Below are 57,671 nucleotides of genomic sequence, written 5' to 3'. Positions count from 1 at the left end.
GTGAATCGTTCAGGGGAGGTGATTCACGCCATCATCAACTCGGTCAATAAAGTAAACACGCTGATGGAGCAGATCTCGGTGGCCTCGGAAGAGCAGAGCCGTGGTATCGGCCAGGTCGGCCAGGCCGTGACCGAGATGGACGGTGTGACCCAGCAAAACGCCGCCCTGGTGCAGGAGTCCGCGGCCGCAGCCGCCTCGCTGGAAGAGCAGGCGAAACACCTGACCCAGAGCATCGCCAGCTTCAGACTGCCGGAACCGGCATAATTCACTCCCGTAGACGTTTCTGCCCGGCGGCGCTGCGCTTGCACGGGCCTACGTTTCTGTAGGCCGGGTAAGGCGCAGCCGCCACCCGGCAACACAGACCGCACCCTTTTCGTAGGCCGGGTAAGGCGCAGCCGCCACCCGGCAACACAAACCGCACCCTTTTCGTAGGCCGGGTAAGGCGCAGCCGCCACCCGGCAACACAGACCGCACCTTTTCGTAGGCCGGGTAAGGCGTAGCCGCCACCCGGCATGTTGCACCGGTGTCGTCGGTTCCCCCCTCACCCCAGCCCTCTCCCTCAAGGGAGAGGGAGCCGACAGTGTCCAATAGTTATCTCGACCACACCCTTCGCAGTGACCCATCTCACATTAATTTTCCTGGTCTATGCTTGATGTTCATGCGCTGCATCACGTCAGCGCATTTTCTCTTTTTCCCTCTGCTTCGCGATAAACGCCAGGCAACCCGAGGATCATGGGTCAAACGAGGTGGTGGAATGACTGCTAAATCTATTAGGTATTGGGGTTGTGAGTACAGCGATGCGAACAGCGTTCGCTTTCATCTGTGGGCCAGCGGTCAGCAGCAAATTGCCCTGCGCCTGAACGACGAAACACTGCCGATGCACCCGACCGGTGACGGCGGATTTGAACTGACGGTTAACAACGTTGCCCCCGGTTCAGCCTACAGCTTTATCCTGCCCGACGGCACTGCGGTGCCCGATCCGGCCTCCCGCGCCCAGCAAAGTGATGTCAACGGCCCGTCGCTGGTCTGCGATCCTCACAGCTATGTCTGGCGCAACACCCACTGGCAGGGCCGACCCTGGGAAGAGAGCGTGGTCTACGAGCTGCATATCGGGACCTTTACCCCGGAAGGCACCTTCCGCGCGGCCGCCGACAAACTGCCGTATCTGGCCTCGCTCGGCATCACCATGATTGAGCTGATGCCGCTCTCCCAGTCCGGGGGGGAATCGCGGCTGGGGCTACGACGGCGTCCTGCTGTATGCCCCGCACAGCGCCTACGGCACGCCGGACGAGCTGAAAGCCTTTGTTGATACCGCTCACGGCCTCGGTCTGTCGGTGGTGCTGGATATTGTGCTTAACCATTTCGGGCCCGAGGGTAACTATCTGCCGAAACTGGCCCCGGACTTTTTCCATCCGGAACGCATGACCCCTTGGGGGAACGGCATCGCTTACGATCTCGCGCCGGTGCGTCAGTTTATAGTCGATGCGCCGCTGTACTGGCTGACGGAGTTTCGTTTCGACGGCCTGCGCTTTGACGCCATCGATCAGATTGAGGATACCTCCGACACCCACGTGCTGATTGAGATCGCCACCCGCATCCGCGCCGCCATCACCGACCGGCCGGTGCATCTCACCACTGAAGACAGCCGCAACGTGGTGTTTCTCCATCCGCGTGAGGAGGATGGCAGCGTGCCGCTGTTTACCGGGGAGTGGAATGACGATCTGCATAACGCTGTACACGTGATGGCCAGCGGAGAAACCCACGCCTGGTACCAGGATTTTGCTGAAAAACCAGAAAACTGGGTGGCACGGGCGCTCGCTGAGGGCTTTTCTTATCAGGGGGGAACGTTCCCCGCAGACCGGAGAGCCACGGGGAGTGAAAAGTATCGCTCAACCGCCAGTGGCCTTCGTCGATTTCATCCAGAATCACGATCAGGTAGGTAATCGTGCTCAGGGGGGATCGTCTGTTAAGCCTGATTGGGGAAGAACGCACCCGGGTACTGATGGCCGCGCTGCTGCTGTCTCCGCATATCCCGCTGATGTTTATGGGCGAGGAGTTTGGTGAAACCCAACCGTTCCTGTTCTTTACCGATTTCCACGGGGATCTGGCGCGCGCGGTGCGGGAAGGCCGCGCGAAAGAGTTCAGCGATCACGACGAGACGGTGCCGGATCCCAACGCGCCGGAGACTTTTGCCCGTTCGAAACTGGACTGGGACAAACTCAACCAACCTGACGGCCAGCGCTGGCTGCGCTTTAGCCAACAGCTGTTGCAGCTGCGCCAGCGGGCGATTGTACCGCTGCTGGCCGGGGCACAGGGCGGTAACGGCAGGGTGCTGAAAACCGCCACGGGCTGTGTGGTAGTGAGCTGGACATTTACACAGGGCACGCTGACCCTGGCGCTCAATGCGGGTGACCAGGAACAATCGATGCCCGATATAGCCGGTGAAACGCTGTTTGCCTGGCCGGAAGGCCGCACGGAACTGCTCGCGAACACCGTTATTGTACGTTTTGCACAAGGAGAACCGACCTGATGATCCCAACAGCGACCTGGCGTATTCAGTTTCGCAACGGCATGACCTTCGATCGTGCCGCCAGTCTGGTGCCGTATCTGCAACAGCTCGGCATCAGCCATCTGTATGCTTCGCCAATATTTACTGCCGCCCGGGATTCGACGCACGGTTATGACGTTACCGATGCCAACGAGATTGACCCCGCTATCGGCGGCCGCGCCGGATTTGAACGGCTGGTCAGCGCCCTGAAGGCGGCCGGGCTGGGGTTGATCCTCGATATTGTGCCGAACCACATGTCCACCTCGCTGGAAAACGGCTGGTGGCGGGATGTGATTGAGCACGGGGAGAAGAGCCGCTACGCCCGTCATTTCGATATCGACTGGTCCCGCCGGCTGACGCTGCCGTTTCTCGGGGATGACTTTGACGTCGTGCTGGCGAACGGCGAGATTACTGTCCAGCCCGACCCTGAGACCGGTAAACCGGCGCTGGCCTATTTCGACAATTTCTACCCTCTGACCCCTGAAAGCTGGGAAGGGCGGGAAGAGGAGGTGCTTAGCCTTCGCGATCCGGCGGCCATTACCCGACTGCATAACCAGCAGCCTTGGCGGCTCACCAGCTGGCGCGATGCCCCGAACGATCTCTCCTGGCGACGCTTTTTCGAGATCACCGGTCTGGTGGGCGTGCGGGTTGAGGACGACGCGGTGTTTGATGACAGCCACAAGCTGATCCTCGACCTGGTGCGTTCGGGCGCGGTGGACGGGCTGCGCATCGATCACGTGGACGGGCTGGCCGACCCGCGAGCCTATCTGCAGCGTCTGCGTCAGGAGGCGGGCCCCGACTGCTATATCACGGTGGAGAAAATCCTCAGTAAAGGCGAGAACCTGCCTAAAGACTGGCCGATCTCCGGCACCACCGGCTACGAATTTATCGCCTCGCTGTCAGAAGTGCTGATCGACGACGACAAAATCGACGGCCTGCGCCAGGCCTATGACACAGTGATGGGCCGCCCGGTGGATATGGACGCCGAGCTGCGTGACGCGCGGCTGTTGATGGTGGACCGAAACTTCGCCGGGGAGTTTTCCACCTTGCTGAAGCTGGCGGCAAATCTGGCGCAGACCGAAGGCGTAGCCATCGAAGAGGAGTCCCTGCGGCTGGCCCTGCGCGAGCTGCTGGTGGCCTTCCCGGTATACCGCACCTACGGCACCGCGGAGGGGATGTCTGCCGCGGACGTGCGGCTGCTGAACCACGTGGTGTCGACGGTCAGCGCCGATCCCGAGGCCATCGCGCTGCTGGTCCGCATTCTGACCGGTGAGGTCTCTGAGGAGGCCCGCGATACCGCCACCCATTTCCGCACCCGTTTTCAGCAGCTGACCGGGCCGCTGATGGCGAAATCGGTGGAGGATACGCTGTTCTTCCGCCAGCACATGGATCTGGCCCTCAATGAAGTGGGTGCCGAGCCGGTGCCGCGCGCCTTCTCGCTGACGCGTTTCCACACCGAGATGACCGCACGGCGGGATCGTCAGCCGGATGCGCTCTCCGGCACCTCGACCCACGACACCAAGCGCGGGGAAGATGCCCGCGCCCGGCTTTACAGCCTGACCGAAGCGCCGGAGGTGTGGGCAGAGTGCGTGACCCGCTGGCAGCAGCTGAACCAGACCCACGTGCGTTTTCTGAATGATGGTACGGCACCGCGCGCTGCCGACACCTGGATGCTATATCAGGCGCTGGCGGGCGTCTGGCCGCCGGAGCTGGATCCGCAGGATGCGGCGGGGCTGAACGCGCTGGAGGAGCGTTTCCTGGCCTTTGTGGAGAAGGCACTGCGCGAGGCCAAGCTGCGCACCGACTGGGTGGACAGCAACGAAGCCTATGAAACGGTGGTGCTGGAGTACGCCCGCCATCTGCTGTCGCCGGAGAATCAGGATTTCCTGCAAGACTTCAGCACCTCGCTGCGTCCGTTTATCCGCGCCGGGCTGGTGAACAGCCTGAGCCAGACGGTGATCAAACTCACCGCCCCGGGCGTGCCGGATGTTTATCAGGGCAGCGAGGGGCTCAACTTTAGCCTCGTCGATCCTGATAACCGTCGCGAACCCGATTTTGACCAGCTACGTCAGCAGCTGGAGACGGCGGATCGGCAGATTGCCGCCCGCGAGGCGAGCTGGCTGGACGGGCAGCTGAAGCTCTCCGTCACCCGCACGCTGCTCCATCTGCGCCAGCGCAAACCGGCACTGTTCCGTCTGGGCAGCTATATGGCGCTGCTCACCCGCGGTGAGCGGGCGGATAAGGCCATTGCCTTTGCCCGCGTGGATGATGATGACGTGCTGATTGTGGTGGCACCGCGGCTGGCGCTGGCCAACGCCGCGCAGGCGTTCCCGGTTACCGGTGCGGCCCTGTGGGGCCAGACTGAGGTGGTTCTTCCGCCCGGTCTCGCCGGGCGCAGCTATCAGGACTGCTTCAGCGGTGAAACCCTGGTCTTAGGCGAAAGCCTGCAATTGAGTGATGCACAGGATTGCTGGCGGGTGTTACTGGCCCGCGGCTAATGATTATTACTGTTCGAGGGAGAGACTTTATGGCATTTGACAAAATCTATGAAATCCAGGCTGGGCAGAGTTATCCCCTGGGTGCCAACTACGATGACAAAGGGGTGAATTTCGCCCTTTTTTCGGCCTGCGCCGAACGCGTTGAGCTGTGTCTGTTTGACCCGAGTGGTAAAACTGAAATTGCCCGCCTGGAGTTACCGGAGTACACCGACGAAGTCTGGCATGGCTATGTCCCGGATCTGAAACCGGGCGCGCTGTACGGCTATCGCGTGTATGGCCCTTACGATCCGGAAAACGGGCACCGTTTTAACCCGCATAAGCTGTTGATTGACCCCTATGCGAGGGCGCTGACCGGGGAGCTTATCTGGAACCCTTCCCATTTTGGCTATGAGCTGGGGCATGACGATCTCGATCTCAGCTTTGATACCCGGGACAGCGCGCCCTATACCCCAAAATGTCGGGTCATCGACCCGCGGGTGTTCGACGGGCAGGATCCACATCGCCCGGCGGTGCCGTGGTCCAGCACCATCCTGTATGAAACCCACGTGAAGGGCTTTACCCAGCTCAACCCGGCGATCCCGCCTGAACTGCGGGGCACCTTTGAGGGGATGGGGCATAAAGCCACGGTGGACTACATCAAAAGCCTCGGCGTCACCTCCGTTGAGCTGCTGCCGGTGCATGCGTTCCCGGACGATCAGCATCTGCTCGAGCGGGGGCTGAAAAACTTCTGGGGCTATAACACCCTGAACTTCTTCTCCCCGGCGTCGCGCTATGGCGGCCCGAACGGCATTCAGGGGTTCCGCGACATGGTGCGCGCCTTCCACGATGCCGGTATTGAGGTGATCCTCGACGTGGTCTATAACCACACCGCCGAGGGCAACGAGCTGGGCCCAACGCTGTCGTTCAAGGGAATCGACAACTTCTCCTACTACCGCACCATTGCCGGCCAGCATCGCTACTATGTGAACGATACCGGCACCGGCAATACGGTGAATACCTCGCACCCACGGGTGCTGCAGATGGTGATGGACTCCCTGCGTTACTGGGCCGAGTCGATGCATATCGACGGCTTCCGCTTTGACCTCGGCACCATCCTCGGACGCGAGCCGGAAGGGTTCGACCAGCGCGGCGGCTTTTTCGATGCCATGATGCAGGATCCGCTTCTCTCGAAGCTGAAACTGATCGGCGAGCCCTGGGATATTGGCCCCGGCGGCTATCAGGTGGGGGGCTTCCCGCCGGGCTGGGGCGAGTGGAATGACAAGTATCGCGACACCGTGCGGGAATACTGGCGCGGGGATAACGTCTCCTCCGATTTTGCCGCGCGGCTGCTCGGCTCCGGGGATCTGTATGACCAGCGCGGGCGTCGCCCGTGGGCCAGCATTAACTTTATTACCGCCCACGACGGTTTTACCCTCAACGATCTGGTCTCGTTCAATGAGAAGCACAACGAGGCCAACGGCGAGGATAATAACGACGGCCACAATGATAACCGGTCATCGAATTATGGTGTTGAAGGTCCCACCGACGACGAGCAGATCAACGCCCTGCGCGAACAGCAGAAACGTAACTTCCTCACCACGCTGCTCTTCTCCCACGGCACGCCGATGCTGCTGGCCGGGGATGAGTTTGGCCGGAGCCAGTTGGGGAATAACAACGGCTACTGTCAGGACAGTGAGATTAGCTGGGTACACTGGGAGAATCTCCCGGAAAGCGCCGAGGCGCTGCGCAATTTTACCCGGCATCTGATCAAGCTGCGTGCCAGCCAGCCGCTGCTGCACCGCGAGAGCTGGCGTGACGGGATGGAGATCACCTGGTTCAATGCCGGCGGTGGGCTACAGCTGCCAGAGCACTGGGACGAGGGCACCACGCTGGGGCTCCATCTCACCCGGGCCGATCTGCATGGGCAAAAGGGGATCTGGCATGAGGTGCTGCTGCTGATCAACCCGTACGAAGGGGCGGTGCCGTTCCGTATCCCGGAAAGCGGTAAAGAGGGTTGGGTGCTGGAGCTGAGTACTGCCGGGGATGAACATCTGGGGCAGGCGGTGATCCCGGATACTGATTTTCCGCTGCCAGGCCGCAGTATCGTGCTGTTACGGCGGCCATAAAGCGGCGTTACTTGTTAGCCCGCGCTCTGTCCCACGGGCTGGTGGTCTCGTCGTCCGCTTTTGCTGGCGCGGGATCCTCCAGCGAGTCCAGGTACAGGGCTTCGACTTCGGCGCGGGCCCAGGGAGTACGCCGCAAAAACTTGAGGCTGGATTTGACGCTGGGATCGCTGTTAAAGCAGTTGATTTTTATCAGCTTTCCCAGCTGCGCCCAGCCGTAACGCGCCACCAGGGCATTGACCTGCATCTCTAGCGTGACGCCATGCAAAGGATCTTTCGAAGGGTGAGCAGTCACAGGCATCCTTTTATTATCTGGCAAGGGGTTTAAAGCGGGGAAGGGTACAAGAAAAGCAGGGGGCCAGCAAGCGCCCTGACGGGCTTCCAATCCTGAGGAAAACGGAATGTTGATAGCCCAGGTTTCCGATATTCATGCCGCCCCTGACAATGATCATCTGGCCCGCTTTGACCGGGTGCTCGGGTGGCTGGCACAGCTGCAACCGGACGTGCTGGTGCTTTCCGGGGATTTAACCGACGATGGCTGGCTTGAGGGGTACCAACAGATCGCCGCCCGCCTGCGTCAGCAGCATTATCCTTCCATCATACTGCCGGGTAATTCCGACGATCGCCATCTGATGCGTGCAGTATGGGGAGAGAACTCGTGGGCGAAGGACGCCTGTGACGGTGCGCTGCATGCCGTTTATGAGGCTGACGGTCTGCGTCTGATTGGTCTCGATTCAACGGTGGAAGGGCAGGCTTATGGCTCCGTAACGGACCATCTGGGCTGGCTGGAGAAAGCGCTTACCCGGGTCGACGCGACGCCTTCAATGCTGTTTCTGCATCATCATGTCTTTGCCTCCGGAATACCGACCCTGGATGAGTCCCGGTGCAGAGGGCTGGATGGTCTGGAAGATCTTCTCCGCAGCGCAGAGAACAGACCGCTCGCCATTGCTTCCGGACACGTTCACAGACCGGTAGCAGGAATGTTTGCGGGCATTCCGGCGCATATTTGTGCCTCCGTGTGCCCGGCCAATCCGGTGTGGTTTGGCAGCGATAAGGTTCCACCCGTAGAGAACACGCCGGGACTGATGATCCACCGCTACGTTAATGGCGCGCTGACCAGCCATCATGTGGCGGTTTAACCGCGACCGGATGTTTTTGAAACGCTGTTCCTATATACTCAGATTCCCGATCCTGCTGCTATTGAACCGATGAAAACATCTAATAAAAACGTTCGTGCCTTTCACTTTTCCGCTTTTCGCTATCTGTTTGCCGCCCGTTTTCTCACCGTGCTGGGCAATGGTATCGCCCCCATCGCACTGGCTTTTGCGGTGCTGGATATCGGGGGGATCGGTCTCTGATTTGGGTATCGTTGTTGCCTCCCGGTCGATCTTCAACGTGCTGTTCCTGCTGCTGGGCGGAGTGTTGGCGGACCGCTATTCCCGCAGTCGGGTGTTGGTTTCATCTTCCCTGGTTGCGGCCATTTCGCAGGCGATTGTGGCCTGGTCGGTGCTGGACGGTTCCGCCACGGCGATCGGACTGGCCTTGCTCGGTGCCCTGAACGGCGCTGCCGCCGGGATTGCCTTACCGGCCTCTTCCGCGCTCATTCCTCAGACGGTTCCCGCCCGCAATCTACGTGAAGCCAACGCCTTTCTGCAGGCCGGTATTTACGGTGGAACGGTGATCGGCGCTTCGCTGGGGGGCATTCTGATAAGCGCCGTCGGGCCCGGCTGGGGGCTGGCCATTGATGCGCTGGGCTTCGCCGCCGCCGCGCCGCTCTATTATTTAATCCGCGTCTCGCCACGTGAAGTCGGTTCAACCCAAAGCAATATCCTGCAGGACCTGAAAGAGGGGTGGAAAGAGTTCGCCAGCCGGGCCTGGGTGTGGGCTATCGTCGTGCAGTTCACCATTATTAATGCCGCCTTCAGCGGCGTGATGATGGTCCTCGGGCCGGTGATTGCGGATGCCTCCTTTGGACGTGCACACTGGGGAATGATTATTGCAGCCCAGAGCCTGGGGCTGATTGTGGGATCTTCCCTCGCGCTGCGCTGGCGCCCGCGCCGCGACCTCTTTATCGGGGTGCTGCTGGTGTCGTTTTGCGCCTTACCCCCGTTCATGCTGAGCCAGCTTGCGGCCACCCCGTGGCTGATGGCCGCGTTTTTTATTGCTGGCGTGACCTTTGGCCTGTTCGGTGTCGCCTGGGCCCAGGCGCTGCAAACTCATATCCCGCAGGACAAGCTGGCCCGGGTCTATGCCTATGATGCGGTGGGGTCTTTCGTCGCCATTCCCTTCGGCGAGCTTATCGCAGGCCCGCTGGCAATTGAGTACGGCACCAGCAACGTGCTGCTGGTTTCTGCCGTTGCGGTGGTGATTGCCACGGCGGGGGCGAGCCTGGTGCCGGCAATTCGACGGCTCGAGAGTGGTTCTCAGATGACATCTCACACTATTGCCCGGGAAAACAATCCGTAGGCCGGGCAAGCGAAGCGCCCCCCGGCACCGCCGTTCAGCGATGATTTTAGTTTCTCAATAAAAGTGCTGACCCGAAGGGGAAGGTAACGCGTTGTGGGGAGTACCGCCCAGACTGATAAAGCCTGGGGGCTGGCATCCGATAATTCAATCTCAACAAGTGCACCGTCCCGAATTTCTTTCATAACGTCCCATCGGGTAAGTTGAGCAATGCCCAGCCCCTGAACGCAGAGCTCTCGTACCCCTTCAACATTATCGGAGATGAAGCGTCCATCGACACCGACCCTGATAGCATTGCCATCACGTTCGAACAGCCAATGTGGAACACTGCTGAGCCGCAGGCAATTGTGCTTCATTAAATCGCCGGTGAACTGGGGTTTTTCATTCATTTTCAGGTACCCGGGGGATGCACAGAGCACGCGGGGATTATCTACAATTTTGCGTGCTATCAGCGTGGAGTCCTTTAACGGTGCGATACGTATGGCTACGTCGATCCCTCTTCCGACAATATCAACCACATCTTCACTTAACTGAAGGTCGATGCTGAGCTCTGGATTGTCTGCTAACAGTTCAGGAACGAAAGGTAAAATATTACGGCGCCCGAACCCTGATGGCGCAGTGATCCGCAACAGTCCAGCCGCGCCCTGGGTTGATGGGGAAAATAACGCCCGGGCACCTGCCTCTGCATCGATGAGCGCCCGGGCATAGGGCAAGAATTCCATCCCTTCCTGCGTTAATGAAACCGAGCGGGTCGTCCTCTGCAAAAGACGCGTCCCGAGTTCATGTTCCAGGGATGCAAGACGCCTTGAAACAGCCATGGCGGATACCCCCTGTCGTTTCGCCGCCTGGGTAAGGCTGCCTGTTTCGGTTATGACAAGAAAGAGTGAGACATCCTGTAGATTCATGGCGACCCCGGTACTGTAAGCCAATTATTCAGCAAACCTGAATACCGTAATTATAACGATAATCGTTAAGCAGCCTTATCATTTTGGCCTGTTTATGCCTCGCTATACAATAATTATAGTGTTCCGGTGATTTAATTTATCAGGAACCCTAATGAAGACATTATGCCTTTTTAACCCTGGCCGTATCGGTCAGGTCGAATTAAATAACCGCCTTGTGGTCGCGCCAATGACCCGGGTTACCGCGTCCGAAGACGGGGTAGCCAGCGAGCGCATGAAGACATACTACGAGGATTTTGCCCGCGGTGGATTTGGGCTGGTTATATCGGAAGGCATTTATATTGATAAAGCCTGGTCGCAGACGTATGTCTTCCAGGCTGGATTAACCAGCCCGGAACAGATAGCGGGATGGCGTAACGTTACTGACGCAGTGCACCAGAATAACGGCCGAATTTTTGCTCAAATCCAGCACTCTGGCGCGCTGTCACAGGGCAATTATTTTCGCAGTGGGACAGTGGCCCCCAGCGCCGTGCGTCCGGTGGGTAAACAGATGACGTTTTATCGTGGTGAAGGCGAATACCCTGTACCACGCGAATTAAGCGAAGGTGAAATTCAGGACATTATAGGCAGTTTTGCCGATGCCGCGTCCTGCGCTGTTTTTGAAGCGGGTTTTGATGGCATAGAAATTCATGGCGCAAATGGCTATCTGCTCGATCAGTTCTTAACGGATTACACTAATCTGCGAACGGACTACTGGGGAGGAGACATCGCCGATCGGCTTAAACTTAGTCTTGCGGTGATTCAGTCTGTCAGACGGCGTGTCGGTGATGAAATCCCGGTGGGTATCAGGATCTCACAGGGGAAAGTAAATGACTTTTTCCATAAGTGGGCGAAGGGGGAAGAGGATGCCCGCGTGGTATTTACCTTACTCGCTGCATCCGGTATCGATTACCTGCATCTGACGGAGTTTGAAGCCTGGCAGCCCGCTTTCGCTGATAACTCACACTCCCTGGTTGAACTTGGCCGTAAATATGCACCACAGCTGACCATTATGGCGAATGGGAGTTTGCATGATGAAGCCCGGGCGCAACAGGTCAGGGGAATGGGTGCCGATTTCATTGCTCTGGGACGAGGCGCGCTGGCCAATCATGACTGGCCCGTTCGCGTCGCTGCTGGTGGAGCTCTGCGCGAATTTGACAGCGCTATTCTTGGACCTGTTGCCAATATTAAAGATAGTGAACTCCCGGCATCCGGGGAATAGCTATCGCAGCACGCGGGCCGGGCAAGCGAAGCGCCCCCGGATTACCGCACTCAACGCGGCTGAAGAAAGGGGGCGGGCGAGCCCCTTCATCATCTCCGCAAAGGGCCGTCCAGTTATCAATCTGACAGCATGGTGACGGTGACTGATTCCCCGAACTTCACGATTCTGGGATATGATTACGGCCCCGTCACGGAGTGCACTATTTTGCCTGCAAAGGTAAAGGGGTAGCCCAGACCAAAGATTTCGCTATGAGCGTGAAGCGGACATTTGCACGGTGCGATCTGGTTTGATAAAACGAAGAAATGAGCCATTCGATGATAAATACGCAGATGATTTCCAGTCACGCTTTCAAGGTGCCGTTTCAGGGCAAATTCATCTATGCCGAAAGCACATTCGGGCGCAATGGCCATGTGCTGATGCTTCATGGCGGCGGTAAGGATCGCACGGTGTTCTATAAATACCGTGCGCTTCTGGATAGGTTAAACATTGGCACGACGCTATTTGACTTTGTAGGTCATGGTGAGACGGGGGGAGATATGCACGAGTCCTCTCTTTTCAGCCGGACGGCACAGGCAGAGGCGGTGATTGCTTTTCAGGGGCTGCCTCTCACGGGTTGTATGGGCGTGAGTATGGGTGCCTATAACGCACTGCAACTGAGTAAAACGATTCGGTTTGCCTCCCTCATCCTGATGGTTCCTGGCGTCTATTCCCCACCAGCCTACAGGGTGAAGTTTGGTCCTGAATTTTCTGCCATCATTCGCCAGGACAGAAGCTGGGCGCAAACCGATGCCTGGGATATCGCAGCTGAATTTACCGGCAATATGTTGATTATCGCCGCCGAAAATGACGCAATCATTCCCGCAGAAATACCGGAAAGACTGTTGTCCTCAGCGGCTGGCTGCCGTCAGAAGCAGCTGCTCACCATTCCTGGCGCCGGGCATAATACTATCTGGCAAAATTTGATGCTGTCAGACAGGCTCTACGAAGAGGTGCGTTCAGCTTTTGAGCGGTGTTTATTCCATTGAAAATACGGATTCGCCCGGTCACAAATGACCCTCTTAATGGTTTTCAGCAGGGGGGCACGCCAAAATCGGGCATTCCCTCCTCATCCCAGCAAAAATATTTCAGCCGGGTATGCCGGACGTGAGCCGGGCCTTCAGATATACCGGTGTGGTTACGCGAATGATACACCAGCACATCTCGTCCGTTTTCGTCTGTAGTAAAGCAGCTGTGACCGGGACCATATTGTTCGTTTTTCTCGTCGGTACTGAGAACGGCGTGGTCCAGTTTTATCCAGTTACTGAGCTGCAACGGGTCGGCATCCTTATTAATCCATAGCAGGCCCATACCGTAATTCTCATCGGTCGCCGCCGCAGAGTAGGCGACAAACAGCCGATCTCCATGCGCCAGGGTAGTCGGCGCTTCATTCACGCCATTGACGCCGTCGCCGCCTTTTTTCTCCCAGCGAAACTCCGGGTGGCTGAGCATCAGCGGCTCGCCTTTCAGCGTCCAGAGATTACTCAGCTCTGCCAGGTAGATAAAGGTATTGCCGGCCACGTTTGGGTTTTGTTGTGCCCAGAGATACCAGTGTCTGCCCTGATGAAAACAGTAGGTACCGTCAAGGGAGAACGTGTCCAGCGGCGTCGCGATCTGGTGGGATTCCTGCCAGCTGCCTGTCATGGGATCGTTGCCATCGCAGACCAGGGTAAACATCCGGTGCTGGCACAGGCCATCAATCTGTTCGCGGGAGGGGGCGGCGCAGAAGTAAATGACCCAAACGCCATCAATCTGGTGCAGTTCCGGTGCCCAGATAAGTTCACGACAGGGGCCAGTGTCGGGTTTCCGCCAGACAGTGACGGGCTCAGCATCACGCAGACCCATCAGCGTGTCTGCACAGCGTAGTTCCAGGCTGTCATAATCCGGAACGGAGCCCGTAAAATACCACCGCTGCCCATGCCGCAGGATATGCGGATCGGCACGGTCTTCAATGAAAGGGTTTGGCCACACTTTCATGAATACTCCTCTCAACGTGCAGCGTTCTTTGCGTGCTACTGAAAGTATGAAAGAGGGCCTGTGTTACCGCAAACGACCATTACCGCTGCGCAGGCCTGGCAAAGGCTACGACCCCCAGCGGGTTCTCAGATACCGCACCGCCTCCTGCGCCTGCGGCTGATTGAGGTTGTTCTCCCGGAACAGGATCGTGCCGTCGATCTGCGGCTCGGATTCGTTCAGATCCAGCTGCTTTTTCAGCTCCGGCACGCCGCCTTGCACCGTCCAGTCCGGCTCTTTGCTCGAGGGTTCGCCCACCTTATACAGCGCGACGCCAATATAGAGCCGGGTATGGGTAGGTTTCACCACACCAGCCCACCATTTCGCCAGCACGTCATAGCGTGCCGCATCGCGGGAAAACGGCCAGTAGATCTGCGGGGCGATGTAGTCCAGCAAGCCCTGCTGCACCCAGCGACGGGTATCGGCAAAGGATTCGTCGTAGGCCGCAGCGCCCCGGGTGTCGGACCCGGCCGGATCGTGGGAGCGGTTACGCCAGACGCCTGCCGGGCTGACGCCAAACTCGACGTTGGGGTTAATCTGCTTGATGGTGCGAGACACCTGGGCAATCAGCTGCTGGGTATTATCGCGCCGCCAGTCGGCTTTCGAGTCAAAGCCCTGACCATACTGGCGGTACGTCTGGCTGTCATTCAGCATCGAGCCGGCGGTTTCGGTATAGAAATAGTCGTCGAACTGCACGCCGTCCACCGGATAGCGTGAGACCACTTCAGCCACGATGCTGGTGATCCAGTCCCGGGCTTCCGGAATACCAGGGTCGAGGACATAGCGATCGCCCGCGGTGCGGATCCACTCCCGATGCAGAACAAACACGCTCGGCGGATTGAGCGACAAGGTGCGGTTTAGCTCTGCCACCGTGCCGGGCTTGGTGTTGGTGGATACACGATAAGGGTTAAACCAGGCGTGGACCTGCATGCCGCGCTTGTGTGCTTCATCGAGCATAAACTGCAGCGGGTCGTAGCCGGGATCTTCCCCGATTTTGCCGGTCAGCATATCGGACCAGGGCAGTATTTTAGATGGCCACAGGGCGGTGCCGTCCGGTTTGACCTGGAAAAACACGGTATTGATCCCGAGGCTCTTCAGGTTATCCAGCTTATCGGTCAGGGCCTTTTGCTGCATAGCGATGCGCGATGCAGCAGGGCGACCGTTCACCGACTCCAGCGGCGGCCAGTCGAGACGAGAGACGGTCGTCAGCCAGACGCCGCGCACCGGTTCATGGCGCGTACTTTTATCCGGCAGGGGGGTGTTTAGCCACCGGCGGTAGCGGGGTAACCAGCGATTTCGGCGGTGTTGAGCTGCAACTGACCAGCAATAACGCCCAGGCGATCAGGGCACCGGAGCGTTTAAGGTGAGTGGCAAGCTGAGAATGACGTGAGCAGGCGATGATAGACTCCATTTCCATAGTGTGTCGCCGGGAACATTTATTCTCGTTCTATTCGGAGGTAAGTCAATTCTTAACGATCATGGCGATTTATGACCTCACCCGATAATGCGACTGCACCAGACCCGAAGGGAAGCTGCGGCTTGATAACAGTGTCAAATCGATATCCTGAGGCAGGGATCCGAACAGCGGTTTTCCCGAACCGAGCAGGACCGGAACGGTAGTGATAACGATATCGGCGACCAGCCCTTCGCGCAGGAAAGACTGTATCACCTGCCCGCCATCGATATAGACGCGCTGTACGCTCTGCGCCGCCAGGTCGTTAAGCACGTCTTTTGGCGACAGGCGCGAGAACTGCACTTTGCCCTTCAGCGCCTCGGGCACCGGGGTATCGGCCAGCTGTCGGGAGAGCACCAGCACGGGCCGGTCATAAGGCCATTCGTCAAAGGTCAGCACCTTCTCATAGCTCCCTCGTCCCATAACTATCCACTCTTTGTCCGCGATGAACGCCGCATAGCCATGATCTTCTGTCGGATCGTCGCGCTGCAACAGCCAGCCGATATCGCCATCCTGTCGGGCGATGTAACCATCAAGACTGACCGCGATAAAAACGTGTGTGGTGACCATCAGGTGCTCCGTATTCAGATTGCAGCCGGTAAGTTGAGTGTAGAGATGTTAGCAGCAGCGTCATTAAATCGCGTCATCCCCACTTTCTTAGTACGCCTTGCCATCGATTGCTTACACTTTATTGACGTGAGTTTACAAAAGAGGTGGGCAATGCCACAGACAACATCTCGTCTCTGGGCCGTATTGACCGGCTCACTGGTCGCCCTGGTGGGGCTGGCATACAGTGTTCTCGGCGGCTGGCTGGCCTATGTCGGCGGTCCCGCGGTCTTTATCCTGTTCGGGGTCGGCTTTTTGCTCAGCGGCGTGCTGCTGTTGCGCCGTCGGTTGAGCGGGGTTTGGCTCTACCTGCTGGTGTTTCTCGGGTGCGTCGGCTGGTCGATATGGGAAGTGGGGCTGGACGGCTGGCAGCTGATGCCGCGCCTGCTGGTGGTGGCGGTGCTGGGCGTGTGGATCAGTATGCCGTGGGTGATCCGTCAGCTCACGCTCACCCCAACAGCCCGACGTAGCGGTATGGCTCCGGGACTCCTCTATGTGTTGACGATCGCCGGGATATTTGTGACCGGGTGGCATATCTCCGATACGCGCTTTATCCAGCATCAACAATTCCCGGCGAACGCGGCGGCACAAATGCCTCAACGCGATCCTGACTGGAAATACTATGGCCGTACCGCCGACGGGCAGCGTTTCTCCCCGCTGATGCAGATCACCCCGCAGAACGTCAGCCAGCTGAAGCAGGCGTGGCGTTTTGACTCCGGGGATGTGAAGCGCGAGGGAGAGGATAAGGCCGGACGGGAGTTTAATCTTGAGGTCACGCCGGTGAAGGTGGGGAATGTGCTCTATATCTGCACTCCGCATCGCCAGGTAATCGCCCTCAATGCTACCTCCGGCAAACCGCTGTGGAAATTCGATCCGCAAAGCGATACCTCTGCCAATGAGTATCTGGCCTGCCGGGGCGTGGCCTGGAGTGAGGATGCTACCGACAGCGTCTGTCCGCAGAAAATCATCACCACCACCGCCGATGCCCGGCTGGTGGCGCTGAATGCGGAGACCGGCAAACCCTGTAACAGCTTCGGCCAGCAGGGGTTTGTCAGCCTGACGGACCATCTGGGCGAGGTTCCGCCTGGTTTTCATTTCATCACCTCCCAGCCACTGGTGATGGACGGGCGCATTGTCCTCGGAGGCTGGATCTACGATAACCAGTCCACCGGTGAACCCTCTGGCGTGGTGCGGGCCTATGACACGCAAAGCGGCAAGCTGGTCTGGGCCTGGGATATGGGGCGTAATCCCGCCAATGCACCGCTGAAGCCGGGCGAGGAGTATACCCGGGGAACGCCTAACGGCTGGGGCACCTATACCGCGGATCCCCAGCTGGGGCTGGTGTATATCCCCATCGGCAACGCCACGCCGGATTATTACGGCGCGCAACGGCGTCCCTTTGATGAGACCTACTCCAGTGCGCTGGTGGCGCTGGATATCCGTACGGGGGAGGAGCGCTGGCATTATCAGACCGTCCATCATGACGTCTGGGACTATGATGTCCCCATCGGACCCACGCTTTTCGATCTGCCCGACGGTAACGGAGGCATGACTCCGGCGCTGGTGCAGACCACCAAAATGGGGCAGCTGTTTGTGCTGGACCGACGGACAGGAAAACCTCTTACCAACGTCAACGAGAAGCCGGTTCCCGTGACGCCGTCACTCCCGGGATAGCGGCTTTCGCCGGTACAGCCCGATTCCGTCGGTATGCCGAATCTTTCGCCGGCCGATCTGCGTGATACGGACATGTGGGGCGCGACGCCGTTTGACCAGCTGCTGTGTCGCATCCAGTTCCACCAGTATCGCTATCAGGGACAATTTACCCCGCCTGCCGAAGGCACCTCCATTGCCTATCCGGCCTTTGATGGAGTGATTGACTGGTACGGCGCCTCTGTCGATCCGCTGCATCATGTGCTGATCGCCAATACCAGCTATATCCCATTCACCATGCAGATCATGAAAAGCGAAGAGGCGATTCAGAAGGGGTTAATGAAAAAATGGGCGGGATGGGGAAGCGGGCAAGCCTATCCGAAACCGAAGGAGTTTGCCGTTGGACCGCAATACGGTACGCCCTGGGCGGCGATCGTCAAACCCTGGCTCGGCGTGCTGGATGCCCCCTGTAACGCGCCGCCGTGGGGGAAACTCTATGCCATCGATCTGGTGAGTAAAAAAATCATCTGGGAACGGCCGGCAGGGACCACCCGGGATATGAACATTTTCGGCACCCATACCAACGTGCCGCTGCCGACAGGCATCTTTATGATGGGCGGGAACGTCATCACTCAGAGCGGGCTGATCTTTACCGGCGCGACGGCGGATGATTATCTGCGCGCCTTCGATGAAGCCAGCGGTAAAGAGCTGTGGCGCGCCAGGCTGCCTGCGGGCGGACAGGCTACCCCAATGACCTATGAGGGGGGAGGACGGGAAGCAATACGTGGTGATTGCCGCGGGCGGTCATGGCGGTCTTGGCACCCGGTCGGGGGGATTCCTTGATGGCCTATGCGCTGCCATGAGTCCGGAGACCGCACTCCTGCTGGCGCGCAGTCAGTTCGCCTTTACCATCAGCTTTCATATTGTGCTGGCGGCGTTCACCCTCGGGCTGGCGCAGTTTCTGATGGTGCTGGAGGGGCTCTGGCTTTGGCGCAGGCAGCCCGTCTGGCTCAGCCTCTGGCGCTACTGGAGTAAAGTGTTCGCCCTGAACGTGGCGGTGGGGATCGTGACCGGCGTGGTGATGGAGTTCTCATTCGGTACGAACTGGAGCGGGCTGGCGAGCCGCACCGGGGCAGTGCTGGGGCCAATGCTCTATATGGAGGTGCTGGTGGCCTTCTTTCTGGAAGCGGGCTTTATGGGGGTAATGCTGTTCGGCATGAACAAGGTGCGGCCGTGGGTCCACTTTATGGCCACCTGCATTGTGGCCCTGGGCTCGGTGTTTAGCGCCTTCTGGATCCTCGCCGCTAACTCCTGGATGCAAACTCCGGACGGGTATCTGATTGACGCCGATGGACGCTTTCGGCCCGTTGACTGGTGGGCGGTGATTATCAATCCCTCTTTCCCGTGGCGGATGGCGCATATGGTGGTGGCCGCTCTTCTGGGTACCGCCTGTCTGGTAGGGGCCTGTGGCGCATGGCATCTTTTGCGCGATCCCCGTCAACCGGCGGCCCGGCATATGTTTTCTATCGCAATGTGGGCCCTGCTGCTCATGGCTCCGCTGCAGGTGGTGCTGGGGGATCTGCATGGGGAGAATACCCGGGATTATCAGCCGGTGAAGCTGGCCGCTATGGAGGGAAGCTGGGATCCTCCTCCGCCAGGTCACGGGGAGCCGATGCGGCTCTTTGCGCTACCGGATATGGCAGAACACCGCAATCATTTTGAGCTGGCCATTCCCGATATCGGTTCTCTTTATCTGCGGCATAACCTGCACGGGACGATCCACAGTCTTAATCAATATCCGCCTGATGAACTGCCCTGGGTGCCGCTGGTGTTCTGGGCCTTTCGCTTTATGGTGGGGCTGGGTCTGCTGATGGTGGTAACCGGTATTGCCGGACTGGTGGCGCGTTTGCGTGGACGGTTATGGCAGGCGCGCGGGCTCCAGCGTTTGATGGTGGTGATGGCTCCCGCCGGCTTTTTTGCCATGCTGGCGGGGTGGATGGTGACTGAAGCCGGGCGGCAACCCTGGACGGTCTACGGTCTGGTGCGCACGGCAGAGAGTATTTCGCCCCTGGGGCCGCAGTTCGTTCTCGGCTCGTTCATTCTGATCGTCACGCTTTATCTGGCGCTGTTTGGGCTGGGGCTGTGGTTTATGCTGCGTCTGCTCGCCAGGCTGCCCGCGCCGGAGGAAGAGGGGGCCGAGCCCGATGTCGCCCGCCGGACAGGGAAAGGAGAAACCGATGCATGAGTTGATGGGATTGCCGCTTCTTCAGGCCCTGTCGGCGGCGTCGCTGGTGGTGAGCCTGTGGATCTACGTTCTGCTGGACGGAACGGATCTCGGCGCCGGCATGCTGTGCGCCTTTCAACGCGACGAGGACTCCCGGCATAAGATCAACCTCTCGTTACTGCCCATCTGGGACGGGAACGAAACCTGGCTGGTGCTGGCGGCAGGGAGTCTCTTCGGGCTGTTTCCTCTCGCATACGCCATCATTCTGAGCGCGCTCTACGTGCCGGTCTTTACCCTGGTGCTGGCGCTGGTGGTGCGCGGGATGGCCATTGAGTATCGCCATTATGCTCCGCGTCTGTTTGATACGCTGCTGGTGACGGGCTCGCTGCTGGCGACGCTGGCGCAGGGAGTCATTGCCGGAAGTCTGATCCAGACGATCCCCACTGACGGTCAGCAGTTTACCGGCACCGGCTGGGAGTGGCTTAGCCCGTTTCCGCTCTTTTGCGCGCTATCGCTGGTGGCCGTGTATTGCCTGATGGGTGAGGGCTGGCTGATCTGGCGCGGCACCGGGGTGCTGGCGCATCGGGCGAGGCGGGCGGTTCCCTGGTTGGCGACGCTCGCGCTGTTGCTGATGGCCGGGGTGCTGTTCTGGTCCGGGCAATTACAGGAGACATGGCGTCTGCATCTGCAAAATCCCCAAATCTGGCTACCCTTCGGCGGGGCGGTGCTGTCAGGTGGAATGTTGGTCTGGTTCAGCCTGACGCGCGGGTATCACTTTCTGCCGTTGGCCGGGATCCTGATGCTGGTGAGTAGCGGCTTTGGCGCGCTGGTGTTTACGCTGTATCCGTGGATAGTTCCGGCCTCGATAAGTATTCAACAGGCGGCAGCGCCCCCCGGAGACACAACGCTTTCTGCTGATCAGCTTTGTGCTGCTGGCTCCGGTGACGCTGCTGTACAACACCTGGGGATTCAGGCTGTTTAGCGGGAAAATTCGTTAACCGCTACGGCGCCAGGATCTGCTCCAGCGTGGCAGCTATCGCCAGAATCTGCGCATCGCTGCCCGGCAAACCGTCTATCTCTATTCCCACCGGCAGCCCGCTGGTGGTACCCAACCCGACCGGCAGGGTCAGCCCCGGCAGCCGTGCGTTGCTGCCGGGATCCACATTGCGGATCAACCGGGCAAAGTTATCCCCTGAACTCACTTCATCATTGGCCAGCGGAGCGACCACCGGGGAGGTGGGGAAGATCAGCCCGTCGAGCTGATGGTCGCGGAAGGTCTGTTCATAAATGGCGAGTAGCCGGCCAATTCCCTGCGAAACCGCCCGTTGATAAAGCGGCGGCAGCGGGACGGGGTTTCCGTTACCGTCCGGGAGCAGCTCCGGCACAATCCCATGCTCAAAGATGGCCCGCACATCCGGGCTGGCGATGTGCTGCACGATATCCTCCAGAGTCAGCCCGGTTTCGTGCGCCTGCAGATAGTCGATCAAATCGTGCTTGCCTTCGTACATCACCACCGGGAAGGAGACGGCAGCGTTGGCCTCTTCAAGCCCGGGCATATCGACGCTGACCAGCGTCACTCCCGCATCGCGAAGCCTGGCGAGCGCGGCGTGGGCCTGCTGGCTGACCTCTTCATCCAGCTCTTGCCAGAAATAGTGTGCAATTCCGAGGCGAAGGGTCCCGGCGGGTTTAGGGGCTAACACTTCGCCACCGGCCATCAGGCTGTCGAGCAGGGCGATATCGGCGACGCTACGGGCCATCGGGCCCGCGGTATCCCGGGTGTGGGAAATAGGGGTGATCCCCGCCTGCGAATAGCGCCCGGTGGTGGGACGAAAACCGACGCAGCCATTCAGGGCGCAGGGCTGGCGCACTGACGCCCCGGTATCGGTACCCATCGCCACCGGGGCCATTCCGGCGGCAACCGCCACCGCGCTGCCCGACGAGGATCCGCCCGCAATGCGGCTGACATCGTGGGCATTGCGTACCCCCCTTAATCGCAGGCGTGTGATACGCCGCGTTATAACCGGTCACGCCGAAGGCCAGCTCATGCATGTTGCATTTGCCAATAATAATGGCCCCCGCGTCGATAAGGCGTTGGATAACCGGGGCGGTGGTTTTGGGCACGAAATTTTTCAGGGCAGGCGTACCGGCCGTATTGGGCAAACCGGCAACGTGAATATTGTCTTTTACCGCGACGGGCACACCGCCCAGCGGCAAGGGGGGCGCCGCCCGTCGCGAGGTGTTGATCCCAGGCTTTTGCCTGCGCCAGCGCCTGTTCGGCATTGACCGTAATAAAGGCGTTAAGGTGATCCTGAGCATCGATGCGGGCTAAGCAGGCGCGAACCAGCGCTTCGCTCGACACCTTTCTTTCATTGATGAGCTGTGCCGCGTCGGCGGCGGTGAGGGCATCCAGTTGTGCAGGCGTTGCGGGTGTTATTATTTTCATGGGCTGTTTCCGGACAGTAGGTATCCGCAACATTTAGGCAAAACAGTAATCCGCGCGCCATCCTCAGGATTGAGGAGGCGTTAATGTCTGAGCCGCGACGCTAGCTCCGTACGGTTGGCGCAGTCCAGCTTTTTCAGGGCGTGATTCAGATGGGTGCGGACGGTGGTGAAGCTGATGTTCAGCAGTCGGGCGACCTCTTTATCGCCCAGGCCTTTACAGACCAGGCTGACCACCTCCTGCTCGCGGGCGGTTAACGGCGGGGACTCCTCATCTTTGGGTAAGGCTCTGGCGAACCAGGGCTCCAGCAACTGCAGCAGGGCGATCTCGCGTGGCCCGAACGGTGGGGCGCCTTTAGCCCGCCAGATACGCAGATCGCCCACGTCTTCACCATCACGTAAAAAATAGACATTCACCCCGTGGTGCATGCCGCAGGGTTTCAGGAACTCATGGTAAAAGGGCGTTTTGTATAGCTCGCGGGCGGGCATAACCTCCTCAACCAGCGTCGGACGCTGTTTTGCGCGCAGAAGTGGGGTGATGGGATCGATGTATTGCCATGTACTGGCATGCTCACGCATCGCTTTTTCGTCAATGTTCCAGCTAACGCCATGGCGTGAGGTGTTAGAGGCAGAAGACCAGATGCAGGATGCCGCAAAATCGGCCTGCAACAGGGCGCAGACGTTTTCCAGCGTCTCCTGACGCAGGGCGCGGCTGCCCTGGCCCGAGCCGAGTTGCCACAGGATGTGCGAGAAGAGATGAATCTCGTGGGGGCTTAACGGGATCTCCATATCTGATGTTCTCCCTGTGGTTTTGTGTCAGTGAGTGTAGAACAGGCCGGACGCAGCGTCAGAATTATTAATAGTTACAACATACAATAAACTTATAACACGACGGGAACTCAACATCGTGCCCGTTTGCTTCGCTTTACAGAGTGCGGAGGCCGGCTCATCGCCGTTTGCGAACAATACGTTAACGCAAACGGCGACGGCTGAACAGGTTAAAGCGTTAACCTTCAGGATACAGAATGCCGGTAAGCCGATCCCCGAACCTTCTCAACGGCCACTTTCCCGGCGATAAACGCATGGTCCGAATTGTAATATTCCCATTCGCTGTAACGCCCGGCCAGGGTGATGCCGTGCAGCAGCAGCCATTTGCGGATCGTCTCCACGTTCTCCTTCCGGCTCTGATCGTAGATGACGTAGGCATAGGGGATATCGATCTGGTTGGCGGTGATAATCTCATCCTCTGCCGTAATAATCCCGGTTTCGATGCACTCCTTAATGCAGCGGTCGATCAGCGCCTGACCATCTACCGGCAGCGGTTTGTCCGGTGAGTAACTGATTTCGCAGGTCAGGCCGCAGCTGCCCGCCGGGCTGCAGTAGGGGCTGGCGTTGCCCTGAACGAAAATGCGGTGGAATACCGTCTTACCGGCGTAGTAGATCCAGTGTTTGTCGGTCAGATTGTCACGGCCAATCCCCAGATTGACGCAGCGAACCGAGACGTGGCGCAGCCCTTTTGCTGCCCTGCGAACCTCTGGCGGCACTTCGTCACCCATCAGGCGAATCAGCTCCGGTAGCACCAGGGTGCTGATCATATGCTCATAGCGATACTGACGCCCGTCGGCGAGGGCAACGATACGCTGATTGGCATAGATTTTACTGACCTCAGCCCCGGTCTCGATCCGTCCTTTGATATGCGGCAGGAATCCGTTCATCAGCGCCTGAAAGCCGCCCTGCAGCGGATAGCCGAAGCGTGCGTTAGGGCCCATCGGCTTCGCGGTCTCATTCAGGGCGCCGTCAATAATTTGCTCCAGGTCGGGCAGGGGGACACGGCCACCCAGCCAGGATGTCTCCATTTCCGACAGCGGCACCGTCCATAGCTTTTTATTGTAAGGAATGGCGAAATGCCGGGCGATCCCCTTGCCCCATGTCTCATAGATGAAGGCTTCAAAGCTGCCTTTCTTCGGCGTTTTTTCTGCCGGATCAGCACTGATATAGTCCGGCACTGCGCCATCGGCACAACAGTCGTGGTGCTGTTTACCCTGAGCGGTTTTTTCGCTGCAGGTTGTCATGCTCTGCACGCCCGAGCCTGTGCCGTAGCGCGCCTCGATGGCACCCAGGATGCACTCTTTGACCACCGTGGCGGGCAGGCCATAAAGCGATCCCTGGAAGGGGTAGCGGGTATAGACGCCGTCGGTATAGACCCAGGCCTCACGGATCTGCCAGTGGATATTGTCGCCTAACAACGTTTTGTACAGAGCCAGCACCTCTTCGTCAGCGGAAAACATAATGTGACCCGCATAATCGAAGGTAAACCCTTTGTCCTGAATGGAGCGACACAGCCCCCCGACGGTGGCATTGCGCTCAAGTAAGATTGCCCCTTCACCATAGTGGTAGGCTGCGCTCAGCCCGGTGGGTCCGGCCCCGAGGATCAAACATTTCTGTGCTTCTGTGCGGGCCGCTTTCGGTGGGATCAGATGCAAAACTGTTTCGGCAGAGGATTCGTCAGCGCTGACATCCGCTGCGTTGACCGACGCAGCTGAGGCATCCAGATAGCGTGAAAATGCGTTCTCAATCAGCTCGTGCATGTTCTGCACGGTTTTATCCCAGGAGGTGCTGGCAATAATACGCTGCATCAACTGCTGCTGCGCTTTTCGACTCTCTTCCGGCAGCGCCAGCGCCTGTTCGCAGGCAGCGATAAATGCGGCCTGGTCGTGAGCGACGGCCACAACGTGGCTATAGGGTTTCTCAACATCGGCAATGGCGGTGCTGACCACCGGTAGCTGCGCGGCCATGTACTCGAGCACTTTGGTCGGGCTAATGAAACGCGTCGATTCATTCAGCGCGAACGGCATCAGGCAGACATCCCACCCGGCAAGAAACTGTGGCAGGGCCTGATAAGGCTGCATGCCGGGATAATGAATGTTGCTGCGTCTGGGCAGGGTGGCGGGATCGATCTTTACCACCGGGCCGACCACCACGATTTGCCACTCCGGATGTGAATCTGCCAGGGCGGCAATCAGGGATAAATCCATTCGTTCGTCAATGACGCCGTAATACCCGAGCCGTGGATGGGGGATCTCATCCTGCAGCGGGTGATGGTTCGCCCGATCCAGCGCCTGTTCAAAATGCACCGCATCGACGCTGCTGGCAAAACAGTGAATATTCGGGTGGCGACCTTTTCTTGCCTCATACAGGCTCGGGCCGCCGGTAAAGACAATATCCGCCCGGGTTAGCAGGGCTGACTCACGTTGCAAAAGCTGGCGGGGGGCTTTCTCAAAGGCGGCAAGTTCATCCATGCAGTCGTAAATCACGATCGCCGGGGTAAAGACCTTCAGCAGCGGAAGCGCCATCGGCGTGTAGAACCAGACCACCGGGGTTTCGTCCGGTTCCCGTAGCTCCGTCAGGAGCGTTTCCAGAAAGGCAATTTGCTCGTCGTGGAATCCGGCAGCCTTTGACGGGGTATGTGGCTGAACCACGGTAACGTTCGGAGCGGGCTGAGAGAGCTTCAGCTCAGGTTTGTCCGCTGAATACAGCGGCTCCTCGATAAAGACAATGTGATAGTGCTGGGCAAGACGTGTCATCAGATGCTGTGGACGCTGAAAGACAAAGTCCCAGCGCAGGTGACTAAAAACATATATTTTTTTCATATCTGATACCTCTGTGCCGGTGCAGGTAAAGGCGCCTGATGGCTGTTGGAAACGTTCCAGTCGGGACTGGGTTTGCTCAAGCGCGCGTGCGTAAAAGGTATTAAGATGTCGCTCTTTATCGGGCGTGATGTCCCATAAACCGCAGTGATGCCAGACAGCACAGTTTTCCCAGTCGGGGCGGTCAATAATGGGGTAAAGGCAAATCCCGGAGAGCTCAACGCCAGCCAGTTGCGCCTGAGCAACCTCAGAGGCGACATCGTTAATCCAGGCTCCACGTCCACTGCCGACATGGCTTGTTTCGGCAAGCAGAATGGGGCGGTGATAGCGTTCATAAAGTTCCTGCAACATCTCGTGTAATCGTCGTCGTCGACGATCGCCAAGATGCCAGGCGAGGCGCTGGTTATTTCCCGTTATCCACTGGTTGTCGTGGTAATAATTGGCTCCGATCAGATCCAGATAGCGCGGGTGACCACCCAGCTCCGGCTCATGCCGTCCCGCTAACATATCCCACGCCTGGAACTGCGCCGTGCGTAACGCCTCGGTTTCTTGTTGGGTTGTGGGGTCGTCGTCGGGGGAAATCAGATGAACAAGGGGGGTCGCAATGCAAAATCCTGGCCCGGGGATCGGCGGCCCAGATGGCGTCGCAGGCGGCAAGCGTGGCGCGAACCAGCTGCCGTTTGCTCTGCATGCTGTCCACCTCTTCCGTAAGGGCAGTGGGAAACAGGCCGACGGCAATTCCCCAGGCGGTGAAAGAGATCTCGTTGACCGGGGAGTAGACCGGTGGCTGCTGATACAATGGACGCAAAAAGGCCGCCAGCGCGCCGCACATCCGGGCGAAACGCGTGACAAATTCCTCTGAGAAAAAATCCACATCGTCCGGCCAGCCGTAATGACAAATTGTCCAGCAGATCTGGATGCCGTTCTCCTTAGCCGATGCCATTTTTGCGGCGATGGCGCTAAAGTCGTAACCTCCTGATTTATCAACAAGACGCCAGCCGACGCTCTCCCTCACCGTGGCGATGTTAAAAGGGCTGAGCGCCCTGTAATCATCATGATGTCTGCTGTCGTGACCCGTTTCGTGATCCATTGAAAGGGCATGCCCTTGCCGCGTAACAAAATCTGCACCTTCAAACCCCGCCTGCCAGAAAGAGCTAAAAATAGGCATCTCACCGCTCCCGTATGGATAGTGTTTATCAATAAAAAAACAAACCGGCATGGTATTAAAATGGGGAAATAAATAATCCCTTTTAAGGGTCAAAACACGGCGAAATAACCAGGTCCTCACTCATATTTACGTCACAATCATGCATGCTTATCCCCTCCACGTATTTTATTAAAGGCGGAACAGAGTCAAAAAAAACCACCCGGAAGTACCAGGTTTGTTTTAACATCCCTTGCAGAAATAAGCGCGAACCAGATTTACCGCTCTCTTATCCTTAAATGATAGACGGGAACGCTGATGGACAGCGGAGTCTTTTCAGAGGCCTGCTGCTTCGTTCTTTAAAAAAATGATTAAAATCATTGTGGGATAGCGATGCTTTTTTTACGGGTAACGCTTCGTTGAAGCGGAATTATTTCTTATTTGCCACATAAATTACCCAGGGCCGCTACGTTTGTTTCCTTCACCCGTGGGACGACTATGTCGTAATTAGCGAGGCGGGAGTGTATCTTTTGGTTAATACAAATTCTATTTAATGGATTCATGACGCGGGAATATAAATACGGGCTCCCTAAATATGGAATAAATAAGATCAGGGAATAGAGAACACCTGTAGTTACAACATACAAGATACTCCTTTTAATCACATGATTCAGCACCGTGCCACATAACAAAGTCTGGCAGAACGAGAGGGCAACACCAGGAGCGTTTATCCCCTTCAGCGGTTAATTTGTATTTATCCTCTTGAGGGGTTATTCTCATTTTATCCCCTCCAGGGGATTTTATAGGACTATCCGCTATGGGGGATAATGATGAAAGTGACATCAGCAGACACGCTGGCGCAGGCCGTCCGGGATCAGCGTAAGGTCAATAAGTTAACCCAAACGGCGACGGCTGAACAGGTTGGCATTAAACAAACCACGGTATCGGATTTCGAGAACAAACCGGGATCCACCAAGCTGGAAACCTTGTTCAAAATCCTCGCGGCGCTGGATCTGGAGCTGCACGTGGTGAAACGCGGCGCTTCGCTGCCGGAAAACAATTCCTGGACGAAGGAGTGGTAAGCCATGCGCGCACAACGACTCACTGTCGCGATGAATGGCGACGTGGTAGGTACGCTGCATCGTGATGGCAGCGGGGCGATGTCCTTTCAGTATGCCCCGGAGTGGCTGGCAGAGCCGGGTTCGCGAGCGATTTCGCTCTCTCTGCCGCTGCAGCACGGCAGGATCAGAGGCGCCCAGGTCTTCAACTTCTTCAGCAATCTGCTGCCAGATTCCGAGGCGATCATTGCCCGTATGCAGGCCCGTTTCCAGGTTGAAACCGCGCATCCCTTTGATCTGCTTGCCAGCGTCGGGCGTGACTGCGTCGGAGCCATTCAACTCTATCCGCCAGGGCAGGAGATCCCCCCGGTGACGGAGATGGTGGCCGAACCGCTGGATGACGCTCAGATTGCGGCGCTGCTCGACGGGTATCAGATGGCACCGCTGGGAATGACCGAGGAGGGAGCTGATTTTCGTATTTCGCTGGCCGGGGCGCAGGAGAAAACGGCGCTGCTGTGGTATCAGAATCGCTGGCAACGCCCTCAGGGCAGTACCCCAACCAGCCATATCTTCAAGCTGCCGATCGGCAGAATCGAGCAGAACAACATCGACCTGAGCGAAAGCTGCGAAAACGAGTGGCTCTGTTTGCGCATCGCCAACGCCTTTGGTTTCCCGGTAGCGCAGGCCGAAATGGCGCGCTTTGGCCGGAAAAAGGTGCTGATTATCGAGCGTTTCGATCGCCGCTGGGCCCGCAGCGGCTGGCTGATGCGTCTGCCGCAGGAGGACTTTTGTCAGGCGTTGGGCGTCTCTCCGGCGTTGAAATATGAATCTCACGGTGGCCCCGGGATCGCCGACGCCATGAAGCTGCTGCTCGGCTCCCGTCTGGCGGGGCAGGATCGCGAAATGTTCTTTAAGACGCAGATCCTGTTCTGGATGCTGGCCGCCATTGATGGCCATGGTAAAAATTTCAGCCTGTTTATTGAGGCCGACTCCTCGTTTCGCATGGCCCCGCTGTACGACGTCATTTCCGCCTATCCGCTGTTCGGCGCCGGGGGTATCCCGGTCAAAAAGGCGAAGATGGCGATGGCGTTACAGGGGAAGAACCGGCAGTACCATTTTGCGATGATCCAGCCGCGCCACTTTATCAGCACCGCATCGGTTGCAGGCTTTTCTCAGGAAGCTGCCCGTCGTCTGATGACGGAGATGGCCGAGCGCACCGACGAGGTTATCGCCTCCGTCAGGGCAGAATTGCCAACGGATTTCCCGCGACAGGTGAGTGAGGCTATTTTTAACGGTTTAGCCAGCCAGGCGGCGCGGATAGGGCGATTCAATGCGTTAGCCACGTAATATCCCGGGGCTCAGTACAAAAAATGGTAGGGTAGTGAGATATATTTGCAATTGTAAATGATATTTATTTTCATTATCATTTTTCTTTACGTAAGCAACTGTAAAGAAAAATGACATGAATAATGCCTCTGCCGTGAAGAACACAACCCTGTGCGCCCTCGCCATTTCGCTGGCGGTATACTCTGGCTCGCTATTCGCTAAGGACTTTACCGAGAAGGATTTCCTCGTTCAGCCGCTGGGACATGGCGTATACGAGCTGGCCTACGATAAAGACCAGAACGCGCTCTATGCCGCGTCCGCCCCCCTCGTTTGATAAAGACAAAACGGCCGGGCTGGTCTTCCAGCTGGCGGCATCTAGCCTGAAAATTGAGCATCAGATCCCGACCGAGCGTCGCACCTTTGCCGTCGCGCTGGACCAGGCGCAGCACATTCTTTATCTGGGCAATGCGCTGGAAGGATCGGTCACGCTGCTCAATACCCGCAACAATCAGATCATCAAAACGATCCAGCTGAGCGACGATGCCGATCCGAATAAAAAAGCCCACGTCCGTGAAGTGGTGCTGGATAAGAAGCATCAGCGCCTGTATGTCTCCGGAATTGGCCGTAAGGATAAAGGTCTGCTGTGGGTGGTAGACACCCAGAAGCAGGAACTTGCTCAGACCCTCGAAAAACTGGAGCCCGTCGGTTTTGCCGTGGATGAGGCGGGCGACAAAGTTTATGTCGTCTCCGGCACCGGAGAGCTGATCACCCTTGATGGCAAAACCTCGCAGCCGCTGTCCCGCGTGAAGGTCGATCCGGCCGACCCGGAACACTACTTCCTTAACATCGCGATCAACACCGCGAAAGGGGTGGGTTATATCGCTGACACCAACACCAAAGATGTGCTGGTTGTAGAGCTCGATTCCGGCAAACTGCTGCACCGCGTCCCGACGCCCAACTCCGTCGGCGTGCTCTACAATGCCGCCCGGGAAGAGGTCTACGTCACCCATCGTAACGATCGCCTGATTAGCGTGATCGACGCGACTACCAATCGCCTGAAACACACCATTAAAACCGTGGCGATGCCAAACAGCCTGGCGCTCTCTGCCGATGCCCGCACGCTCTACGCCAGCGTCAAGCAGGATGAGAAAGCCAGCGCAGCTGACTACGTGCTCAAGATTGATTTAACCCAGTTCTAAGGATCCTGTTGTGATAAAGCAAACACGCATGGCCGTGGCGGTTTCGCTCGCCCTGGCTAACCTGCCGGGGGCCGTTTTCGCCGCAGAAAACGCCGCCGTAAACGAAGATGAACTGGTGGTGACCGCGACCGGTTTTAGCCAGGAACGCCGCGAAGCACCGGCCACCATCTCCGTGGTAAATGAAAAAGAGCTGAACACCCGCTCGAATCAGAACGTTACCGAAGCCCTGCGCGAAATGCCGGGCGTGCTGGTCGGGAACGGTCACGGTAGCCTGGCAACCGGCGATGTGCAGATGCGCGGGATGGACTCCACCTATACCTCGTACATGGTGAACGGTATTAAACAGGCGACCCGCGAATCTCGTCCGTATGGCCACCATATCGGTACCGAAGCAGCTTTTATGCCACCGCTTGCCGCTATCGAGCGGATCGAAGTGATCCGTGGGCCGATGTCCTCCCTGTATGGCTCTGACTCCATCGGCGGCGTGGTCAACGTGATCACCAAAAAGGCCTATAACCTGGAGAAATGGACCGGGGTTCTGGAGGATAACTACTTCCTGCAGGAGAAGAGCGAGTACGGCAATACCAACCAGACCAACGCCTTTGTGATGGGGCCGGTTATTCCGGGCAAGCTCGGGGTAAGCCTGGCCGCGGATTATCTCGATCGCCGCGACGATGACAGCATCAACGATGAGCGTTTTGTGAAGCATCAGTCCGGGAATCTGGATGCGACCATCTCCATGTCGCCGACCGATACCCAACTCTGGGATCTGAATGCCACCAAAGGTAATCAGGAGAAGACCCATAACGATAAGCAGTGGTACTGGGGCTTTGATCGGGATGCAGCATCGCTGTCGCAACATGCCTGGTATGGCGACATCCTGGAGGTGAAGAACTTCGTCAGCTACGAAAAAGCCAAAACCGAGTACCGCGTTCCGGGGATGTCTTCGCAGTTTATTACCCAGAAAAACTACGAAGCTAACAGCGCCAACACCTTTACCCTCGGCGATCACAAGCTGACCCTGGGCGTGAACTTTACCCGCAACGAGCTGGATGATGAGTTCGGCATTAAGGATAAGGAAGCGCCGGGCGTCACGCCGGTGAGTGAAATTACGCGTGACGGCTGGGCGGTGTTTGCCGAAGATGCCTGGATGATCGTGCCGGACTTCACCCTGACCACCTCGGCGCGTCTGGATCATGACAGCTATTTCGGTTATCACGTCACGCCTAAGCTTTACGGCAACTGGACCATCGATGAGAACTGGGCGCTGAAGGGCGGTGTTTCTGCAGGCTATAAAAAGCCGGATCTGCGCCAGAATAACCAGGGCTTCACCAGCGTGTACGGCGCTTATCCTTACTCTGAAATCGGCATCGGTAATGACGACCTGAAGCCGGAGGAGAGCGTCAACACCGAGCTGGGCATCTACTGGCAGCAGGACGCGCTGGCGCTGGATGCAACCCTTTTCTACACCAAATTCAAGAACAAAATCAGCGACCATCTCATTTGTACCGCGTCGGACACGCAGACGTGTACCTACAACGGTTATGTCGCCGATACCGTCTTCCAGTACGCTAACGTCAGCGATGCGGAGATCTACGGCCTGGAGCTGAACGGCGACTGGCAGGTCACGTCCTCCCTGAGAGCCAACGCCAACTATACGTATACGCACAGCGAACAGCAGAGCGGGGAGTATAAAGGGTATGCGCTGAGCGATTTCCCGGAAAGCATGGCCAACGTCTCCCTGACCTGGAACGCGGTGAATGATCTGGAGTTGTGGACTAAAGCCAGCTGGCGCAGCAGTTCGCCGGACATTGGCAAATCCAGCGAAACGGAAGCCTACGCCCTGGTCGACCTGGGCGCGCGCTATCATCTGAACAAGAGCATTACGCTGATGACCGGTATCTATAACCTGTTCGATGCCAATCCGATCTACCGCACCTCATACAACCAGTCGTCGATGCTGGAAGGGCGCCGCTATAACTTCGGTGCCCGCATCGAGTTCTGATCCCTCTGCCGGGGCCTGCGGGCTCCGGTCTCTCCGGCTGGTTAAAACCTTCAACATGTGATACTTAAACTGGGATACAACAAACCAGGATAAGAAAAGATGTCGCAGAACAAAATTGCCCACAAAGTACAAAACCTCCAGTCATCGGCGATCAGAGAATTATTAAAACACAGCAAGATGGAAGGGGTGATTTCACTCGGCGGGGGCATTCCCAACCCGGATCTGTTCGATCGTGAAGGGCTGGAGCTGGCTATGGAGAAGGTGCTCTCCAGCACCTGGAAAGAGGCGTTTCAGTACGGTCTGAGCGAGGGCAGCCCGGAGCTGCGTGGGGCCATCTGCCAGCTGCTGAGCGGCAGGGGGATCCGCTGCGGCGTGGACGACGTGGTTGTCACCTCCGGCTCCCAGCAGTCGCTGGATATTCTGGCGCGGGCGCTGATTAACCCGGGCGACATTGTCGTCGTCGAAAGACCAACCTATCTCGCTGCACTGCAGGTTCTGCAGTTAGCGGAGGCTAACCTGATGTCGGTGGGTACCGACGGCGAAGGGATGATCATCGACGAGCTGGAAGCGCTGGTTAAGACCACGCGAGTCAAAGCTGTCTATATCGTGCCAACGTTCGGCAACCCTGGCGGCGTGACCCTGGCAGAGCAGCGCCGCAAGCAACTGGTGGAATTATCCCAGCGCTACGATTTCGTCATCATCGAGGACGATCCCTATGGCGAAATCAACTTCACCGACAAAACCTTCACGCCACTCAAAGCCTGGGCGGACGAGATGGGCTGCGGCGATAACGTCATTTATACCTCCACCTTCTCAAAAATCCTCGCGCCGGGCGCAAGGGTTGGCTGGTTAGTGCTGCCGGAGTGGATAAAACGTCAGGTAGTGATCCTCAAACAGGCCACCGACCTGCACACCAGCTCGTTATCACAGTCGCTGACGTATCACTACCTGGAGAGCGGCCGCCTGGCCGGGCAAATCGACCTGATCCGCGAAGCCTATAAGCACAAGTGCCAGATTTTGTGCCAGCACGTGGAAAGCGAACTGAGCGATCATCTGACCTTCCACAAGCCAATGGGCGGCATGTTCCTGTGGGCCAAATTTAAATACGAGATGAACACCACGGAGTGGCTGAAAAAGACGCTGAACAACGGCGTGGTCTATGTGCCAGGGGGAGTTCTTCTACTGCAACGAGCCGGATCACGCCACGCTGCGCATGTCTTACGTCAGCGTTACGGATGAGAATCTGAAAGAGGCGGTAGCGCGGTTAAAAGCTTCGCTGTAAGTACCCGGAACGGGTGGCACAAGCCACCCGTTTTTAAGTCATCAGCTACGAATAAATTCCAGTAAATCTTTGTTGATGGTATCAGGGTGCGTGGTGTGCATCCCGTGAGGATACCCCGGATAGACTTTCAGCGTGCTGTTGCTGAGAAGTTCATCCTGGAGCAGGCTGGCGTTCTTATAAGGCACCACCTGATCGTCATCCCCCTGCAAAATAAGCACCGGAAGGGTGATCGCTTTCAGATCGGCGGTCTGGTCCGTTTCTGAAAACGCCTTAATGCCTTCATAGTGCGCCTTCGCGCTGCCAATCATCCCTTGTCGCCACCAGTTCTGGATCGTGCCCTGCGAGATTTCTGCCCCGTCACGGTTAAAGCCGTAGAACGGCCCCGTTGCCACGTCGAGATAGAACTGCGCCCGGTTTGCCGCCAGCGCCTGGCGGAATCCATCAAACACTTCGATCGGCGTCCCGCCCGGATTGTCCGGCGTTTTCACCATCAACGGCGGTACGGCGCTGATCAGAACGGCTTTCGCCACGCGACCCTGCGGTTGTCCGTATTGCGCCACGTAACGCGCCACCTGGCCACCGCCGGTGGAGTGACCGACATGCACCACATTGTGCAGATCCAGATGCTCAACAATGGCGTCGACATCGGCGGCGTAATGGTCCATATCATGCCCGTCGCTGACCTGATCGGAGCGGCCATGACCACGACGATCCGAGGCGATGACGCGGAAGCCTTGCGCTAAAAAGAACAGTAGCTGGTTATCCCAGTCATCGGCGCTTAATGGCCAGCCGTGGTGGAAGAAGATAGGTTGTGCATCTTTGGGACCCCAATCTTTATAGAAGATACTGACATTATCTTTTGTGGTGACAAATGACATGGTAGACCTCTCGGGGAGTGAAAGAACCTGAGTGAAATAAGTGAATAACCGGGTGGAGACGTACAGCCGCTAAGAAGTCTAGTTGAGATAATTAACGGCTGCCTGCGTTTTACGCAGCCGGCTCAGGCTAAACAGCATCGACGCGACGGAGGCTGCGACGGCAACCCACAGGGCAATATGGACCGCCTGCTCATTGAACGTCTGGCCGGTTGCAGTCGACATGACGGAAAGCAGGATCCCCACCACGGCGGCACCCAGGCATTGCCCAAACGTCCGCGCGATGGACAAGACCCCGGAGCCATAGCTGGCGTACTCCCGCGGGACATTAGCCAGCATCTCCCGGTTATTGGGGCTCTGAAAACAGCCAAATCCAATGCCGCACACCAGACTACGCAGGCAAATATCCCACATCGCAGGCGTGGCGGGCAGCATCGCCAACAGGATCAGTCCCGCGACAAATATAGCCAACCCAATGGTGGAGATCAGCGGCGCAGAAAACGTATCGGCCCAACGGCCCGCATGGGGCGCAATCAGCACAATGCCAATCGGCCAGGGGATAAACAGCAGCGCGGAGACGACAGGGCTATAGCCATACACGCTCTGAAACAGGAAAGGCAACGCAATAAAGGTGATGCCCTGGCTGATAAAAGAGGCCAGCGAGGTTAAAGCTGCGAGGGTAAACCGCCCGTTTTTGAAAATGGCGGGCGGCAGCAACGGTGCCTGGACGCGGCGAATATGCCAGATAAACGCCATTGTGCTGACCATTGCGAGCAGTCCCCAACTGACGGCCGCGATATGGCTGGCAGTCTGATGACTGGAAAAGCTATTCGCCGCCACGATCGTTGCACCTAACAGCGTCGCCGACAGCAGCGCCCCGGGTATGTCGAACGTAGTATGGCCGGACGTTAATTTCCCGGGCAATGCCTTACCTGCCAGCACCAGCGCGAGCGTTCCCGGGAACATATTAATGGCAAACAGCCATTGCCAGCTAAGGGTGTCGAGGATGGTGCCGCCCAGTACGGGGGCAATAGCCGTACTGGAAGCAATCAGCAGGGCATGCAGACCCAGAACGCGGCCAAGCAGACGTCCCGGAAAGACGGAACGCAGGATTGCCGGGGCAATACTCAATGTGGCCGCGCCGCCGATCCCTTGCAGGATGCGCATTGCGATAAGCATTTCCGATGTTGTTGCCAGCGCACAGCCAAGGGATGTCAGGATAAACGTAGCGAGACCCGTCAGAAAAATGGGGCGCGTTCCGTAGCGGGCCGCAAGCGAGGCGAAAATAAGCAACGTCATGGCCGCGGAAAGCAGATAACCGTTGGCAAACCAGACGGCGATACTCGCGGGTACCCGCATCGCTTGCGCCATCGAGGGCAGAGCAATGTTGATCATTGTGCCATCGAATACCCCCATCAGCGTGGTGATCATGACTGCGATCATAACCCGGGCGCGCTCCGGACCTGGCAGCCCTTCATCACCGGGTTGGTTTGAGAATAGCGTGTTCATCCTGACTCCTGGGAATGGTGTTTTGATGAAGAAACTATAATCCTGGGGTATACAGGGCGGAAGGCGCATCGTATACACTTAATCATTGCACCGAACGCCTTATCTGATTTGCCCGGAGATTCATCATGTCCGATCCTGATTTCAACTTGCTTGTCGCGCTCGACATCCTGCTGGCAGAGGCCAGCGTTGCAGGGGCCGCGCGACGCCTGAACCTGAGCACATCCGCCATGAGCCGTACGCTCAGCAGGCTACGGGAGGTGACCGGCGATCCGATTCTGGTGCGGGCAGGGCGCAACATGGTGCTGACACCCTGGGCTGAAGCGTCCCGGGACCGCGCCCGGAACGCAGTGCATGAGGCGAGGGCGGTGCTGCAACCCTCACTGGAGACACTCAGGGTCGAAAATCTGGCGCGGCTTTTTACCATCAGAGCCAATGATGGTTTTGTCGTCGCGTTCGGTCCGGCACTGATCGCCGCCGTGGCTGAGGCGGCCCCTGAGGTGTGTATTCGTTTTGCACCGAAGCCTGAAAAAACGTCACGCTATCTGCGTGAGGGCCTGGTTGATCTTGAGATTGGCGTGCAGAGCAATATGGGCCCTGAAATTCGACTTCAACGGCTCTTCCAGGACCGGTTTGTGGGTGCGGTTCGCAAAACGCATCCGCTGGCGTCGTTACCGACAATCGGCCTGAACGATTATGTCGCCTGGGGCCATGTGGTTGCGGCGCCTGACGGATCCTTGCACGGCTTTGTGGATGATGCGCTGGCAGAGTCCGGGCTGAAACGTAAGGTGGCCAGCGTGGTACCCGGCTTTCCGACAGCGTTATCCGTGGCGCTGGCATCCGATCTTATCGCCATGGTGCCAGCGCTCTATTTGATCAATCAGCAAATGACAGAGCAACTGCATGTTTTTGAACTGCCGTTTAAAACCCGGACCATAACGGTGTCGCAGATGTGGCATCCCAGAATGGAAAAGGATCCTGGCCATCGCTGGCTGAGGGAGAAGATTGGTGCGGTGTGTCGGACGGCAGGTCATTAAAACTGCGCTCCGAATCGCAAACATTCGATTCGGAGCGCCAGACATTAAACGTGCAGTTCAGCGACGACCTCAGCAACGCTTTTCACGCTGCGAATGCTGCCGATGCCCGTGCCGAGGGAGATATAGCCCTCGTCAGTATTGCCCTCAAGCATCCCCAGACGCAGACCGCGTAATCCGCCCATCACCTTCGCCAGCTCCTCATTGCTGGCACCCGATTTATCCAGTGCTACCAGCTTGTCGGCCAGCTTGCCCGGCAACGAACGGTAGTAATCGGGAAGGGTGCGGAAAAGGCGCATATCCAGCCCGTTAGCGGCGATAATTTTGTCTTTCACGGATTGTGGTACTCGGCTTTCAAGCGTGCTGATAAATACCGAACCAGCAAATACACCCTGTGCGCCCAAAGCATGTGCGGCTCTGGCGGTTCGGCTATCGGTAATTCCGCCGGCGGCCAGTACGGGGGCATTTTTCACCGCGTCGACGATCAGCGGCACGATGGAGAAAGTGCCTAATGCGACGCCGGGCAAGGTGCCACCTTCATCAAATCCCGTCGCCACAATAATATCGGCCCCGGCGGCTTCCGCGTCCCGGGTGTTTTGCGGGGAAGGGTTGATATCCCGGTAGATGATTTTGATGCCTGCGGTTTTCAGCTCATCAAACAGGGCAGGGATGAGTGAACCTTCACCGTAGCCGGTATAAACGACAGCATGCACAGCCTCCTCTTTAATGACCTTAACAATGGAAGGTGTCCAGATATCGTTTTCTGCCGTTGGGATGAGGTTTACACCGAAGGGTTTCTCGGTGAGCATTTTGGTTTTGCGGATTTCTTTGCGCATTTTCTCGGCGGTTGCTTCCGGCGTTGAGACCGCCGTTTCGGCCGTTAATCCAGCGTTTGGCCCGAGTACGCCCAGACCACCGGCATTACTGACGGCCGCCACAAGGCGGGCATCGGTCAGCCATGACAGCGGCCCCTGAATGACGTTTTTTTCAATCCCCAGAATGTGACTAACATTTTGATTTTGCATGAGAGATTTCCTTTAACTAAGACGGTTCTAACCGAAGTAGCGTTAGTCTAATCTCTGATTTTGTTCTGAAAAACAGCGAATATGCTTCATCACTTTTACAAAATTAGTAACAATGGACGCGTCATTCACTACGGCAGAAGTGTGCGCCATGCAAATCAACGTTTACGAACTCATGCGGATCTTTATTGAGATCGTTGAGTCAGGCAGTTTTTCCCAGACATCAGAAAACCTGCAGATCCACCGGCCCGCAGTGACCCGGGCCATCAAACAGCTGGAGCAGCACACCGGTGTACGCTTGCTGCATCGCACGACCCGGCGAATTAGCCTGACGCCCGAAGGCGAAGAGTTTTACCGCAGCAGTAAGCCATTGCTCGAACAAACCGATAATTTATTAGGTTCTTTCGTCGCAGGCCGTTCATTGTGTGGCCAGCTTCGGGTGGATATGCCCGTGTCGATTGCCGCTTTGCTGGTTGTACCGAGGTTGCCGGATTTCTATCGCCACTATCCCGGGATTGAAGTGGTGCTCAGTAGCTCCGATCGGCGCAAAGATATGCTGCGTGATGGCCTGGACTGCATTGTGCGCGTCGGTCCGCTGGAAGAAAGTGATTATGTGGCTCGCTCGCTGGGTAAGATTAAACTGGTCACCTGCGCCAGCCCGGCATACCTGGCGGAGTATGGCGTACCAGAAACGCTGGACGACCTGCAGAATCACCAGGGGGGTGAACTGGTTTAACATTAACAGCCGACAAATTATGCCGTGGGTGTTTCAGTCACCGTCAGGCATTGAGGAACTTCATCTGCCGGGAAAACTGGTGCTGGATAACTCAGAAGCCTATATTGCGGCGGGTCTGGCCGGGCTGGGGTTGTTGCAGGGCATGGATTTCTTTTTACGTCCGTATATCAATGATGGGCGTCTGGAAGAGGTGCTGCCAGGCAATCCGGTTCCGGCGCGACAGTTGTCGGTGCTTTATCCGCATCGGCATATTTCTCCTAAGGTGCGCGTCTTTACACAGTGGCTGGAGACGGTGCTAAAGGCTTATACATGACATCGGGGCAGGGTGGAGACGTTATAAACGTGGGTAGCACGTTGAAAGACGCATCCCATTTATCTTATGTTGAATGTCATTCAACAACGCGCATGGCCCACTGACGATGAAAGTGATACTTGTTCGACACGCGGAAACAGAGTGGAATGTGCGAGGAATTATTCAGGGGCACTGTGATAGTGCGTTGACCCATCGAGGTTTGCGCGAAACATCGGCCTTACTGGCAGCGCTTGATGCAAGTGATTACCGCGTGGATTGTGTTTACGCATCTCCGCTTGGGCGTGCATGGCAAATGGGCCAGCGCCTGGCTGAGCGCTTTCGCTGTCCATTGACGGCGGAACCTGCTCTTAAAGAGCAGGCATTTGGCCAGTATGAAGGAATGTCATCACAACTGCTGATACGAAACCATCCAAACGATGCAAATGCATTATTCGAGCTTGATGCCGAGTATTGTCCACCTGGTGGGGAGTCTCTCGCGCATGCTTCTCAGCGGCTTATGCATTTTTTACATAGCCTGGAAGCAACATCACATCATCAAACAGTCTGTATTGTGTCTCACGGGCATGTCAGTCAGGGCGTTCTTGCGATTCTTAAGGAAGGGGTTGTCGACAATTTCCCACGGTATGCTCAACCCAACGCGAGTTACTCCATTTTCGATCTGGTTCATGGGAAGTGCGTCGCAGTCAGATGGGGAATTGCCACACACTTGCTTCAACTTACTTGAGCAACAACAGGAATTGACCGATCGCAGGAGAGGGAAGCCTGTGATATGAATGCGCTGATTGGCCGGCGCATGGATATGGGATAGGACGTTATCGATCCAAATACTGCATTTAACATAATATACATTATGCGCACTATAATTACCGTTACTCAATACTAGTATCTATTTGTGGCTCATTGCATTGATACGTCCAGGCTATAGTTTCAAACCTGTAAGCCCGGCCAACGACTCACTTTTCCTGTGAAGAGTTTTTGTGGCTATACATGACGCCGGGATGTGGCACCGCTTCACTTATTTCAGTTTGAAAGATGTAGACCGCCTTGAAGCCACACGGGCTATCTTGAACATTATGGTAAACCGCTGGCGTTTACAGCGACAAATCAATCATGGCGGCACCTCTCCGAGGTTCCCCTTCCTCCTGACATCAGTAACATATACGCAGGAAGATGTTACTAAAGTTTCATGCCTGAAAGCCGATATATTCCTGGACGATTTCGCACTACTCTACTCGTTAGTACACATTCCAAAGATGCATAGAGGACTATATAAGTGCCAGATTTAAGGAAGGAAGACAGTAATGGACACAACTGAAGTTCTGTCTGAAAAGCTGTATCTTAAGTTGAACCAACACATCAGTGCTTTACTCGACAGTGTGCCTCTCGGCAGCGACGATCCGACCCTGAACAGTGCTCAGACGCAGGCTCACGAAAAACTTCTCGCCATCAAAACCACCATCACCCACGCTATTGATGACCTGCGCCGCAATGCAGAACATAAGACGTTCACAATTGCGTTCTATGGTGAAACCAACGCGGGTAAATCCACACTGATCGAAACGCTGCGGATCCTGCTCAATGAAAACAGTAAGCAGGCGCAGCGCGATAAGTTCATAGCGTTACAACAGCAATCTGGACTCAGTGAAGAAGCATTACTTAAACTGGAAAATCAGATTTCAACGCTTAAGGTGCAATACGAGCTGTCGCAGCGCACTATCGACCTTGCGATTACCCGTTATGACGAACTTCAGCAAAATCAAAGAGTAAAAGAGTCTGATCTGACTGCCCTAATAGCAGATATTAAAACCCGCGCGGGTTTTTTCCAGCGGCTATTAAACCTCTTACGCAAACTTCCCGAAGAGAAAGCACTGCTGCAACTGCAAGCCAACATCCTGACATTGAGCACCGAACGCGAAGCAGAACTCCTGACACTGTATCAATCAAAGCAGGCTGTTGAGGAGCAGCTTAATGCTGAGCACCAGCACCATAACAACGTGCTGAACACCCTGCATTTATTAGCAGATTATGAAGATGGCTGCATCATTGGTGATGGGCGCCCGGACTTCACCCAGGAAACCCAAGCCTATGAGTTTGAACTGAATGGACAGCGTTTCATGCTGCTCGATGTACCGGGTATCGAAGGTGATGAACGTAAGGTCAACACGCAGATCAATAATGCGGTTAAATGTGCCCATGCAGTATTTTATGTGACGGGCAAAGCTGCCCCACCTCAAACAGGTGACGGTGGCCAACAGGGTACGCTCGAGAAGATCAAGGCACAGCTCGGTGACCAGACAGAAGTCTGGACGGTCTACAACAAACGTATCAATAACCCCCGACCTCTGGAAAAACCCGCGTTAGTCAGTATCGATGAGCAAGCTAGTCTGGCCGACCTGGATCGCGTCATGGTTGCGCAACTCGGCGAGCATTACCGACGTAGCGTGACTCTATGCGCTTTACCAGCCTTTTACGCGGTCGCTACGTGTCTGGTTCCTCGTTCTAACGCAGCCACGAGCCGTAAAAAATTTCTTGATGCCCTTCCCCATGATGTTCTGCTGGAAAAAACCGGAATTTTGCAGTTCTGCCAGCTCCTGACTCAGGACCTGGTCACCGACGTTAAGGCCAAGATCCGCCTCTCAAACCTGAATAAGGTGCAGCAGGCATTCGATCATGTCTGTGCTGGGATCAAAGCACTGCAGACTGAAAGCTTTACGCCGTTGACTACAAATCTGGACGAGGAAGCCCAGAGTGCAAAGCATCAGCTCACCATGGCATTCAAATCATTAAATTCACGCCTGCTTAAAACCAGTGAGCAGCGTGTGGGGCTTTTAGAAGATGCAGTGCGTACACGCATCTACAAACGCATTGATACAGACATCAGCAACGATCAATTTCAGACTGAGCTCAAAGAGGTGCTGGAAGAGGAAGCAGCAATCCTTCAAAATCAGTTACCTGTAGCATTAGAGAAACAGGTCGCGCATTTTCAGAAAGATGTCAGCGACATAGTCAAACGGTTCGAAGCGCACGCCGCTGAATTACTGGAAGGCTACGCCAAAATGAGCAGATCACGCATGACCAGTGACTTTGATCTGAAAATCGATATAGATAATGGCATCAGTATCATGGGAATTCTTGGCGGCCTGGCTGGCGCGGTGGCAATGATTTGGAACCCAGTGGCATGGCCTCTGATGGTGCTGGGAGCTGCGGGCATTATCGTTAGCCTCGCCAAAGCTCTCTGGAGTTTCTTCGACAGTGATTATAAAAAAGGTCAACAACGCAAAGCTGCCGACGAAAACATTGAGCAAGCCTGCAATACAATTCGTGATGTTTTTTCCAAAAACCATAAACAAGCCCTTCCCCCACTTCAGGAAACTATTGAGCAGATCAAGATCGCGCTTGAACAGCCCGCCATCCAGGCTCGTTATATCAACCAAAAACTTGATGTTGCCCATCTCGGACTGAAGAAGATGGCCAGCGAGCTCACCCGATAAGGAACAGGATCATGCAATCTACTTTAGAGATCTTTTTAAATCAGAAAACAAACGCTGTGACGTTGCTGGAAAAGCTGCGTACCTTCCTCGAACAGGGTCTGGCTTTGGGTGTCAATATAGATCCTTCCCTGGTAAAAAAACTTGAACTCCAGGTCGGAGATATCGCTGGCGGCAAACTCAAAATAGCCCTTATTGGTGGATTCTCTGAAGGCAAAACATCGATTGCCGCAGCCTGGATGGAACGCCTGGACAGGGCGAGCATGCATATCAGCCAGCAGGAATCCTCTAACGAGGTAAAGGTCTACGAAGTGGATGACAACTTCGTACTGATAGACACCCCCGGATTATTCGGCTTTAAGGAGCAGTTCAACGCTGATCTTAAGGCTATGGAAAAGTATAAAGACATCACCCGGAAATACGTCAGCGAAGCGCATCTGGTGTTGTACGTGATGAACTCGACTAACCCAGTTAAGGACAGTCATAAAGAAGATCTCAACTGGCTGTTCAGAACCCTAGATCTTTTACCTCGTACCATTTTTGTACTAAGCCGTTTCGACGAAGTGGCAGATGTAGAGGACGAATCCAGCTATGCCCTCAACCTTGAGATTAAGCGTAACAACGTTGAGAGCAGATTGCGTGAAGCTATTGGGTTAAATGATACCGAAGCGGCGGCACTGAGTATCGTGGCTGTAGCTGCAAACCCCTTTGATATGGGCACAGACTACTGGTTAGAACGTCTGGAAGAGTTCAAAGCGGCTTCGCACATCGCAACATTACAGCAGGCTACTACCCAGAAAATTCAGGCAAGCGGTGGTCCTGGAGAGATTGTCGAGCAGACCCGCAAAAGCGTGATTCTGGATGTGCTGCATAAAGAATTACCCGTTGCCGTAGAAAATGACTATCGCCTCGGGCAGGAGGTTGAACGTCTGACGGGAGTAAGTAATAACCTGACACGCCAGCTAAATGGAGCTTCCCAGCAAATTGGTGAAGCCAGAAGTGACCTTCGTGAATTTATCTCGCGTTATTTTTCCGGGCTGATCCAGCGTGCCCAGGGCCTGACGTTGGACACATTTGCCGAGTTTTATGAACGTGAAATAGGCAATGAGGGAGTAATGGTGACCACCCGCCTTCAAAATGAATTTGATCGCCAGCTAAGCGGGGTAAGCCAGGAACTAAGCCGCATGCGTTTGAGCTTCAATACGGAAATCTCTCACTTCAACAGTACTGTTGTCAATTTTGGCAAACAAGGTGTCAGCTACGTCATCAAAGGCAATTTTATCAATAACGGCAGTGTACTGGCAGCCCGGGATGGGATTGTGACGGCAGCAAAAACGCTGGGTCTGGATCTGAGTAAGGCACTTAAATTCAAACCCTGGGGGGCTGTCAACCTTGCGAAAAATATCAATGGTGTGCTTGCAATCGCTGGCCTGGTTCTGGAGGCGTACGATACCTACAAGCGTTATGAGCGAGAAGAAACCTTTCGTATGGCGATTAAGGACATTGTTGATAACCTTAATTCTCAGCGAGAAGAGCTGTTGGCGATGATTAACAGCGAGACTTTCCAGGCGAACTTTTTCCCGGATTTTGCTGCTCTGAAAAGGGATGCCGATGAGGTTCATAATGCTATCGCGACCCAGACGCAACTGCGTACAGAATTCAAGCAATGGCGTGAAGCAGGAGAGTTGATTGAGGCCGAATTCGTTCGCATTGATGGTTGAACCGCGGTGAGTTAATAAAGGCCTGCTTATACAAGCAGGCCTTTATAGGGTGAAGACCGAAGCTCCGTTTCAACGGAGCTGCTCTTCAAGGTATTGGACCTTTTAATCCTGCAGACGCACCAACATCCTGGTCCTGCAGACATTAATGATCGCGCACAGCAGCAGACTCAATAATGCGGTGCAGATAAATACGCCCGCTCCGGTCATGGCCAGCATCACGCCACCGATTAATGGCCCGACTGCGACCCCCAGCGTCGTCAAGGTTGAGGCACCCAGATAAGCACCGCGATGCTCTGCCGGAGCCAGCTGATCGAGCAAGATGTTCAGGTTCGGCATCAGAATCGCTTCCCCCATGCTAAATATGGCGGTGACCGTCAGCCATGCCCAAACGTCTGTCGAACATGTGGCAAAGAGACACAGCTGCGAGAATGCGAAAATTAAGCCGCCTAAAAGAATGCGTCCCGGCAGGCTGATCTGTGCCAGAAAGCGCATAATAAAGCTCTGAAACACCAGGACGGTGCAGGCATTGGTCACCAGTATCAGGGTAATCAGCTTAACCGCCGCGTTGCTGTCGAGTAGTATCAGGTACTGGGGTAATACGGCTTCGTAATGGATAAACACAACGCTGCACAAAATGCTGCACAGCAGCGCCGCAATGTAGATTTTATCCCTGGCGATAATCCCCATTACCTGGTGCAGCTTAACCGCCGGCGCACCGCCGCCCTGCTCTTCGCTCAGCAGTTTACCCGCCGGGATAAACAGCAGCACGTAGACGAAAAATGGCAGATAGGTCAGCCCGGTGATCAGGAACGTTCCCTTCTGAGATGTCAGGCCAAAGACGATGCCAACCAGCGGGCCAAACACCGCCGCGACGTTGATCAGGTAGTAACGCATTTGCAGGGCAAGCGCGCGGCGACGCCGGTCACCAAGCAGATCGCTCACCAGCGCACGCACCGGGGGATCCACCCACGCAAAGCAAACGCCGATGATCATCAGACCGGTAATAAACAGCCCCATCCCGGTGGCCTGCGCCAGAATGATATATCCCACGGCAGAAAAGCCGCAGCCCAGCAGAAGAATGATCCGACGCCCTAACCTGTCCGAAATCTGCCCACCATACATACCGAGCACCACTGAAATCAGCGCGCTGCTGGTCATCGCCAGGCCAATGGCAATCGGCGACATATGGTAATTCTGCGTCATGATAATTGTGATAAACGGCCAGGCCATAAAATAGCTAAAACGTACAATTAAGGTAAAAAAGAGCAGCGCATGGACAGTCGCCGGGAACGTTTTTAGCGTCTGGAATAGCCCCGGAGCCGCATTAAATTCAGCGGCGGGTTTTGTCGTCATAAGTTATCCTAATCATTATTTTTATTAACATATCGGATCGCTATTAATGATAAGCGTCTAAATATTAATAAGATTATTCACCGGCAGCTGCAATACAAATGTTAAATATATGTATAATTTGCCAACTTATGATGTGAGGCCTATGGGTCGCAGAGAAATATAAGGGAAAGGATGACTCAGGCCACAGAATGCGGTAGTTAATACTAAAACGACCGGCAACCCGTTGCAGGCTGCCGGCCTGAGAAGATTTACACTCTGCTGGCGTTATACCCACCAGCAAAGCAGTCTTCATCCAGCGTCAGGCTGCCAATTTTATGTACCGGGCCACGCATGCTGACCTGGAAATCATCATGGAAGGTAATCTGCAGCTGCCCACCCGGCATATTCACGCTGACCTGGTTATCGACCCGATCCAGTTTGCGCATTACGCTGGCTGCGGCACAGCTGCTGCTGCCGGATGCCATTGTAAATCCGGCGCCCCGCTCCCAGATACCAATACGCAGCGTATTGCGATCCACAACTTCCACCAGCTGGACATTGGTGCGCCTGGGGAACAGAGGATGATTTTCAATCTGCGGCCCCAGGCGGTGAACCAGCGCCAGATCGAGCTTATCCACCAGCACAACACAGTGTGGATTACCCATTGAGACCAGCGAAACCCGAAGAGTTTCCTTTGCCAGCTTCAGGGGAAAATTCAGGGCTTCGGGCCGATCAATCAAAGCGGGCAATGCCGCCGGATTGAAATTCGCCTGCCCCATCTCCACCGTGATTTGATGAGGATCTTCATGAACCCGGCAATGTACATCCCCACCCGCGGTATGCACTAAAAAGGGCTCGTGTCCGACGCGGTCGATATCGAAAAGATATCGGGCATAGATGCGCAGACCGTTACCGCTTTTCTCGGCTTCTGAACCGTCCGGATTGATAATGCGCAATGTGGGATTGTGCCGATCGCCACTGTCAATAAGCAGCCCATCAGATCCAAAACCATAATGGCGATGACATAAGGTACGAATCTGCTCGATGCTCAGCTGTTCTGCGACAGTACGGTGGCATACCAGGTAATCATTACCGAGTCCGTGATATTTATGAAATAGCAAAGGCGTCATGAATAGCGTTCTGAATGTGATTATTTAACAAATACATTACCGTATTTTTCAGCTCACGGGACAAAAAAAGTGAACGCTGTTTTCGTTCATGTTCAATAAGCCATTCTTTACGCGCTATACCTCCCCCGTAGCCGGTCATTGCCCCCTCTTTACCAATAATCCGGTGACACGGAATAACAATGGCTATCCGGTTGGCACCATTTGCCGCAGCCACTGCACGCACGGCAGCAGGTTTTTCAATCTTTCCGGCAAGGGATTGATAATACGATGTCTGACCGTAAGGGATCTCGCGTAACGCCTGCCAGACGGCGTGCTGAAAATCAGTACCGGGCGCATCCAGCGTGAGATCAAACCGTTGGCGCGTACCGGAAAAGTACTCATTAATCTCTTTCACCGCCTGACGGGTATGGCTATTTTCCCCGGACATGATCCTCGCCTTCAACAGACGCTGGAGATCGCGAAACTCCGTCTCCAGCATACGACGATCGGTAAATTCCAGCAGACAAACTCCCCGTTCCGTGGCGCAGACAAACATGGGGCCAAGGGGGGGTTGTGAAACGGTGAATAACGATCACCCTGGTCTGTTCGGTTGGCGCGGCGCCCGTAAGACGCTTACAGGTATAGCCAAAACCGCTTAAGGATTCGTAACCACTGTCAAAAGCGGCATCGGTCGCGTTACGTCCCCCTTTTAACTCCTGCAGGGCAATATTAACCCGCTGCATTCGCTGAAAGGCCTGGAAGGTAATACCGTGGTTTTGCAGAAACCAGCGCCGCACCCGCTCGGGGCTAATGTCGTGCTTACGAAGCTCTGTATCGCTTATCCGGGTTTTCGAATCCGCGCGAACAAGCTCGAGCGCCTGTTCGATGAACAATGGCGCGCTGTGGGCATTTTCAGTAGGTCGGCACACTTTACAGGGGCGATAACCGGCATCCAGAGCAGATTTAAAATCTTTATAAAACTCAACGTTTTCACGTTTCGGTTTCCGCTATCCGGGTTTTCGAATCCGCGCGAACAAGCTCGAGCGCCTGTTCGATGAACAATGGCGCGCTGTGGGCATTTTCAGTAGGTCGGCACACTTTACAGGGGCGATAACCGGCATCCAGAGCAGATTTAAAATCTTTATAAAACTCAACGTTTTCACGTTTCGGTTTCCGCGCCCGGCATACCGCAATACAGAATACCCCTGTCGTTTTGACACCAACGTAGAATACCCCCGTATACCCGGAATCACGTTCAAGCAATGCCTGATACCAGAGATCGCACTGCTTAATATCAAGCACTTTCATCAACAAAGACCCCGGCAAATGATTGTTGCGACTGGATGAGCTGCAGCGCATTTTTCAGCTTCAACTGCATGGCTGAATGCACAACGTTCCCCATGGAAATACGGCTTATACCGGCTGTTTTCAGTCTCCCGAACGCAGGGAGGTCGGGCATGCACATGACGTTTAACGGCAGGTTAAGCTCTTCAGAAATGATCTTAATTTCCTGTTCTGACGTCAGGCATGGAACAAAAAGCCCGTCTGCGCCCGCAGCTTCGTAGAGCCGGCCCCGCAATAGCGTCTCCTGCAACGCTTGCTCATGATTAAGCAGGTAGGTATCGGTACGGATATTAAGAAATAAGTGATGATTCCCGGCGTTCAACCGGGTGCGGATCTCTTTTAGAACCCCGGAAAATGCCAGCGCATCATCAAGTCGTCTGACGCCGTTAACGACGCTACTGTCCTCAAGATTTATCCCCACTACCCCCGTCTGCACCAGACGCTTAAGGTGCTCCGCTATCTCATACGCGCTACTGCCAAACCCGGCTTCGACATCAACGCTTAAGGGCAGATTACTGACGGACCTGATACGCGTGACAATATAGAGCAATTCGTCAAAAGACATTGCTTCTCCGTCTTCGTAACCCAGCATCGCGGCAATGGCTGCGCTTGATGTCCCCAGAGCCTGATAACCTGCCTGTTGCGCCGCTAATGCACTGGTCGCATCCCAGACATTCGCGATAAGTAAGGGTGTGTCCTGATGGTGAAGTTCAGCAAAGGTCATGATTGTCTCCTGTAATAAGGTACAGGATGAATCTAGGGTATTCGACGATCGCCTCACAACCGAAAATCGGACAACCATTTTTTAAGGGGGCATCCCCCCCTTGCCGTTATAATGCTTTGTCGGTAAACAGCGGGACGTTGCAGGACGTGGAAATATGATCCAGATAACCGCGCAGCGCTTCTGTGTACGGGAAGCCTTTCACAATCGTCAGCGAATTGAGAACCGGGAAGAGATAAAAATCGGTGATGCTGACAGGATTGCGTGCACTCAACCAGGCCTCGATTTTACCGAGCTCCGCCGACAGCGTATCGATATAGGTCTGGGTGTTGGCCATCAACGTATCCAGATCGCCAAAGGCGTTAATCTCGCGCTGGGTATAGGCTTCGCGCGCGGCGGGCGTGGCGAGTTCTTTGAAATCGGCCCGGGTAAACCGCGGGATCGCCAGGTTAAATACGGTGCGCGTATTCTCTTTACACCAGGCCTCAATGAACGGATCGCATTCCCCCGAAATAACCGGCGCGCCGTCAAGCTGGTCAACATGGTGAACGATATCCATGCTTTCCGGCATATAAACGCCCTTTTCTTTCTCCAGGATCGGCACGACCTTTTTGCCCACCATACGGGTTGGCGTTTCGACATCGCCTTCCATAATCACGCCCAGCTCGAAAGGCACCTTTTTAAGGCCGAAGATCATTCTCGCGCGGATACAGAACGGGCAATGCTCATACACATATAATTTCATAGCATTCTCTTTTCAACTTAAACGGGATAACGCCACACAGCATCTGGCAAATGGGGTCCGGGTTTCCAGACTAAATTTGGTAGGGTTTATGTTATCCACCAGCAAATTATTCCACCCTCACCCGGACTTTCGGCTTGGACAGCAGGATCATAATCAGCTCCTTAAAAGGCACCGGCTTAAAGAAATAGTACCCCTGCAAAAAGGTGATGTTATTCCGGTTGAGATAATCAAGCTGCTCCCGCGTCTCCACCCCTTCGGCAACAATGCTGATAGAGAGTTTTCGCGCGAGATCCAGCACGGAATCGAGGATCCGGGTCGAGTCTTCATGCGTATTAACCCGGCCCACAAAGCTCTTGTCAATTTTGATGTAATCGATATGCAGATCGTGCAGGTACGAAAGCCCGGAATAGCCAGTACCAAAATCATCCAGCGCAATGGCAAAGCCGTTCTCATGCAGAATGTTCAGGGTCTGCACGAGGTTTTCATCAATATCCAGCGGCTCACGCTCCGTCACCTCAATAACCAGATTTAAATCGGGGCGGCTGAAGCTGTCCTTATATTTCAGGCAATCTTCCACAAAGGCGGGTGACGCTATATGCGAAGCACTAAAGTTAATGCCGACATGAAAGCCCTCCGGAAGCTTACTGGCAATGGCATTCATATCGGCAGCAACCTGCTTCATCAGGCTTTGCGTGAGGGGCACGATCAGGCCTGATTTTTCCGCGACCGGAATAAATGCCGCCGGAGAAATGAATCCTTCTTTTGGATGCCTCCATCTGGCCAGGACTTCAACCCCTCGCAGGGTTCCCTCCTTGCCATTGACGACAGGCTGATAAAACGGAACGATCTCACCCAGCGTAATTGCCCAGCGGAGCGCCTCTTCCGGCGGGGTATGTTTATTCAGGTATTTATTGAGGATATAGGCCGCAAGGCAGGACATAAGCATCAAAAACAGTAACATTGCCCCGCCCTGGTCAATCAGCCGGTGCAGGCTGAACAACGGAGGCGCATTGTATTCAATACTGTAGGGATATTCTGTGGCCGCAACCTGTCCCGTAGAGTTGTCCGCTACCGTAGTGACATCCCCGGTCATGCCCAGAACGGCATTGCCCACTTTGAGTGAATAGGTCAGACCCTTATAGGAGATATCCAGCGCATCGCGGATATGCCGATCGCTGATGGTCACCATAATTCGATTACCCGCCACGGTAGTCTGATATAACAGAACGGGACGATTGTTGACGGTGCTTTTTGCCGGCGCGAGAAACAGCGGCGAATCGGGCAATCCGGCGACGTTGACCAGCAGCACGCGGTTACCCGGCAGGGATGAACACCACACCTTGCCTTCTCTGAGAATGATGATAGTCCTGAGATGCGGTTGCAGAGCCGCCTCGGTACCAAGCTGATACTGCTCTTCCGGACCACACTCTTTTTCGGCCATGCGCATCGATGTACGGGTGGCGAGACGGGCCTCATCAAGAATGATATCCATATTTTTTACGGCGTATTGCGCGCCTGCCTGACTGTCTACCCGCGCAGAGTACCAGAGCTGTGTATTGAGAATAAAAACACCCATCAGAAACATCGCCACCGCAGTCAGGGCGGGAATAAAGGCATTGCGCATCGACATATCCTGGATAAGGGAAGGTAACTACGCAGGCGGCATCTTAAGTGCCTGATTATTGCTTTACAGAGAGCATGATCGACAAAATATAAAATAACCATGCTCCCGCAAAAACTTACCCAGAAAACAGCAGGAAAGCGTGATGAATCGCTATGAAGAAGTGCGCCTGAACCGGTTAACAAGCACCATACCGACGAGCATCGACAGCGTAAACAGCAGCCCCTTTCCGACGCCCGACCCCAGTAACACCAGCGACGGCCCGGGGCAAATGCCCGCCAGCCCCCAGCCCAGACCAAAGAGAATGGCGCCCACCAGCAGCGCACGGTCTATGGCGTTATTCTCCGGCAACAGGATCGGCACCCCGCAAATGGCCCTTTTTCTGCCTTTGACCAGTGCGAAGCCGACGATCCCCACCGCAATCGCCCCTATCATTACAAAGGCAAGAGAGGGATCCCAGGCCTGAGACAGATCCAGAAAGTTAAGCACCTTCCCGGGGTTTGCCATCCCGCTGACCAGCAAGCCCACGCCAAAAATCAGGCCACACACAAACGCGGTAATGTTTAGCATCATCCCCTCCTCAACCCAGCCAGAAACCGATCAGCGTGGCGGTAACAACGCCCACACCCATAAAGGTCAGCGTGGCGACCAGAGAGCGCTTAGAAAAACGCGACAGCCCGCAGACGCCGTGCCCGCTGGTACACCCGGATCCCAGACGTGACCCAATGCCCACCAGCAAACCGGCCACGATAATCATCGGCCAGGAGGTCTGGACGTTGATCTCCGGTAAGGGGAAAAACAGGGAGAACAGCAGCGGCGAGCCAATCAGACCGGCTAAAAAGGCCATTCGCCACCCTTCTGTTCGGGTCTTTTTCGTCAGCATACCCGCCACGATGCCGCTGATCCCGGCGATGCGCCCACAGAAGTGGATCAGCATTATGGCGGCCAGCCCAATTAACAGCCCGCCGCCGAGACTGCTCAGGGGCGTAAAGTGTGAGAAATCAATCGTCATGGTCAACTCCTGCCTGTGGGCAATAGAGGTCATATTAAGTATGGATAGTCTACGCCGGACCCTGCTGCAAAAGGCAAAAAAAACGGCAGGGATCCTGAGATCCCTGCCGTTTGGTTGAGTCAGACTGAATCAGAACTGATAGCTGAGACCGGCCTGTACGCTGGCATCGTTATCCACATCACCCGTACCGAAGTAGATACCGGTATTAACGGAGAAGTTGTTCCCGATGGTGGTGTTAATACCCGCGCCGAAGATACCCATCGAGGTATTGTGACCGCTGGTGTTGTGATAATCCGCCGCTTTAATGTCGGTGTTATCGCTAAACTCGGTCTGGTAACGGGCATCAACCCACGGATAGAGCTCGACGTTCTTGTTGAGATCCGCCAGTTTGGTGGTGACGCGCATCCCCAGGCTGGTGTTCCACTGCGAAACCTGGTTATCGCTGAAGGTCAGCTCTTTATCAGAGAACCCTTTCTCTTCCGCTTTATCCCAGCCTAAGGTGGCATAAGGCTGGAGGACGGTTTCGCCCGGCAGCATGACGTTGACACCGGTACGCAGCTGAGTGGTGTACAGATTGCCATCCGCGGAGCCGCTTAATGCTTCGGTCATGCCGCTGGTGTCCTCTTTGCTGTTCTTCGCAGACATCGAGTAACGCATATCGCCGTAGCTGAAGCTGCCGTCAACGAACATGCCCCACAGGTTGTCGTGCAGCGCCTGCTGCCAGCCTGCATACAGGCTGTAGTAGTTGCCATACACGGTATCGTTGAAGCTGTTAGCACCGCCGCTATTGCTCTGGTCGCGGCTGCGGGTCCAGGCCAGCGCCACGCCGCCGGTCAGGCTGTCGCCGTTTGCCAGGTGGGTAGTCCAGTCCACGCCGCCCTGCACGCCCTGGGTGATGTCCTGATAATCAACGTCGTCGCTGTAATCCCCGTGGTGATAGAGGAAGTCGCCCCACAGCTGCGCACCATCGGCGGTATGGCCATACAGGTTTTGCAGGTGAACCTGATCCAGGCGGTTCGCCAGATCGTCCGTTACCATGCGGCCCGCCTGCTTGGCGGCGTCAAGACCGGCAATCGCACCCTGAACATCGCTGGCGAGTTCACCGCGAGAGCTGTCGAGCAGCACGTTGTACGCGTTTGGTGTGGCAGTCAGCCCGGCGCTTTTGCTCAGCTGCGCCGCCTGGGCAATGGTCAGGGAATCATTGTAGTTGTAGGCGCCGCTGCGGCTTTCAACCTGCTGTGAACCGTTGCTGAACTGAGCTTCAACGGCATCGTTCGGGTTACCGGCGGTAGAAAATGTCGCAATCTGGACGTTTTTCTGATTCAGGGTAGACGCTGAAATCTGGGTCACCATCAGGCTGTTGTTGGTCCCGGTGACGTTACCAAAATCAACGGTGCTGTCGGAGGTCATCGCAACCTGGACATTGCTGCCGGTGGTATCCGCTACCAGGCGGGAGCCATTCTGGATAGTCCAGCCGGTATTGTCGTTTAACTTATCGATATCGATATTGTTATCCGACGTCGTGTTCACCGTCTCAAATCCGCTGATTTTACCGGTGATGGTGCTGTTTGCATCCATCGACAGCTCATCTGTCCCGGTGCCTGCATCCACGTTGCCGGTCACAGAGGAGTTATTGGTCAGCACGACCGTATCGTTCCCTGCCCCGGTGGTAATATCGCCGTTCACCGTCGAGTTATTCAGCTGCACCGTGGTGCTGCTTTCATCGGCGGTAATAATATTGCCGTTCAGGGTGCTGCTATCGAGGGATATTTGCGCCGTGGATGTGGAGGAGCCATCCCCGACAACGGCAATGGAGCCATTTACCGTCGCGCCATTGGTCAGCGCAACGGTGGACGCCTGCTGACCATAGATACCCATCGCCACAGTTTGCCCCTGAAGCGCCGAGGTAATGCTGGCTGCGTCCGCGTTGCCTGCATAAGCGCCTTCAAAATACCCCTGCAGCGTCGCGTTAGTTTCATTTGCCGTCACGGTACTGTTATCAACGCTAATGGCGTTATTGCTGTTAGTGAAGGCATAAATAGCGCCGTTAACCGTGCTGTTCCCGGCAACATTAATGGTGTTATCCCCGCCGGTTACGGTATAAATAGCGCCGCCAAGGGTACTGCCATTTTCAATATTGACGGTGTTGTTGCCTTCATTGGCGCCGGAGTCAACAAAAATAGCCGCCCCGCCCATATAGGTTTTCGCATGCGATGCCGCACCGTAGATAACATTGTCATTTTCGCCGGTCAGCGTGGAATTATTGACATCAATATTAAAGCTGCCGTTGTCGCCCGGGGCGTTATTCCCGCCCTCAATCATGTCGGTGGTCGCACCGTTCTGCAGGGTAATATTTTTGGTACCACCGTAATTAGCCTGAATAAACGTCCCGCTCATGTCGGTGCCGTCTACGGTCAGTGACTGGGTGTCTTCCTGCTTGTTATCCCACAGGTAGACGGCGTCATTGCCGTTACCGGTGCTGTTGGTATTAGCATCATTGATATATGCGGTGCCGTTATTGTTGACTGCCCAGGTCTCGGTGCCATTAGGACCATGATAATTGGTACTCTGGAAACCGCAGGTGCTGGTTGGCGCACTGGTTGTTGAGCAGTCTCCAGCTAAGGCGTAGCCGGAAAAAGCCGTAAGCGATAACAGGATGCATTTTGACAACAGGGTGCGGCGAGTCTTATAGCGCATTTGTAATTCTCCAGGATGATTCTGATATGTGAATTTCCGGGGAGATTTTTACGCAATAAAAATGAATTAAGAATAGTCTTGCCGCCTGCCATTTGTAATATTAATTACGAGGTCGTGATTTAATCCCTAATTGAAAAAGAGATAAGGCAAGTGTAATTTTTATATTAATAGATTCATGCGATGAATGCTTTTGACCGTTTATGCCGCGCAACCCGCCCGCATAAATCAGATATTATATTTATAACCCTTTGTGATTATAAGAATGAATAGAACAAGATCGTCAACGCCATATAAATAATGTTTAGGATACTAACATTTTGTTTCATCGGCGGGAGAAAAGTGCAACTCCCGCCCGAAGATTAGATTTTCAACTCAGGAACAAGGGCTTTTTTGTCCGACATACAGGTTTGCCAGGCCTTGCCCGGCTCGCCGTTATCCAGCACCGAGGAGGTGCGATACTCCACCGTGCGGGTGCGCTGGTCAGACGCCACGTACTCTATGGTCGTCCAGCGGGTGTTGGCATCCTTCCCCTCGGCGGTGAGTTCGATGGTCTGGTTTTTCACAATTTCGGCGCACTCGCTGGCCGCGGCCTCAACTTTGCGAAACTTCTTCTCTTCCGGGGATGTGCCCTCGTTGGACATACATCCGGTAAACAGCAAACAGGCGAGAGATATCAGGCTGATTTTTTGCAGCATTACGCAGTCCTTTTGTTAAACACGCATTAGCTGAAGCGTAGCCTATGCGGCTGCGCTCTTCCTGTTTAACGGAGCTGGCTGATGTTCGCATCAATTTGCTTTTGCATGGCATGTCGCGTAGCCGGAGTGATCTTTCCCGGAAGCAGCGCTTCGGCATACACGGAAAACCCGCTTGCGACATCGGCGATGCGCGTAATAACCTGGTTTACCTGCGCTTCACTGAGGTCCGCCTCCTGAGTGCCCAACCACAGCAGATGCTGCTTCTTAATATTCAGCGCCTCGCCCATGACATCCATCTGATGATAGCCACCAGGGCCTTCGTTCCAGGTGACATCAAACGCAGGTGCCAGTGACCATGTCCCGTCCGCAGACATCAAGTAAGCGAAGTTTTTTGGGTGATCGTCGCGGTTATTGAAGATGACGTTAAAGACAATTCGGGCAAAGGCGCGCGCTTTCTCACGCACATCGTTGGTACAGAACTGCGTGGCGCGTAAAAACGTGGCGTAATCCAGTGCGCCCGGCGCACGATAATCCGCCCCGGTAAATGCTGCCAGGCTTTGCATCGGAACCCGCATCCCGGCTTGCCGATCGAAGCGTTTGCTGGCGAATGCCGCATAACCGCCCGGCAGATCAAAATATTCTGTTTGCGGTGTATCAATGCCGCAGTCGCGCAGGCACTGGGCATAAACCATCTCAATGGCACATACTTCGGCAGGTTCATCTCTGGCAGGAAATTTAATCAGCCATGGCTCATAGCTCGTGGCAGGGACCGTCGTGAATCTTCCAGTGACAGTGTCACGATACAGCAAGGCTTTGGGTCTCGCCCCCTGCGGGGAACCACCCAACTGCAGCAGCCGGTGTAAAAAATGCCCCGCCTTCGCCTTCCATCACCTCCCGAACCTTCGTAATAAACCTCTACGCGATCAGGCATTATGACTCCTTTTCCTTATACGCTGACGGGTGGCGCTGGCTTCGAAGCGGCGAAGATCGTCCAGGCTCTCCAGCTGCGGCAGAAACAGGTTTTCCAGTTCCCGGGTAAGGCCCAGCACCATCGCCACTCGAACCACAACTTCAAAGCCGACATTGCGCCCCGCCTCCAGGTTTGAAACCGTATTCACCCCTACGCCAGCCCGTTGCGCCAGTTCGGCCTGGGTAAACTGGCGTCGGATACGCTCCTGGCGTAGCCGCTCACAAAGTGACTTAACGATCTCATCAGGCTTTTTGAAGTTTAAATCCATTATTTTGTACCTTAACGGCGTATTTTGACGTTAACCCACAATATTATAGAGTTATTTCCATTACTACGCCATGTAGCTTAAGACACAAAATATGATAATTAACGCTGAAAAAACGCATTAAGGCACACAATACTGGAGTTACACAAGTCACGCTTTCACAACCAAAACCCCCTGCTGGCTCACCGCGTCCACCCAACGGCTGTCGGTGTCCGGTTCAACCACCACGGTGTTAATCAGCGAAAGCTCGCCGATCAGGAAGGACGATGCGGTATTAACTTTTTCCGGGGACGCCAGCACAACCGTTTCTGCGGCTCTGCCGGAAAATGCACGTTTGATGCACGCTTCTTCATAATCTCCGGTGGTTAACCCGGCCTCAGGATGGATCCCGGTGACCCCCCATGAAAAACAGATCGGCATGGATATGCGCAATGCCTTCAATAGCCGCGGCGCCGACCGTGACGACCGAGTGGCGGAACAGGCGCCCGCCAATCAGGATCACCTCCACCAGGGGATAATCCACCAGCGCCAGGGCAATGCCCGGGCTGTGGGTCACCGCTGTGAAAGGCAGATCCACAGGCAGGCAGCGCACCAGTTCGGTGGTCGTGG

General features: G+C 55.7%; 38 protein-coding genes and 10 pseudogenes (2 of these 48 only partly in view). 22 read left to right on the top strand and 26 right to left on the bottom strand.

From position 1 onward, the window contains the following. The 4 genes and pseudogenes from AAHB66_RS11305 to glgX form a co-directional block, all read left to right on the top strand. Positions 1–264, top strand: partial view of a methyl-accepting chemotaxis protein gene (locus tag AAHB66_RS11305; protein WP_347116322.1) — the final stretch only. It extends 1,287 nt beyond the left edge of the window; 264 of the gene's 1,551 nt are visible here — the last part of the coding sequence; its start codon lies beyond the left edge, outside the window; its stop codon occupies positions 262–264. Positions 265–754: 490 nt separating this feature from the next. Then, positions 755–2,530: pseudogene (gene treZ / locus AAHB66_RS11300) on the top strand (malto-oligosyltrehalose trehalohydrolase). Further along, positions 2,530–5,046 (top strand): malto-oligosyltrehalose synthase, encoded by a 2,517-nt coding sequence (treY, locus tag AAHB66_RS11295; RefSeq protein WP_347116321.1) that lies wholly within the window; start codon positions 2,530–2,532, stop codon positions 5,044–5,046. The pseudogene treZ and the gene treY overlap by 1 nt, the downstream one beginning before the upstream one ends. Before the next feature lie 29 nt (positions 5,047–5,075). Continuing rightward, positions 5,076–7,151: a glycogen debranching protein GlgX gene (gene glgX / locus AAHB66_RS11290; protein ID WP_347116320.1), complete on the top strand. Its 2,076-nt coding sequence runs from the start codon at positions 5,076–5,078 to the stop codon at positions 7,149–7,151. 7 nt (positions 7,152–7,158) lie between these two features. Here glgX and AAHB66_RS11285 read toward each other — a convergent pair whose 3' ends face one another. Beyond that, positions 7,159–7,443, bottom strand: a complete 285-nt coding sequence (locus AAHB66_RS11285) for a VF530 family protein (protein WP_142489456.1) — start codon at positions 7,441–7,443, stop codon at positions 7,159–7,161. Positions 7,444–7,549: 106 nt separating this feature from the next. Between AAHB66_RS11285 and AAHB66_RS11280 the strand changes: the two genes are divergently transcribed. Continuing rightward, positions 7,550–8,287: a metallophosphoesterase gene (locus AAHB66_RS11280; RefSeq protein WP_347116319.1), complete on the top strand. Its 738-nt coding sequence runs from the start codon at positions 7,550–7,552 to the stop codon at positions 8,285–8,287. A gap of 69 nt (positions 8,288–8,356) precedes the next feature. After that, positions 8,357–9,614, top strand: a pseudogene (locus AAHB66_RS11275) (MFS transporter). Here AAHB66_RS11275 and AAHB66_RS11270 read toward each other — a convergent pair. Then, positions 9,584–10,516 (bottom strand): LysR family transcriptional regulator, encoded by a 933-nt coding sequence (locus tag AAHB66_RS11270; protein WP_347116317.1) that lies wholly within the window; start codon positions 10,514–10,516, stop codon positions 9,584–9,586. The pseudogene AAHB66_RS11275 and the gene AAHB66_RS11270 overlap by 31 nt on opposite strands. Before the next feature lie 151 nt (positions 10,517–10,667). Here AAHB66_RS11270 and AAHB66_RS11265 point away from each other — a divergent pair, with 151 nt between their 5' ends. Together AAHB66_RS11265 and AAHB66_RS11260 are read left to right on the top strand one after the other, a co-directional pair. Then, complete coding sequence (locus tag AAHB66_RS11265) at positions 10,668–11,774, top strand: NADH:flavin oxidoreductase (protein WP_347116315.1); 1,107 nt, start codon at positions 10,668–10,670, stop codon at positions 11,772–11,774. Between the two features lie 302 nt (positions 11,775–12,076). After that, the gene (locus AAHB66_RS11260; protein ID WP_347116312.1) at positions 12,077–12,799 is read left to right on the top strand and encodes an alpha/beta hydrolase; all 723 of its coding nucleotides are present in this window, start codon (positions 12,077–12,079) and stop codon (positions 12,797–12,799) included. Between the two features lie 43 nt (positions 12,800–12,842). Here the strand turns inward: AAHB66_RS11260 and AAHB66_RS11255 are convergent, their stop codons facing one another. From AAHB66_RS11255 to AAHB66_RS11245, 3 genes and pseudogenes are all read right to left on the bottom strand, one after another. Further along, positions 12,843–13,787: a family 43 glycosylhydrolase gene (locus AAHB66_RS11255; RefSeq protein WP_347116311.1), complete on the bottom strand. Its 945-nt coding sequence runs from the start codon at positions 13,785–13,787 to the stop codon at positions 12,843–12,845. 105 nt (positions 13,788–13,892) lie between these two features. Continuing rightward, positions 13,893–15,234: pseudogene (locus AAHB66_RS11250) on the bottom strand (glycoside hydrolase family 10 protein). Between the two features lie 75 nt (positions 15,235–15,309). Further along, a complete protein-coding gene (locus tag AAHB66_RS11245; RefSeq protein WP_347116309.1) occupies positions 15,310–15,846 on the bottom strand; it encodes a dihydrofolate reductase family protein in 537 nt (178 codons plus the stop codon). Between the two features lie 150 nt (positions 15,847–15,996). Here AAHB66_RS11245 and AAHB66_RS11240 point away from each other — a divergent pair, with 150 nt between their 5' ends. The 4 genes from AAHB66_RS11240 to AAHB66_RS11225 are packed head-to-tail and all read left to right on the top strand — an operon-like array spanning position 15,997 to position 20,738. Next, entirely contained in the window at positions 15,997–17,556 is a 1,560-nt protein-coding gene (locus AAHB66_RS11240) for a PQQ-binding-like beta-propeller repeat protein (RefSeq protein ID WP_347116308.1), read from the top strand. Positions 17,557–17,589: 33 nt separating this feature from the next. Further along, the gene (locus AAHB66_RS11235) at positions 17,590–18,375 is read left to right on the top strand and encodes a hypothetical protein (RefSeq protein ID WP_347116306.1); all 786 of its coding nucleotides are present in this window, start codon (positions 17,590–17,592) and stop codon (positions 18,373–18,375) included. 16 nt (positions 18,376–18,391) lie between these two features. After that, positions 18,392–19,777 carry a cytochrome ubiquinol oxidase subunit I gene (locus tag AAHB66_RS11230; protein ID WP_347116459.1) on the top strand — a complete coding sequence of 462 codons (1,386 nt, stop codon included), beginning with the start codon at positions 18,392–18,394 and terminating at the stop codon, positions 19,775–19,777. Then, a complete protein-coding gene (locus AAHB66_RS11225) occupies positions 19,770–20,738 on the top strand; it encodes a cytochrome d ubiquinol oxidase subunit II (RefSeq protein WP_347116303.1) in 969 nt (322 codons plus the stop codon). The genes AAHB66_RS11230 and AAHB66_RS11225 overlap by 8 nt, the downstream gene beginning before the upstream one ends. A gap of 19 nt (positions 20,739–20,757) precedes the next feature. Here the strand turns inward: AAHB66_RS11225 and iaaH are convergent. The 4 genes and pseudogenes from iaaH to AAHB66_RS11205 form a co-directional block, all read right to left on the bottom strand. Further along, a pseudogene (gene iaaH, locus AAHB66_RS11220) lies at positions 20,758–22,036 on the bottom strand (indoleacetamide hydrolase). Positions 22,037–22,279: 243 nt separating this feature from the next. Next, a complete protein-coding gene (locus AAHB66_RS11215) occupies positions 22,280–22,984 on the bottom strand; it encodes a LuxR C-terminal-related transcriptional regulator (RefSeq protein ID WP_347116302.1) in 705 nt (234 codons plus the stop codon). A 224-nt stretch (positions 22,985–23,208) separates the two neighbouring features. Beyond that, entirely contained in the window at positions 23,209–26,349 is a 3,141-nt protein-coding gene (locus AAHB66_RS11210) for a glycosyltransferase (RefSeq protein ID WP_347116301.1), read from the bottom strand. After that, on the bottom strand, positions 26,330–27,130 hold the full coding sequence (locus tag AAHB66_RS11205) for a hypothetical protein (protein WP_347116300.1): 801 nt from the start codon (positions 27,128–27,130) through the stop codon (positions 26,330–26,332). The genes AAHB66_RS11210 and AAHB66_RS11205 overlap by 20 nt, the downstream gene beginning before the upstream one ends. A gap of 686 nt (positions 27,131–27,816) precedes the next feature. On the opposite strand from AAHB66_RS11205, the gene AAHB66_RS11200 reads away from it, so the two are divergent. The 5 genes and pseudogenes from AAHB66_RS11200 to AAHB66_RS11180 all read left to right on the top strand — a co-directional run bounded on the left by AAHB66_RS11200 (position 27,817) and on the right by AAHB66_RS11180 (position 33,856). After that, positions 27,817–28,068 carry a helix-turn-helix domain-containing protein gene (locus tag AAHB66_RS11200; RefSeq protein ID WP_347116299.1) on the top strand — a complete coding sequence of 84 codons (252 nt, stop codon included), beginning with the start codon at positions 27,817–27,819 and terminating at the stop codon, positions 28,066–28,068. A 3-nt stretch (positions 28,069–28,071) separates the two neighbouring features. Beyond that, positions 28,072–29,391: a type II toxin-antitoxin system HipA family toxin gene (locus AAHB66_RS11195; protein WP_347116297.1), complete on the top strand. Its 1,320-nt coding sequence runs from the start codon at positions 28,072–28,074 to the stop codon at positions 29,389–29,391. 115 nt (positions 29,392–29,506) lie between these two features. After that, a pseudogene (locus tag AAHB66_RS11190) lies at positions 29,507–30,569 on the top strand (YncE family protein). A 10-nt stretch (positions 30,570–30,579) separates the two neighbouring features. After that, positions 30,580–32,574 (top strand): TonB-dependent receptor, encoded by a 1,995-nt coding sequence (locus AAHB66_RS11185; protein ID WP_347116294.1) that lies wholly within the window; start codon positions 30,580–30,582, stop codon positions 32,572–32,574. Positions 32,575–32,673: 99 nt separating this feature from the next. Further along, positions 32,674–33,856, top strand: a pseudogene (locus AAHB66_RS11180) (PLP-dependent aminotransferase family protein). A gap of 41 nt (positions 33,857–33,897) precedes the next feature. Here AAHB66_RS11180 and AAHB66_RS11175 read toward each other — a convergent pair. Then, positions 33,898–34,734: an alpha/beta hydrolase gene (locus tag AAHB66_RS11175; protein ID WP_347116292.1), complete on the bottom strand. Its 837-nt coding sequence runs from the start codon at positions 34,732–34,734 to the stop codon at positions 33,898–33,900. Positions 34,735–34,812: 78 nt separating this feature from the next. Next, positions 34,813–36,240, bottom strand: coding sequence for an MFS transporter (locus tag AAHB66_RS11170; RefSeq protein WP_347116291.1), 1,428 nt, complete (start codon positions 36,238–36,240; stop codon positions 34,813–34,815). Between the two features lie 125 nt (positions 36,241–36,365). Between AAHB66_RS11170 and AAHB66_RS11165 the strand changes: the two genes are divergently transcribed. Beyond that, complete coding sequence (locus tag AAHB66_RS11165) at positions 36,366–37,274, top strand: LysR family transcriptional regulator (RefSeq protein ID WP_347116289.1); 909 nt, start codon at positions 36,366–36,368, stop codon at positions 37,272–37,274. A gap of 44 nt (positions 37,275–37,318) precedes the next feature. Here the strand turns inward: AAHB66_RS11165 and AAHB66_RS11160 are convergent, their stop codons facing one another. Next, a complete protein-coding gene (locus tag AAHB66_RS11160) occupies positions 37,319–38,296 on the bottom strand; it encodes a nitronate monooxygenase (protein ID WP_347116287.1) in 978 nt (325 codons plus the stop codon). A 148-nt stretch (positions 38,297–38,444) separates the two neighbouring features. Here AAHB66_RS11160 and AAHB66_RS11155 point away from each other — a divergent pair. The 4 genes and pseudogenes from AAHB66_RS11155 (at position 38,445) to AAHB66_RS11140 (ending at position 44,551) form a co-directional block, all read left to right on the top strand. Continuing rightward, a pseudogene (locus AAHB66_RS11155) lies at positions 38,445–39,342 on the top strand (LysR family transcriptional regulator). Between the two features lie 106 nt (positions 39,343–39,448). Beyond that, positions 39,449–40,066: a histidine phosphatase family protein gene (locus tag AAHB66_RS11150; protein ID WP_347116285.1), complete on the top strand. Its 618-nt coding sequence runs from the start codon at positions 39,449–39,451 to the stop codon at positions 40,064–40,066. Positions 40,067–40,643: 577 nt separating this feature from the next. Next, positions 40,644–42,833: an ATP-binding protein gene (locus AAHB66_RS11145; protein ID WP_347116284.1), complete on the top strand. Its 2,190-nt coding sequence runs from the start codon at positions 40,644–40,646 to the stop codon at positions 42,831–42,833. 11 nt (positions 42,834–42,844) lie between these two features. Then, positions 42,845–44,551, top strand: coding sequence for a LeoA/HP0731 family dynamin-like GTPase (locus AAHB66_RS11140; protein ID WP_347116282.1), 1,707 nt, complete (start codon positions 42,845–42,847; stop codon positions 44,549–44,551). A gap of 102 nt (positions 44,552–44,653) precedes the next feature. Here the strand turns inward: AAHB66_RS11140 and AAHB66_RS11135 are convergent, their stop codons facing one another. The 14 genes and pseudogenes from AAHB66_RS11135 to AAHB66_RS11070 form a co-directional block, all read right to left on the bottom strand. Beyond that, on the bottom strand, positions 44,654–45,904 hold the full coding sequence (locus AAHB66_RS11135; protein WP_347116281.1) for an MFS transporter: 1,251 nt from the start codon (positions 45,902–45,904) through the stop codon (positions 44,654–44,656). 248 nt (positions 45,905–46,152) lie between these two features. Further along, a complete protein-coding gene (gene dapF, locus AAHB66_RS11130) occupies positions 46,153–47,013 on the bottom strand; it encodes a diaminopimelate epimerase (protein ID WP_347116280.1) in 861 nt (286 codons plus the stop codon). Positions 47,014–47,095: 82 nt separating this feature from the next. After that, positions 47,096–47,999, bottom strand: a pseudogene (locus AAHB66_RS11125) (methylated-DNA--[protein]-cysteine S-methyltransferase); the annotation flags it as partial. Next, positions 47,983–48,300 carry an Ada metal-binding domain-containing protein gene (locus AAHB66_RS11120; RefSeq protein WP_347116279.1) on the bottom strand — a complete coding sequence of 106 codons (318 nt, stop codon included), beginning with the start codon at positions 48,298–48,300 and terminating at the stop codon, positions 47,983–47,985. The gene AAHB66_RS11120 and the pseudogene AAHB66_RS11125, both read right to left, overlap by 17 nt. Further along, positions 48,287–49,060, bottom strand: coding sequence for an isocitrate lyase/phosphoenolpyruvate mutase family protein (locus AAHB66_RS11115; RefSeq protein WP_347116278.1), 774 nt, complete (start codon positions 49,058–49,060; stop codon positions 48,287–48,289). The genes AAHB66_RS11120 and AAHB66_RS11115 overlap by 14 nt, the downstream gene beginning before the upstream one ends. Before the next feature lie 106 nt (positions 49,061–49,166). Then, positions 49,167–49,802: a glutaredoxin 2 gene (gene grxB, locus AAHB66_RS11110; protein ID WP_347116277.1), complete on the bottom strand. Its 636-nt coding sequence runs from the start codon at positions 49,800–49,802 to the stop codon at positions 49,167–49,169. Positions 49,803–49,908: 106 nt separating this feature from the next. Beyond that, positions 49,909–51,426: an EAL domain-containing protein gene (locus AAHB66_RS11105; RefSeq protein ID WP_347116458.1), complete on the bottom strand. Its 1,518-nt coding sequence runs from the start codon at positions 51,424–51,426 to the stop codon at positions 49,909–49,911. A 150-nt stretch (positions 51,427–51,576) separates the two neighbouring features. After that, positions 51,577–51,993, bottom strand: a complete 417-nt coding sequence (locus AAHB66_RS11100; protein WP_347116457.1) for a DUF6691 family protein — start codon at positions 51,991–51,993, stop codon at positions 51,577–51,579. Between the two features lie 10 nt (positions 51,994–52,003). Beyond that, positions 52,004–52,435 (bottom strand): YeeE/YedE family protein, encoded by a 432-nt coding sequence (locus AAHB66_RS11095; protein WP_347116276.1) that lies wholly within the window; start codon positions 52,433–52,435, stop codon positions 52,004–52,006. 129 nt (positions 52,436–52,564) lie between these two features. Beyond that, on the bottom strand, positions 52,565–55,132 hold the full coding sequence (locus AAHB66_RS11090) for an autotransporter domain-containing protein (RefSeq protein WP_347116275.1): 2,568 nt from the start codon (positions 55,130–55,132) through the stop codon (positions 52,565–52,567). Positions 55,133–55,491: 359 nt separating this feature from the next. After that, positions 55,492–55,827 (bottom strand): hypothetical protein, encoded by a 336-nt coding sequence (locus tag AAHB66_RS11085; protein WP_347116273.1) that lies wholly within the window; start codon positions 55,825–55,827, stop codon positions 55,492–55,494. 65 nt (positions 55,828–55,892) lie between these two features. Beyond that, positions 55,893–56,730: pseudogene (locus AAHB66_RS11080) on the bottom strand (HipA domain-containing protein); the annotation flags it as partial. Between the two features lie 20 nt (positions 56,731–56,750). Continuing rightward, the gene (locus tag AAHB66_RS11075; protein WP_347116272.1) at positions 56,751–57,065 is read right to left on the bottom strand and encodes a helix-turn-helix transcriptional regulator; all 315 of its coding nucleotides are present in this window, start codon (positions 57,063–57,065) and stop codon (positions 56,751–56,753) included. Between the two features lie 147 nt (positions 57,066–57,212). Then, a pseudogene (locus AAHB66_RS11070) lies at positions 57,213–57,671 on the bottom strand (DeoR/GlpR family DNA-binding transcription regulator) (it continues 298 nt past the right edge of the window).

It is taken from the genome of Leclercia sp. S52, from assembly GCF_039727615.1.
In the GTDB taxonomy this organism is placed as follows: domain Bacteria; phylum Pseudomonadota; class Gammaproteobacteria; order Enterobacterales; family Enterobacteriaceae; genus Enterobacter; species Enterobacter adecarboxylatus_B.
The sequence above is the reverse complement of the archived record's forward strand: the minus strand, read 5'-3'. Positions and strand labels throughout refer to the sequence as shown.

Coding starts and splice junctions, on each gene's coding strand:
- AAHB66_RS11150 (WP_347116285.1), top strand. CDS start 39,449: ATGAAAGTGATACTTGTTCGACACGCGGAAACAGAGTGGAATGTGCGA.
- AAHB66_RS11215 (WP_347116302.1), bottom strand. CDS start 22,984: ATGGAGATCCCGTTAAGCCCCCACGAGATTCATCTCTTCTCGCACATC.
- AAHB66_RS11075 (WP_347116272.1), bottom strand. CDS start 57,065: ATGGATTTAAACTTCAAAAAGCCTGATGAGATCGTTAAGTCACTTTGT.
- AAHB66_RS11100 (WP_347116457.1), bottom strand. CDS start 51,993: ATGCTAAACATTACCGCGTTTGTGTGTGGCCTGATTTTTGGCGTGGGC.
- AAHB66_RS11225 (WP_347116303.1), top strand. CDS start 19,770: ATGCATGAGTTGATGGGATTGCCGCTTCTTCAGGCCCTGTCGGCGGCG.
- AAHB66_RS11210 (WP_347116301.1), bottom strand. CDS start 26,349: ATGTTAGCGGGACGGCATGAGCCGGAGCTGGGTGGTCACCCGCGCTAT.
- AAHB66_RS11145 (WP_347116284.1), top strand. CDS start 40,644: ATGGACACAACTGAAGTTCTGTCTGAAAAGCTGTATCTTAAGTTGAAC.
- AAHB66_RS11280 (WP_347116319.1), top strand. CDS start 7,550: ATGTTGATAGCCCAGGTTTCCGATATTCATGCCGCCCCTGACAATGAT.
- AAHB66_RS11260 (WP_347116312.1), top strand. CDS start 12,077: ATGAGCCATTCGATGATAAATACGCAGATGATTTCCAGTCACGCTTTC.
- AAHB66_RS11135 (WP_347116281.1), bottom strand. CDS start 45,904: ATGACGACAAAACCCGCCGCTGAATTTAATGCGGCTCCGGGGCTATTC.
- AAHB66_RS11105 (WP_347116458.1), bottom strand. CDS start 51,426: ATGCGCAATGCCTTTATTCCCGCCCTGACTGCGGTGGCGATGTTTCTG.
- AAHB66_RS11195 (WP_347116297.1), top strand. CDS start 28,072: ATGCGCGCACAACGACTCACTGTCGCGATGAATGGCGACGTGGTAGGT.
- AAHB66_RS11240 (WP_347116308.1), top strand. CDS start 15,997: ATGCCACAGACAACATCTCGTCTCTGGGCCGTATTGACCGGCTCACTG.
- AAHB66_RS11140 (WP_347116282.1), top strand. CDS start 42,845: ATGCAATCTACTTTAGAGATCTTTTTAAATCAGAAAACAAACGCTGTG.
- AAHB66_RS11270 (WP_347116317.1), bottom strand. CDS start 10,516: ATGAATCTACAGGATGTCTCACTCTTTCTTGTCATAACCGAAACAGGC.
- AAHB66_RS11115 (WP_347116278.1), bottom strand. CDS start 49,060: ATGACCTTTGCTGAACTTCACCATCAGGACACACCCTTACTTATCGCG.
- AAHB66_RS11095 (WP_347116276.1), bottom strand. CDS start 52,435: ATGACGATTGATTTCTCACACTTTACGCCCCTGAGCAGTCTCGGCGGC.
- AAHB66_RS11265 (WP_347116315.1), top strand. CDS start 10,668: ATGAAGACATTATGCCTTTTTAACCCTGGCCGTATCGGTCAGGTCGAA.
- dapF (WP_347116280.1), bottom strand. CDS start 47,013: ATGACGCCTTTGCTATTTCATAAATATCACGGACTCGGTAATGATTAC.
- AAHB66_RS11120 (WP_347116279.1), bottom strand. CDS start 48,300: ATGAAAGTGCTTGATATTAAGCAGTGCGATCTCTGGTATCAGGCATTG.
- grxB (WP_347116277.1), bottom strand. CDS start 49,802: ATGAAATTATATGTGTATGAGCATTGCCCGTTCTGTATCCGCGCGAGA.
- AAHB66_RS11235 (WP_347116306.1), top strand. CDS start 17,590: ATGCCGAATCTTTCGCCGGCCGATCTGCGTGATACGGACATGTGGGGC.
- AAHB66_RS11175 (WP_347116292.1), bottom strand. CDS start 34,734: ATGTCATTTGTCACCACAAAAGATAATGTCAGTATCTTCTATAAAGAT.
- AAHB66_RS11085 (WP_347116273.1), bottom strand. CDS start 55,827: ATGCTGCAAAAAATCAGCCTGATATCTCTCGCCTGTTTGCTGTTTACC.
- AAHB66_RS11245 (WP_347116309.1), bottom strand. CDS start 15,846: ATGGTCACCACACACGTTTTTATCGCGGTCAGTCTTGATGGTTACATC.
- AAHB66_RS11200 (WP_347116299.1), top strand. CDS start 27,817: ATGAAAGTGACATCAGCAGACACGCTGGCGCAGGCCGTCCGGGATCAG.
- AAHB66_RS11170 (WP_347116291.1), bottom strand. CDS start 36,240: ATGAACACGCTATTCTCAAACCAACCCGGTGATGAAGGGCTGCCAGGT.
- AAHB66_RS11255 (WP_347116311.1), bottom strand. CDS start 13,787: ATGAAAGTGTGGCCAAACCCTTTCATTGAAGACCGTGCCGATCCGCAT.
- AAHB66_RS11230 (WP_347116459.1), top strand. CDS start 18,392: ATGAGTCCGGAGACCGCACTCCTGCTGGCGCGCAGTCAGTTCGCCTTT.
- glgX (WP_347116320.1), top strand. CDS start 5,076: ATGGCATTTGACAAAATCTATGAAATCCAGGCTGGGCAGAGTTATCCC.
- AAHB66_RS11165 (WP_347116289.1), top strand. CDS start 36,366: ATGTCCGATCCTGATTTCAACTTGCTTGTCGCGCTCGACATCCTGCTG.
- AAHB66_RS11090 (WP_347116275.1), bottom strand. CDS start 55,132: ATGCGCTATAAGACTCGCCGCACCCTGTTGTCAAAATGCATCCTGTTA.
- treY (WP_347116321.1), top strand. CDS start 2,530: ATGATCCCAACAGCGACCTGGCGTATTCAGTTTCGCAACGGCATGACC.
- AAHB66_RS11160 (WP_347116287.1), bottom strand. CDS start 38,296: ATGCAAAATCAAAATGTTAGTCACATTCTGGGGATTGAAAAAAACGTC.